64 protein-coding genes, 1 pseudogene and 1 riboswitch (1 of these 66 cut by a window edge) are annotated in these 56299 nt (G+C 41.5%); of the genes and pseudogenes, 53 read left to right on the top strand and 12 right to left on the bottom strand.

Annotation, left to right across the window (positions count from 1 at the left end; genetic code table 11):
• Positions 1 to 59 precede the first annotated feature (59 nt).
• The 10 genes from HCJ66_RS13555 to HCJ66_RS13600 all read left to right on the top strand — a co-directional run bounded on the left by HCJ66_RS13555 (position 60) and on the right by HCJ66_RS13600 (position 7744).
• Positions 60 to 644, top strand: a complete 585-nt coding sequence (locus HCJ66_RS13555) for an ATP-binding cassette domain-containing protein (RefSeq protein WP_187133619.1) — start codon at positions 60 to 62, stop codon at positions 642 to 644.
• Complete coding sequence (locus tag HCJ66_RS13560; RefSeq protein WP_187133620.1) at positions 625 to 1554, top strand: ABC-2 transporter permease; 930 nt, start codon at positions 625 to 627, stop codon at positions 1552 to 1554. Before HCJ66_RS13555 ends, HCJ66_RS13560 begins: the two co-directional genes overlap by 20 nt.
• A 429-nt stretch (positions 1555 to 1983) precedes the next feature.
• Entirely contained in the window at positions 1984 to 2280 is a 297-nt protein-coding gene (locus tag HCJ66_RS13565) for a hypothetical protein (protein ID WP_187133621.1), read from the top strand.
• Between the two features lie 19 nt (positions 2281 to 2299).
• Complete coding sequence (locus HCJ66_RS13570) at positions 2300 to 2611, top strand: hypothetical protein (RefSeq protein WP_187133622.1); 312 nt, start codon at positions 2300 to 2302, stop codon at positions 2609 to 2611.
• Complete coding sequence (locus HCJ66_RS16235) at positions 2598 to 3860, top strand: T7SS effector LXG polymorphic toxin (RefSeq protein ID WP_246438693.1); 1263 nt, start codon at positions 2598 to 2600, stop codon at positions 3858 to 3860. The genes HCJ66_RS13570 and HCJ66_RS16235 overlap by 14 nt, the downstream gene beginning before the upstream one ends.
• Positions 3861 to 3867: 7 nt before the next feature.
• Positions 3868 to 4023, top strand: coding sequence for a hypothetical protein (locus tag HCJ66_RS16240; RefSeq protein ID WP_246438695.1), 156 nt, complete (start codon positions 3868 to 3870; stop codon positions 4021 to 4023).
• 11 nt (positions 4024 to 4034) lie between these two features.
• Positions 4035 to 4490, top strand: coding sequence for a DUF4274 domain-containing protein (locus HCJ66_RS13585; RefSeq protein ID WP_187133623.1), 456 nt, complete (start codon positions 4035 to 4037; stop codon positions 4488 to 4490).
• 117 nt (positions 4491 to 4607) lie between these two features.
• Positions 4608 to 5171: an HNH endonuclease signature motif containing protein gene (locus tag HCJ66_RS13590; RefSeq protein WP_187133624.1), complete on the top strand. Its 564-nt coding sequence runs from the start codon at positions 4608 to 4610 to the stop codon at positions 5169 to 5171.
• A 21-nt stretch (positions 5172 to 5192) separates the two neighbouring features.
• A complete protein-coding gene (locus tag HCJ66_RS13595) occupies positions 5193 to 5663 on the top strand; it encodes an SMI1/KNR4 family protein (RefSeq protein ID WP_187133625.1) in 471 nt (156 codons plus the stop codon).
• Positions 5664 to 6019: 356 nt separating this feature from the next.
• Positions 6020 to 7744, top strand: coding sequence for a carboxylesterase family protein (locus HCJ66_RS13600; RefSeq protein WP_187133626.1), 1725 nt, complete (start codon positions 6020 to 6022; stop codon positions 7742 to 7744).
• A gap of 52 nt (positions 7745 to 7796) precedes the next feature.
• Here HCJ66_RS13600 and HCJ66_RS13605 read toward each other — a convergent pair whose 3' ends face one another.
• The 4 genes from HCJ66_RS13605 to HCJ66_RS13620 all read right to left on the bottom strand — a co-directional run bounded on the left by HCJ66_RS13605 (position 7797) and on the right by HCJ66_RS13620 (position 13800).
• Positions 7797 to 9122 carry an APC family permease gene (locus tag HCJ66_RS13605; RefSeq protein WP_187133627.1) on the bottom strand — a complete coding sequence of 442 codons (1326 nt, stop codon included), beginning with the start codon at positions 9120 to 9122 and terminating at the stop codon, positions 7797 to 7799.
• A gap of 90 nt (positions 9123 to 9212) precedes the next feature.
• A complete protein-coding gene (locus HCJ66_RS13610; protein WP_187133628.1) occupies positions 9213 to 10184 on the bottom strand; it encodes an L-threonine 3-dehydrogenase in 972 nt (323 codons plus the stop codon).
• Positions 10185 to 10405: 221 nt separating this feature from the next.
• The gene (locus HCJ66_RS13615; protein ID WP_187133629.1) at positions 10406 to 11596 is read right to left on the bottom strand and encodes a glycine C-acetyltransferase; all 1191 of its coding nucleotides are present in this window, start codon (positions 11594 to 11596) and stop codon (positions 10406 to 10408) included.
• Positions 11597 to 11694: 98 nt separating this feature from the next.
• Positions 11695 to 13800 (bottom strand): BglG family transcription antiterminator, encoded by a 2106-nt coding sequence (locus HCJ66_RS13620; RefSeq protein WP_187133630.1) that lies wholly within the window; start codon positions 13798 to 13800, stop codon positions 11695 to 11697.
• Between the two features lie 353 nt (positions 13801 to 14153).
• On the opposite strand from HCJ66_RS13620, the gene ald reads away from it, so the two are divergent.
• Both ald and tdcB read left to right on the top strand, forming a co-directional pair.
• Complete coding sequence (ald, locus tag HCJ66_RS13625; RefSeq protein ID WP_187133631.1) at positions 14154 to 15257, top strand: alanine dehydrogenase; 1104 nt, start codon at positions 14154 to 14156, stop codon at positions 15255 to 15257.
• Complete coding sequence (gene tdcB, locus HCJ66_RS13630) at positions 15257 to 16255, top strand: bifunctional threonine ammonia-lyase/L-serine ammonia-lyase TdcB (RefSeq protein WP_187133675.1); 999 nt, start codon at positions 15257 to 15259, stop codon at positions 16253 to 16255. Before ald ends, tdcB begins: the two co-directional genes overlap by 1 nt.
• A 58-nt stretch (positions 16256 to 16313) precedes the next feature.
• Here tdcB and HCJ66_RS13635 read toward each other — a convergent pair whose 3' ends face one another.
• A complete protein-coding gene (locus HCJ66_RS13635) occupies positions 16314 to 16484 on the bottom strand; it encodes a hypothetical protein (protein WP_156110608.1) in 171 nt (56 codons plus the stop codon).
• Between the two features lie 168 nt (positions 16485 to 16652).
• Between HCJ66_RS13635 and HCJ66_RS13640 the strand changes: the two genes are divergently transcribed.
• The 4 genes from HCJ66_RS13640 (at position 16653) to HCJ66_RS13655 (ending at position 20314) form a co-directional block, all read left to right on the top strand.
• Positions 16653 to 17603 (top strand): ABC transporter permease, encoded by a 951-nt coding sequence (locus HCJ66_RS13640; RefSeq protein ID WP_187133632.1) that lies wholly within the window; start codon positions 16653 to 16655, stop codon positions 17601 to 17603.
• Complete coding sequence (locus HCJ66_RS13645; RefSeq protein ID WP_187133633.1) at positions 17596 to 18537, top strand: iron chelate uptake ABC transporter family permease subunit; 942 nt, start codon at positions 17596 to 17598, stop codon at positions 18535 to 18537. The genes HCJ66_RS13640 and HCJ66_RS13645 overlap by 8 nt, the downstream gene beginning before the upstream one ends.
• A complete protein-coding gene (locus tag HCJ66_RS13650) occupies positions 18534 to 19292 on the top strand; it encodes an iron ABC transporter ATP-binding protein (protein ID WP_187133634.1) in 759 nt (252 codons plus the stop codon). Before HCJ66_RS13645 ends, HCJ66_RS13650 begins: the two co-directional genes overlap by 4 nt.
• An 80-nt stretch (positions 19293 to 19372) precedes the next feature.
• Positions 19373 to 20314 carry a siderophore ABC transporter substrate-binding protein gene (locus HCJ66_RS13655; RefSeq protein ID WP_187133635.1) on the top strand — a complete coding sequence of 314 codons (942 nt, stop codon included), beginning with the start codon at positions 19373 to 19375 and terminating at the stop codon, positions 20312 to 20314.
• 37 nt (positions 20315 to 20351) lie between these two features.
• Here HCJ66_RS13655 and HCJ66_RS13660 read toward each other — a convergent pair whose 3' ends face one another.
• A complete protein-coding gene (locus tag HCJ66_RS13660; RefSeq protein WP_187133636.1) occupies positions 20352 to 20903 on the bottom strand; it encodes a GNAT family N-acetyltransferase in 552 nt (183 codons plus the stop codon).
• Between the two features lie 128 nt (positions 20904 to 21031).
• On the opposite strand from HCJ66_RS13660, the gene HCJ66_RS13665 reads away from it, so the two are divergent.
• The 29 genes and pseudogenes from HCJ66_RS13665 (at position 21032) to HCJ66_RS13805 (ending at position 45663) form a co-directional block, all read left to right on the top strand.
• Positions 21032 to 21835 (top strand): YwqG family protein, encoded by an 804-nt coding sequence (locus HCJ66_RS13665; RefSeq protein WP_187133637.1) that lies wholly within the window; start codon positions 21032 to 21034, stop codon positions 21833 to 21835.
• Positions 21836 to 21978: 143 nt separating this feature from the next.
• Entirely contained in the window at positions 21979 to 22569 is a 591-nt protein-coding gene (locus HCJ66_RS13670) for a VanZ family protein (RefSeq protein WP_187133638.1), read from the top strand.
• 10 nt (positions 22570 to 22579) lie between these two features.
• Positions 22580 to 23149 carry a YdcF family protein gene (locus HCJ66_RS13675; protein ID WP_187133639.1) on the top strand — a complete coding sequence of 190 codons (570 nt, stop codon included), beginning with the start codon at positions 22580 to 22582 and terminating at the stop codon, positions 23147 to 23149.
• Between the two features lie 76 nt (positions 23150 to 23225).
• Positions 23226 to 23984, top strand: coding sequence for a MerR family transcriptional regulator (locus HCJ66_RS13680; RefSeq protein WP_187133640.1), 759 nt, complete (start codon positions 23226 to 23228; stop codon positions 23982 to 23984).
• 66 nt (positions 23985 to 24050) lie between these two features.
• Positions 24051 to 24548, top strand: coding sequence for a GNAT family N-acetyltransferase (locus HCJ66_RS13685; RefSeq protein ID WP_246438702.1), 498 nt, complete (start codon positions 24051 to 24053; stop codon positions 24546 to 24548).
• Positions 24549 to 24613: 65 nt separating this feature from the next.
• Complete coding sequence (locus HCJ66_RS13690) at positions 24614 to 25591, top strand: ABC transporter substrate-binding protein (RefSeq protein ID WP_187133642.1); 978 nt, start codon at positions 24614 to 24616, stop codon at positions 25589 to 25591.
• Positions 25591 to 26586 (top strand): FecCD family ABC transporter permease, encoded by a 996-nt coding sequence (locus HCJ66_RS13695; protein WP_181677443.1) that lies wholly within the window; start codon positions 25591 to 25593, stop codon positions 26584 to 26586. Before HCJ66_RS13690 ends, HCJ66_RS13695 begins: the two co-directional genes overlap by 1 nt.
• Positions 26583 to 27374, top strand: coding sequence for an ABC transporter ATP-binding protein (locus HCJ66_RS13700; RefSeq protein WP_246438697.1), 792 nt, complete (start codon positions 26583 to 26585; stop codon positions 27372 to 27374). Before HCJ66_RS13695 ends, HCJ66_RS13700 begins: the two co-directional genes overlap by 4 nt.
• A gap of 175 nt (positions 27375 to 27549) precedes the next feature.
• Positions 27550 to 27680: pseudogene (locus HCJ66_RS16515) on the top strand (FtsW/RodA/SpoVE family cell cycle protein); the annotation flags it as partial.
• A gap of 152 nt (positions 27681 to 27832) precedes the next feature.
• Entirely contained in the window at positions 27833 to 29008 is a 1176-nt protein-coding gene (gene rodA, locus HCJ66_RS13710) for a rod shape-determining protein RodA (protein WP_187133644.1), read from the top strand.
• A 259-nt stretch (positions 29009 to 29267) separates the two neighbouring features.
• Positions 29268 to 29654 (top strand): hypothetical protein, encoded by a 387-nt coding sequence (locus HCJ66_RS13715; protein WP_222717512.1) that lies wholly within the window; start codon positions 29268 to 29270, stop codon positions 29652 to 29654.
• A 22-nt stretch (positions 29655 to 29676) separates the two neighbouring features.
• Positions 29677 to 30243: a VanZ family protein gene (locus HCJ66_RS13720; protein ID WP_187133646.1), complete on the top strand. Its 567-nt coding sequence runs from the start codon at positions 29677 to 29679 to the stop codon at positions 30241 to 30243.
• A gap of 245 nt (positions 30244 to 30488) precedes the next feature.
• The gene (locus HCJ66_RS13725) at positions 30489 to 30842 is read left to right on the top strand and encodes an arsenate reductase family protein (protein ID WP_187133647.1); all 354 of its coding nucleotides are present in this window, start codon (positions 30489 to 30491) and stop codon (positions 30840 to 30842) included.
• Positions 30843 to 30870: 28 nt separating this feature from the next.
• Positions 30871 to 31248 carry a glycine cleavage system protein GcvH gene (gcvH, locus tag HCJ66_RS13730; protein ID WP_036090814.1) on the top strand — a complete coding sequence of 126 codons (378 nt, stop codon included), beginning with the start codon at positions 30871 to 30873 and terminating at the stop codon, positions 31246 to 31248.
• 69 nt (positions 31249 to 31317) lie between these two features.
• The gene (locus tag HCJ66_RS13735; RefSeq protein ID WP_187133648.1) at positions 31318 to 31620 is read left to right on the top strand and encodes a thioredoxin domain-containing protein; all 303 of its coding nucleotides are present in this window, start codon (positions 31318 to 31320) and stop codon (positions 31618 to 31620) included.
• A gap of 431 nt (positions 31621 to 32051) precedes the next feature.
• The gene (locus HCJ66_RS13740) at positions 32052 to 32969 is read left to right on the top strand and encodes a hypothetical protein (RefSeq protein ID WP_187133649.1); all 918 of its coding nucleotides are present in this window, start codon (positions 32052 to 32054) and stop codon (positions 32967 to 32969) included.
• A 19-nt stretch (positions 32970 to 32988) separates the two neighbouring features.
• Complete coding sequence (locus HCJ66_RS13745) at positions 32989 to 33507, top strand: hypothetical protein (protein WP_187133650.1); 519 nt, start codon at positions 32989 to 32991, stop codon at positions 33505 to 33507.
• A 247-nt stretch (positions 33508 to 33754) separates the two neighbouring features.
• Complete coding sequence (locus HCJ66_RS13750; protein WP_187133651.1) at positions 33755 to 34627, top strand: cation diffusion facilitator family transporter; 873 nt, start codon at positions 33755 to 33757, stop codon at positions 34625 to 34627.
• A gap of 169 nt (positions 34628 to 34796) precedes the next feature.
• Entirely contained in the window at positions 34797 to 35495 is a 699-nt protein-coding gene (locus tag HCJ66_RS13755) for a response regulator transcription factor (RefSeq protein ID WP_187133652.1), read from the top strand.
• A complete protein-coding gene (locus HCJ66_RS13760) occupies positions 35479 to 36627 on the top strand; it encodes a sensor histidine kinase (protein ID WP_425489675.1) in 1149 nt (382 codons plus the stop codon). Before HCJ66_RS13755 ends, HCJ66_RS13760 begins: the two co-directional genes overlap by 17 nt.
• A 148-nt stretch (positions 36628 to 36775) precedes the next feature.
• The gene (locus HCJ66_RS13765) at positions 36776 to 37612 is read left to right on the top strand and encodes a D-alanyl-D-alanine carboxypeptidase family protein (RefSeq protein ID WP_187133653.1); all 837 of its coding nucleotides are present in this window, start codon (positions 36776 to 36778) and stop codon (positions 37610 to 37612) included.
• 85 nt (positions 37613 to 37697) lie between these two features.
• Positions 37698 to 37818: riboswitch (SAM riboswitch) on the top strand.
• 94 nt (positions 37819 to 37912) lie between these two features.
• Positions 37913 to 38935 (top strand): methionine ABC transporter ATP-binding protein, encoded by a 1023-nt coding sequence (locus tag HCJ66_RS13770; RefSeq protein WP_187133654.1) that lies wholly within the window; start codon positions 37913 to 37915, stop codon positions 38933 to 38935.
• A complete protein-coding gene (locus HCJ66_RS13775) occupies positions 38932 to 39606 on the top strand; it encodes a methionine ABC transporter permease (RefSeq protein WP_036090830.1) in 675 nt (224 codons plus the stop codon). Before HCJ66_RS13770 ends, HCJ66_RS13775 begins: the two co-directional genes overlap by 4 nt.
• Positions 39607 to 39624: 18 nt before the next feature.
• Positions 39625 to 40455 carry a MetQ/NlpA family ABC transporter substrate-binding protein gene (locus HCJ66_RS13780; RefSeq protein ID WP_187133655.1) on the top strand — a complete coding sequence of 277 codons (831 nt, stop codon included), beginning with the start codon at positions 39625 to 39627 and terminating at the stop codon, positions 40453 to 40455.
• Between the two features lie 121 nt (positions 40456 to 40576).
• Positions 40577 to 41218 (top strand): response regulator, encoded by a 642-nt coding sequence (locus tag HCJ66_RS13785; protein ID WP_187133656.1) that lies wholly within the window; start codon positions 40577 to 40579, stop codon positions 41216 to 41218.
• Positions 41215 to 42330, top strand: a complete 1116-nt coding sequence (locus tag HCJ66_RS13790) for a sensor histidine kinase (RefSeq protein ID WP_187133657.1) — start codon at positions 41215 to 41217, stop codon at positions 42328 to 42330. Before HCJ66_RS13785 ends, HCJ66_RS13790 begins: the two co-directional genes overlap by 4 nt.
• A gap of 118 nt (positions 42331 to 42448) precedes the next feature.
• Positions 42449 to 43387, top strand: coding sequence for an ABC transporter ATP-binding protein (locus HCJ66_RS13795; protein ID WP_187133658.1), 939 nt, complete (start codon positions 42449 to 42451; stop codon positions 43385 to 43387).
• A gap of 19 nt (positions 43388 to 43406) precedes the next feature.
• Positions 43407 to 44513, top strand: a complete 1107-nt coding sequence (locus HCJ66_RS13800; RefSeq protein WP_246438700.1) for an ABC transporter permease — start codon at positions 43407 to 43409, stop codon at positions 44511 to 44513.
• A gap of 1 nt (position 44514) precedes the next feature.
• On the top strand, positions 44515 to 45663 hold the full coding sequence (locus HCJ66_RS13805; protein ID WP_187133659.1) for an ABC transporter permease: 1149 nt from the start codon (positions 44515 to 44517) through the stop codon (positions 45661 to 45663).
• A gap of 148 nt (positions 45664 to 45811) precedes the next feature.
• Here HCJ66_RS13805 and HCJ66_RS13810 read toward each other — a convergent pair whose 3' ends face one another.
• From HCJ66_RS13810 to HCJ66_RS13820, 3 genes are all read right to left on the bottom strand, one after another.
• Positions 45812 to 46345, bottom strand: coding sequence for an NADPH-dependent FMN reductase (locus tag HCJ66_RS13810; protein ID WP_187133660.1), 534 nt, complete (start codon positions 46343 to 46345; stop codon positions 45812 to 45814).
• A gap of 74 nt (positions 46346 to 46419) precedes the next feature.
• A complete protein-coding gene (locus HCJ66_RS13815) occupies positions 46420 to 46872 on the bottom strand; it encodes a threonine/serine exporter family protein (protein WP_187133661.1) in 453 nt (150 codons plus the stop codon).
• Between the two features lie 32 nt (positions 46873 to 46904).
• Positions 46905 to 47657 (bottom strand): threonine/serine exporter family protein, encoded by a 753-nt coding sequence (locus HCJ66_RS13820; RefSeq protein WP_187133679.1) that lies wholly within the window; start codon positions 47655 to 47657, stop codon positions 46905 to 46907.
• Between the two features lie 170 nt (positions 47658 to 47827).
• Here HCJ66_RS13820 and HCJ66_RS13825 point away from each other — a divergent pair, with 170 nt between their 5' ends.
• Genes HCJ66_RS13825 through HCJ66_RS13845 form a run of 5 tightly spaced genes read left to right on the top strand, consistent with a single transcriptional unit; the run spans position 47828 to position 50392 of the window.
• Positions 47828 to 48037 (top strand): YdbC family protein, encoded by a 210-nt coding sequence (locus HCJ66_RS13825; protein ID WP_187133662.1) that lies wholly within the window; start codon positions 47828 to 47830, stop codon positions 48035 to 48037.
• A 14-nt stretch (positions 48038 to 48051) separates the two neighbouring features.
• Entirely contained in the window at positions 48052 to 48717 is a 666-nt protein-coding gene (locus HCJ66_RS13830) for an alpha/beta hydrolase (protein WP_187133663.1), read from the top strand.
• A gap of 22 nt (positions 48718 to 48739) precedes the next feature.
• A complete protein-coding gene (locus tag HCJ66_RS13835; protein WP_187133664.1) occupies positions 48740 to 49666 on the top strand; it encodes an NADP-dependent oxidoreductase in 927 nt (308 codons plus the stop codon).
• Between the two features lie 21 nt (positions 49667 to 49687).
• Positions 49688 to 49960 carry a hypothetical protein gene (locus HCJ66_RS13840; protein ID WP_187133665.1) on the top strand — a complete coding sequence of 91 codons (273 nt, stop codon included), beginning with the start codon at positions 49688 to 49690 and terminating at the stop codon, positions 49958 to 49960.
• A 21-nt stretch (positions 49961 to 49981) separates the two neighbouring features.
• The gene (locus HCJ66_RS13845; RefSeq protein WP_187133666.1) at positions 49982 to 50392 is read left to right on the top strand and encodes a VOC family protein; all 411 of its coding nucleotides are present in this window, start codon (positions 49982 to 49984) and stop codon (positions 50390 to 50392) included.
• 63 nt (positions 50393 to 50455) lie between these two features.
• On the opposite strand, the gene HCJ66_RS13850 is transcribed toward HCJ66_RS13845, so the two are convergent.
• Positions 50456 to 50890 carry a MerR family transcriptional regulator gene (locus HCJ66_RS13850; RefSeq protein ID WP_187133667.1) on the bottom strand — a complete coding sequence of 145 codons (435 nt, stop codon included), beginning with the start codon at positions 50888 to 50890 and terminating at the stop codon, positions 50456 to 50458.
• Positions 50891 to 51015: 125 nt separating this feature from the next.
• Between HCJ66_RS13850 and HCJ66_RS13855 the strand changes: the two genes are divergently transcribed.
• Entirely contained in the window at positions 51016 to 52050 is a 1035-nt protein-coding gene (locus HCJ66_RS13855) for an SDR family oxidoreductase (RefSeq protein WP_187133668.1), read from the top strand.
• Between the two features lie 40 nt (positions 52051 to 52090).
• On the opposite strand, the gene HCJ66_RS13860 is transcribed toward HCJ66_RS13855, so the two are convergent.
• Entirely contained in the window at positions 52091 to 53326 is a 1236-nt protein-coding gene (locus HCJ66_RS13860) for a hypothetical protein (RefSeq protein WP_187133669.1), read from the bottom strand.
• A gap of 202 nt (positions 53327 to 53528) precedes the next feature.
• Between HCJ66_RS13860 and HCJ66_RS13865 the strand changes: the two genes are divergently transcribed.
• On the top strand, positions 53529 to 53921 hold the full coding sequence (locus HCJ66_RS13865) for a hypothetical protein (protein WP_187133670.1): 393 nt from the start codon (positions 53529 to 53531) through the stop codon (positions 53919 to 53921).
• A 53-nt stretch (positions 53922 to 53974) separates the two neighbouring features.
• On the opposite strand, the gene HCJ66_RS13870 is transcribed toward HCJ66_RS13865, so the two are convergent.
• Positions 53975 to 55165: a class I SAM-dependent methyltransferase gene (locus tag HCJ66_RS13870; RefSeq protein WP_187133680.1), complete on the bottom strand. Its 1191-nt coding sequence runs from the start codon at positions 55163 to 55165 to the stop codon at positions 53975 to 53977.
• Between the two features lie 228 nt (positions 55166 to 55393).
• On the opposite strand from HCJ66_RS13870, the gene HCJ66_RS13875 reads away from it, so the two are divergent.
• Positions 55394 to 56299: the 5' end (the start) of a right-handed parallel beta-helix repeat-containing protein gene (locus HCJ66_RS13875; RefSeq protein WP_187133671.1), read on the top strand. 1545 nt of this gene lie beyond the right edge of the window; the window shows 906 of its 2451 coding nt (coding positions 1-906); its start codon is at positions 55394 to 55396; its stop codon lies beyond the right edge, outside the window.

The raw sequence follows: 56299 nt of genomic DNA on the forward strand, positions 1-56299 counted from the left end.
TAAATATGGTATTTTTGTTCCAAGTCATATTATTTCTTTTTGTTTTTTAGCCTGTCTACTTGACAGGGAGCAGTTCAAAGCTTGATTCCAAAGGTATTATTTTTTTTCTAGGGAAAAACGGGGCTGGAAAGACCACTTTTTTTAATTGTATTATGGGTTTTGAAGACTACCTAGGTAAGATTATCAAGCCTGTAAACATTGCAGCGGTTTTTGATGAGTCACAATTGTATAGCAATTTAAATGCATATGATAATATTAAATTATTGGTTGGAAGAGATTTAGAACAAGAGGAGCGGGTATTGCTACTGAAATACATAGATGATAGCGTGCTAAAGAGAAAAATAGGATCGTATTCATTAGGGCAAAAAAAGATTGTGTCTATTTTTATTGCCATATTTACAAAGCCAGAAATGCTAATCTTGGATGAAGTATCTAATGGCTTGGATTACGAAACAGCTAAGCAAGTTAAAAATTTGTTAATATCATGCAAAGATAAAATGCTTGTACTAGTGTGTGGGCATCAATTTGATTTTTATAATCAAATCTTGGATGAAGTTTTTGTAATAAATGATATGCAACTAGTTCATGTTGATATAAAAAAGTTTACAGATTTGGAGAGCGTATATGAAAAGTATGTGGGCTAGTGTAAAGATGCAATTATTTTATCAATGGAAGGCAAAATATCTTATTTCATTATTTATATCTCTTATTGTGATGTGTGTATTTTCTAGCTATACACAATACAGTTCGCTCCATCAAAAAGAAAATCGATTTGATATAACAATGGAGACGTATGAACAAGATGGAATTACCTTGAAGCAGGCACTTTCAGAGGAGTTGAAGATTAAGAAGGATGGTAATTCGGAAGAGATAAGCAATGCATTAAAATATGATTATTACCGTGTTATCGCGGCAAAAGTGGCAATAAACCCCTTAAATGCGCCCAATCAAATTTTTACATCTATTGCAATTATAATCTTACCCATTCTTTTTGGAGTATATAGCTGTCATGTTGCCTTTTTTGATTTTAAATATAGAACGATTAAAAATCAGTTATTATTAAGAGGTTATAAATCTTTCTATTTTAGTAAGCTTATATCTATTGCGATTGTTGCTGTCGCTACTGCTCTGATTACAATATTGCTTTCGATAGGAGTACAGTATTTATTTAATTTATTAGTAGGTGTTCAGCCTAATACAAGTGTGAACTACTTGTCGAAACTACCCTTACAGTTTCTTTATCAGTCATTAGTTTTTATTTTATTTGGAACTTTTTTCTTCACACTAACCATTCTGATTCGTTCAACGTTAGTAAGCATAGTCATGTTATTTTTATACATGTTTATTGTACCAAATTTGGGCGGTTATGATCTGAAAAACTTGATGCTTCTTACAATATCTAAAATATACAATACCTCAGCCTCAACAATGGAAGTGGTATCAGGAGTGAGTACAAATATTATAGCTGGTTACTTGATTGTTATAACTGTGTGTATTGTCTTTACAATTATTTCTTACAAGTGGAATGAAAAAAGGTTATGTCCTAAACTTTGAATCGGATAATATTGGAATGATCTCCACTAAGTTGCTGCAAAAATGTATGACTATGTTGAATGATTGAAAATATAGAAAGCTAGGCATCTTGCCTAAAGCATCTGATGCAAGTGGAATTGGATTAATTGAGAATTATAAAAAGCAGTTATTAAAGAAAAAGCAGTGCTAAAATCATTTGCCACAAATTTGCCACAAGAGTGATTTATGGGATAGTACAACCATTGGTACGAGTACCTTTGATGAACGGGTTATACGGTCACCGTCTCCATTTTTGGAAGTTTAAAGAAGAATATTGTTTAGGAGAAAATCACTCTTGAGGCGTTGGTATAAAACGTTTTAGGGGTGTTTTTCTTTTTTTGAAATCAGCAAGAATTTCTTTGATATGGTACAATATTGTAGAGTTAAAGAATAAATGGAAGGATGGGTAGAATGGCGAAAAAAATACAATTACCAAGCGGTCGAATAGCGGAACATGCGAGTGCAATCCAAGCGACAACAAATACGCTGAAATTACAGCCAAAACCGAGTGTATCGTATTCCACTGGTAGCGCGCGACAATTGGTAGAAGGCGCGATGGAATTTGCACAAATGACAGCATCTGCTCCCGCTGCGTTTCAAAAAGATACAGCGAATTTGAAGAATGTGGAGAAAGCATTTGTTGCCTCAGAAAAAGCGCTGGGCGATATGCTACACAAAGGAATCGAATGGGTGGGCAGTAAAAAATAGATAAGGGGGATACATAGCAATGCAACCAAGACAACGGGAAGAAGAGGCTTGGAAAGAACAAATCAAGAAAGAGCGGCAGTTTGAGGAGTTAGAGCAACTATTTTCAAAAGCGAAACGGGCGCAAGAAAATGTGTTACATACATTTCAGGATGCGTGGCAGGGGAACCGTTCACGACAGCGATTAGGACTCGTCGAAGAGACCATGACAGAAGAATGGCAGAAGCGGAAAAAACAGATGTACGCCGTGGATGATGCGATACAAGAATCCCGTCGAGCGCACCAACGAGCCAAATTTGCATCGAAGGAGGCTGATGCGCATGCCGCGGATTGAAATTGGGGAAGTACGCTATTTCGTGGGGCAATTTTTACGAGAAAGCGAGCGATTACGGGGTGCACTGGGCGATTATCGGAAAGCCGTTGCGAAGTTAGTGGCGGATGGTGAGATCCAAGGTGAGTTTGTCGATAGTGCGAAAAGCTATTACGAAACGGTGCATTATCCCATCGTAGACACGACCATTGAGTGTTTGAGTGAAGCGGATCGGATTTTGAAGAAGTATGTGCAGGATTTTGAATCGCAGGTGGATGATGCGTTTGACTCGCGACTGGACTCGGATAAACTGGACGCGTTGTATGCCGAAATTAGGCGGTCAGAGAACTTGTTGGATGACTTCACGCATGCGATGGATTCGATGACGGGGAACTTAAACCTCGGACAACAGATAGGCATGAAGCTGGGGCTGGAAACGTCGATGATGCAAATCAAAGAGGAGATCAAGATTTTAGAACGGTATCTGGATTTTGAACATAGTCATACGAACGTGATGCATGACGTTTTATCACGGATGTATCAGGTGAAGACTGGCGTGAATGAAATCATGGCTGGAAAAGCGTTCAATGGCACGACACATACGTACGATTCCAGCAAAATGCAATTGGGTTGGCTGAATCATCTAGTGCCAGAGAAGAAGCCAAAGAAAACGTATAATTTCGATGATTACACGAAGACGTTAGAAGGTAGTTATTGGGTCTTAAGTAAAAATGGCATCACGAATCGCGAAACTGCAGAAGCAAGCATCGCCTACAACGACGGTTTGAAAGATGGTACAATTAAAGTAACATCCGAAGAAACTGGCGATTTTATGACGGATTATATGTTAGATGCTATAAAGGGTAAAAATACATTAAATCCTGATGTACCGCTAACCAAAATGCAGAGTATTTCTATTGTTGCGGGTGTCTTGATGGGCGGTATCGCCATAAAAGGTAGAGGTATAAAGGTTCCTAAGTATCAATTTGAAAATATTAGAATTATTCCAGGTAAAGTAGGAGTCGTCGTTGGCGGTAATTCTACAAAGTTGGGTAAAAATATGTTAGAATCTATGGGATTAAGCAGATCAGGTAAATGGACAGGATACCAAGCCCAACATGTTATACCTGCTGATATGGCAAAGAACCCTGTTATTAAAAAAATTGGAATGAATCTCGATGATGCTACAAATGGGTTATTTTTGCGAGTACCAGATAGTGCAATTAGCCCGATGTCTAGGCATAGAGGCTATCACTCAGTCTATAACGAGTAGGTTGCTTATGATGGATACAAGTAAAAGCGTGTTTGAACTACAAAAAGATGTGTTTGATTTACAAAATAAGTTGGTTAAGGTGCAAAAATCAGGATTGCCATTGTACCCATCACAAGGTGCAACTATGGATCTATGGGAAAGGCACTTTAATAAAATTAAGTAGGGGTGTTTAAATTGGAAAATAATAAAATTAAGCAAATAGAGACAATTTTGTATAATGAGGATTTGAATGACGCCAAAAAACAAGTGGCGAGCATTGAAGATTCAGAAATGCTTTATGTACTTGTGGCAAATTATAATTGGGATAACGGATTTAGTATACCTAAAGCAATTATTGCTAATGATAATTGTGATATGTCTACGGGGTTAATGATGTTTTATTTGTCTGATGGTATTAGATTACTAGAAGATAGAGAAAGTGTGGGACAATCGGGGCTGGACGAGTGGAGTAAATTTATAACGGAAGTTTATTCTATTCTCGAGGCAGAGGGGTTCAAGAGAAGCAGTATTTCATATTATCCAGAGCTAAGTAAGGTGCAACTATTTAAATTGAGAAAATCGAATCCAAATATACCTGGTTTTTTCTTGGATGGCATAGCGGGAAATGATATTGAGATTCCTATAATATAGTTCGATACAAAAATCTAAGTTGAGAGCCAGACTAGTAATAAGTTGAATCCCGATGTGCCACTAACTAAAGCACAAAGCTTCTCTATTATTGCTGGTGTCTTGATTAGTGGAGTTGCTATGAAGGGGAAAATTATTAAGTACCCTAAAGTTGGTGTTAGTAAGATTAAAAGTGATTTAGTCATTCGTGAAGGGAAATATGAAAAAGCGGCACGCAAAGCTGGTATGCAAATATTGAATAACGGTAAATCATTAGATGATATGGCTAAAATTTATGCAGATACTGTTAGAAAAAATCAAAAATGGTCTTGGCAAAAAAGTATACCAGATGGCGATAAACTCTCAATTAAAGAGAAGAAATTAATTAAAGATACTGCTGTTTCACAGGCATTATTACCAAAAGTAGAAGTGAAGAAAGTAGAAGGTATGAAATTTGGATTTGCAGATTTCAAGAGTGCAGGCGCCGTTAAAGAGACAGTGGAACTACCGCAGGCATTTTGGAAGAAGACGGATGCAGAACAATTTAAGTGGTTAGATGAGCAAGTCGGTGGAAAACAGTCGGGGATGACATGGCACCATACCGAGACACCAGGAAAAATGGAACTTGTGGAGACAGGAATTCATGATATTGTTCCACATAATGGTGGGAGAACAAGTGGAATGTGGGCAGATGCTCCGAGATGATATAAGTGAGGAGAGTATAAAATGAATGTAGAAAAAGGTTCAATTATTTTACCGCTACCAACAGAAGAGATAGTAAGTAATGAAGAAAGTATGTGGAGAGTTAGACTTCCAGCGAAATATAAATCATTTTTAATTGAGAACAATGGTGGAGTTCCAGCTGAAAAATCATTTATGGCTAATAATCATTCATATGCAATTGACCGATTTTTATGCGTCTTGGAAGACACTGAAAACAATGATTTGGGAGAGTATGATATTGATGTTACGCTCACAAGAATTGAAGAACGACTAACGGATAATGAGGATTTAGTAGGTGTAGACTTGCTACCAATCGCGATATTATTTGCTGGAGATTATCTTTGTCTAGATTACAGGGAATCAAAGGATACACCTAAACTATGTGTTTGGAATCATGAAGAATCAGGGGAATTAGATCCCGTGGTATATTTTGTGGCAAATAGTTTTGAAGAGTTTGTCGACAGCTTAGAATAATGTATGAGTGTATTTTGATACTCGTATATTGAGAAAAAAGATGGGTAAACAGAACTCCAAATACATCAAATGATATGAAACATGTTTAAATAAATTCTATTAGCTATATATTACCCACTGTCTCCATTAAATGGAGAAACGCTTGAAGCATTGATGTATAATATGCTTCAAGCGTTTTTTTGCTTTGCCTTTTAGAAAAAACCAGTGAGTAAATCTCCGTTTAAATTACCAGATTACTCGGAATAGGTAAATATACATTGGAAAACGTAACAAAATGTACATATTTATAAGCATTTTCCCATGATATAATATAGTGAAAGCGGTTTCTTTTCAAGTTCAATTTAAGGGGGAAAAAAATGAAGAAAACTATTTCAATATTGCTCTTTGTTTTAATCATGTTAGTACTTGTGAGTTGTGGTAATTTAAGTGGGGAAAAGAAGGATAATGAAACGGCACAAAAGCAAACGTATAAAATGGGAGAAATCCAAGAAACACAATATGGAAATATCAAAGGGTACACAAATACGGATGAGAATGTTTTAGCGTGGAAAGCAGTTCCTTACGCGAAGGCACCAACAGGGGATTTACGCTGGAAAAAGCCTCATGAGCTTGAAAAATTTGAGGGCACATTCGATGCTTCTAAAAAAGATAGCCAGGCATTTATACAGACAGGTGCTGATGGTGTAATCGGTAGTGAAGACAATTTAAACCTAGATATTTACCGTCCTAACACGGAGAAGAAAGACCTTCCCGTAATGGTTTATCTTCATGGTGGAAATAATCAAGGTGGGACATCGGCTGAACTATCAGGGGAAGCTTTTGTGAAGGATTTAGAGACGGTTTTTGTCTCGGTTAATTATCGATTAGGTCCATTAGGCTTTAACCCGTTGCCAGCGCTGAATACAGGTGACGATTTAGAGGATTCAGGGAATTATGCGATGCTTGATATGGCGGCTTCTCTAGATTGGGTAAAAGACAATATTGAGGCTTTTGGTGGAGATAAAGACAATATTACGCTTTCAGGATTTTCGGCTGGAGGTAGAGATGTGATGGCAACACTTGCTTCTCCACTCTTTAAAGATAAATATCAAAAAGCGATTGCATTCAGCGGTGGGATGACGACAGCGAATGAAGAGGAGAGCATTAAAGTATTTGCAAAAGCGATTGCGCCACTCGTTGTAGAAGATAAGGTGAAAAACACCGAAGATGAGGCATATCAATGGTTACAAACAAGCGGTAAAGATGTTCGTGACTATCTTTATCAACTACCTGCTAAACGGCTTAGTGGTCTGATGGGGGATGCTGCTATTCGAATGAGTGCGTTTCCTCATTTGTACACAGATGGGACCGTATTGCCGAAAAATGGTTTTGATGATGCGAATTATTCAGATGTTCCATTGATGATGTTTACTGGCGCATCCGAGTTTTCATTTTTCGCGATGGGAGATCCGTATTTTGCCGCAAGTATTGGAGATGGGACGATACCGAGTGATGCGAGCAAACTGGCGGAATTTAATTTTGCGAAGAAATATGGAAGCGATTTCTACCGATTATTTAATACACAGAAGTCAGCTGAAAAAATGGCAGATCAGTATTCGGCACCGATTTATAATACGGAAATGCAGTTTGGCACGCATTTGACGAAGACGGATGATATGGATTTGGCAGGCGCGTTTCATGGTGTTTTCATACCGTTGTTAGATACGAACAATGAGAGCTATTTAGGAACGATGAGTGAGTCATACGGACTAAAAGGAGCGCAGCAATTGAAAGAACTGTTCCGCGGCTACTTGAAAAATTTCTTGCATGAAGGCAATCCGAACGGCGCTGGCCTAACAACTTGGTCGGCATGGAAAAAAGATAATCAGGCAAGCCTAGTGCTTGACGCAAATGAAGTTGATGCGAAGGCTACGATGACAAAAGAAACAAAAACAAACCAAACAATCATTGATGCGATAAAAAAGGATCAGACCATTCCCGAAAACGCAAAAAATACAATAATTCATGATGTATTAAATGGGCGATGGTTTAGCAGTGAGCTAGATGCCTATTTCAACAATAAGAGTCTCTGGGTGAAGTAAGAAAAGCATTGGAAATTGGTGTGAAAACCAGTTTCCAATGCTTTTTATACTTTTATTCAGAGAAATGTCCTTTTTTCTTTTTATAAAGATAGATTGGTAGTCCAATTGCTGTTAGAACGAGTCCAATTCCGGCGTTCATCGGTTGTGTGAATAGGGTGTTGAAGACGATGAAGGCACCACCGAGAATCGCAATGATTGGTATCACTGGATAGAGTGGGACTTTGTATGGCCGGACAAGCTCTGGTTCTCGTTTTCGCAGCACGAAGACAGCGATGAACGTAAGAGTGTAGAAAATCCAAATAACGAAGATAAGCATATCGGTTAGTTGGTTGAATCCTCCACTGAAAATCATGATGATGGAGATAAGTAAGATGACAATTCCACCGTTGTAAGGGACGCTACTTTTTGCGCCAAGTTTTTTGAACCAGTTACTGAATGGCAGTTGATTATCAAGAGCCATTGCATATGGAATCCGAATTCCGGTCATCGTATAGCCATTTATCGTGCCGAATACGGAGATCAGAATACCAACAGTAATCAATTTACCGCCAATAGAGCCGAAAATGATATTCGCAACGTCAGACGCTGGTGTTGCTGTAGCAGCTAGTGCAGCGGCGGGCATCACGAACAAGTAAGCGATATTGATCAATAAGTAAACCAACATAACGCCTGTTAGTCCGAACACGATTGCTTTTGGTAGATCTTTTTTCGGGTTTTTCATTTCGCCGGCAATGTTACCAACGTGAATCCAGCCATCATACGCAAACATGGTTGCTACGAGACCAGAACCTAAGCTTGTCAAAAATGGGTGGTCTTCTACGCTTATCGGGAATAACCGAAACGCGACGTCACCTTGATGAAAAAGTCCAAATATAATAATTAAGATAAGAGGCACCAGTTTACAGATTGTTGTGACTGCTTGGAAGGATCCGGCGACTTTTGCACCGATAAAATTCATGAGCATGATAAATGCTGCGGCAGCGATGGCAACCGGAACGATAATGCCGTCACCAGTTCCGAAAAGATTCGCGACTTGTGTTGCAAAAATGATCGATAATGCCGCGATATTTGCTGGGAAATAAATAACGGTTTGTGCCCAGCCAAGTAAGTACGCAGTTAGTTTGCCATATGTTTTTTGAAGGTACATCATCATTCCACCGGTTTGCGGAATGGCAGCGGAGAGTTCGGCTGCGGTTAGCCCTCCGCAAATGGTGATAACGCCGCCGAGAATCCAAGCTAGCAGGCCAAGACTCGCGGTTCCTGTAGCTGAATAAACGGCCTCAGGTTTGAAGAATACGCCGGAACCAATAACAGTTCCCATAACAATGGTTAGTGCAGTAAAAAAGCCAATCTCTTTTTTTAGTTTCTGATTTTCCATGTGTTTTCCCCTCGCTTGTTGTCAGGAATCAGCGCTCCCTCTGAACACCGATCCCTACGCAACAGTTGTTTTATTAAAAATAGAAATTTATTAATGCCTTACTACTGTATCATTTTCTAGCTTTTTTGTCAGCTTTTCCAGCATATCTTTTGTCATACGGTCTAGGTCATATTGCGGGTCAAAATCCCATTCGTTTCTAGCGCAACTTGCATCCAGCGAATCGGGCCATGAGTCTGCGATGGCTTGGCGGGCTGGATCAACGTCGTATTTTAACTCAAAATCAGGAATAAATTTGCGAATCGAAGTAGCGATTTGTTCCGGGTCAAAGCTCATTGCCGTGATATTGAAGGCATTGCGATGAACTAAGTGTTTTGGATCCGCTTTCATTAATTTGATAATAGCATCGATCGCGTCGGGCATATACATCATATCCATGTGCGTGCCTTTATCGATGAACGAGGTGTAGCTCTTGTTTTTCAGTGCTTCATAATAAATATCTACGGCATAATCGGTGGTTCCGCCGCCTGGAAGTGTTTTGTAAGAAATGAGGCCTGGGAAGCGCACGCCGCGAGTGTCTACGCCGAATTTTTGGAAGTAGTAGTCGCAAAGTAGTTCGCCGCTTACTTTCGTGACACCGTACATGGTTGTTGGGCGTTGCAGGGTGTCTTGTGGTGTATTGTCCGCCGGCGTACCAGGTCCGAATGAGCCGATGGAGCTTGGTGTGAAGAATTTTAGGTTCAGTTCGCGAGCGACTTCAAGCGCGTTGACAAGGCCGCCCATATTGAGGCTCCACGCGAGTTGTGGCTTTTCTTCGGCCACAGCAGAAAGTAAGGCCGCCAAATGAATAATCGTGTCGACTTCATATTCACGCGCGATATCCATCATCTTATCTTTATCGGTAACGTCCAAAATTTCGAAGGGACCGCTTTCAATTACTTCATTGCCAGCAATACGGCGGATGTCTGTAGCGACAACACTATCCGTGCCGTTTTCAGCGCGCAAACGCATCGTTAATTCAGAACCAATTTGACCTAGACAACCCGTAATAAGTACTTTTTTCATTTAAAAAACCTCCATTGGATTAGAAATCGTATTTTTATATGTTCTGTTCGCTTTAGTGGTATAATTAAGTTTGGTGTTAGAAAGAGTAATCGGCTGGGTGAACATTGAGACGAATGTGCACTCAGCAGCTCTTTTTTGTTCTTTATTCACACGTATTGAGTTGGTATTGTGCTTTGGAAGGGAATGAAAGTGCATTTGGAATCACTTTCTCCCACCTGTTTTTAGATGACTTTTAATTCTTTGCCGACTTTTTCGTAGGTTGCTAGTACTTCGTCGAGCATTTCTCTTGTGTGGGCAGCGGTTGGCATATTACGAACGCGGCCGGTACCTTTTGGAACAGTTGGGAAGACGATGGATTTTGCGTACACGCCTTCTTCTAATAAGCGGCGAGAGAATTGCTGTGTTAGGTTTTCGTCGCCGATGATGCAAGGTGTGATTGGTGTTTCTGAATGTCCGATGTCAAAACCTAATTTCGCTAAGCCAGCTTTGAGATACGTGCCATTTTCCCACAGTTTTTCCATACGTTCTGGGTCGCTTTCCATGATATCGATAGCTTCGATACAGGCAGCCGCGGTACCTGGTGTTAAAGAGGTGGAGAATAGGAACGGTCTAGCTCGAACTTTTAGCCAGTCGATAAGTTGTTGAGAGCCTGCTACGTAGCCGCCGACAACGCCAATTGCTTTGGATAGTGTGCCCATTTGGAAGTCGATTTTATCTGACATGCCGAAATGTTTCACGGTTCCTGCACCTTTGCCCATAACGCCTGAGCCATGTGCGTCATCTACATAAGTAATTAAGCCGAATTCTTCTGCGATAGCAACGATTTCAGGGATTTTGGCAACATCGCCATCCATGGAAAAAACGCCATCCGTGATGTACATAATTTTTTCGTATAGTCCGCTTTCTGTGGCTTCTTTGGCGACGCGGCGAAGATCGTCCATATCTTGATGCTTGGCGCGCAGTACTTTGGCACCGGAAAGGCGACACCCGTCAATGATAGAGGCGTGATTTAGTTCATCGGAAATAATCGCGTCTTTTTTCGTCATAACGGCGGATATCGCTCCCATATTACAGTTGAAACCGGATTGGAAAGCGATTGCAGCTTCGGTGTGCTTGAATTCTGCAAGTCGTGTTTCCAGCTCATTATGGATGGTCATGGTGCCGTTAATAGTACGCACAGCCCCAGCGCCGACGCCATATTGTTCGGTTGCTTCGATGCATTTCTTTTTCAAGCGGTCGTCATTTGAGAAGCCTAAATAGTTATTGGAAGAAAGGTTGATCAATTCAGCGCCGTTCACTTTGATCTTCGCGCCGTTTGGACCTTCAACGGTATCGATGGTGTTGTAAAGTCCTTGATCTCGTAATGCTTGTAATTGGGGTTCTAGAAAGTCGTTTAAAACTTTGTTCGTCATGTGAGAGATTCCTCCTAAAAAATTTTTATATATTATCACGCGTCCTTATCGCCGGATGGGGGTGGGAAAAGGACAGGCGCGGTAATGCCAAAGTAAAACTAGAAACCAAGCGATCGATCGGTCACCAGATGATTGCTATTTTTTTGCTCCAAAAACTCTTGAAGTATAGAGAGAATCAGATTTTTGATTTTTTCTGAGTTGCCTGATTCAATCATGGTAGTCGCGATTTCATCCTCTGTCAGCATCGTGATTAAGTAGGTGAAAATCTCGATTTCTTCGCTTGTTAGGGTATTTGGTAGTAAGAAGACGAGGATATTCGTGATGTTGACTTTGCCTTCTGATGCGATGTGCATTTCTAAATTATGCTTGGAGCCGAAAACGTGAATCGAGGCAGTTTCAACCTCTGTATTGATAAGAAACATGGCCGTATTTGTTCCGCAGGCCAAGACTTTGCGGTGATTCTCGTGTTTATTTAATTGTTCGTAAAGGTTGTCCGCTGCGAGATTGGTTTTCTGTGCGATTTCTTGACTGAAGCCGCGGAGGTTATCTTCTAAATTGCGGGTCATCACGCTACTCGCTGTAAAATAGGTAGCCTTAATGAGTGAGATAATTAAATGATAATAGGTTTGCATCGCAGTCAAACTCGATAAGGCAGTCTCGAAATCGGTCGTTGCAACGGCATCCATTGGAAAAGTCTCGTTTTGCTTACGGTTCGCGATTTTTTCGAGCTTTTTATTGATAGCGTTGATTTCATTATCTGTGAAAAAAATACTGATAAATTGATAATCATGGGTGAAATTCTCTAAATGTGATGTCGAGAGGATCATATCGTATTTTTCTAGATTGGTTTCTTTCATAAGGTCGATTGGCGTGATGAACTTCATTTTTTTTAGTTTGGGTAAGCGCTTCCGAAATCTTGCTTGTAGCCAGGTATTGATGCCACTGCTTCGGGAGGTCACGATGAGTGCGCTATACGGTCGCATGTTTTCAGAATGGATAATCGCGGCTTCGAAGTGAAGGACGATGAATCCAGTTTCTTCTTCTGGAATTTGTTTGAAGGGATAGACGTCACAGGCTGCTGTATGCACGATATCAAATAGATCTGGGAACTCCGCTTTAATCATTTCTAGTAGCGGGTTGCTCATCGGCATTTTTTTCTTCAATCGGATGATGGAATACTGGATATGTTCGGTGAGCCCTTTTAAAACATTGATTTGTGATAGCGGTGTATCCATTTCTTTCGCGACACGGGAAATCAGCTTTTTCGCAATTCGAATGGCTTGTACTTTCTCATTTCGGTAAAAAACGTCTTGTCCGCGGCGAATTTCTGATTCGAGCACGAGCATCGTCAGTTCCGCGATTTCACTATCTGGGATTTCGACCATATCGGGCAAACAATCACGCAAAATTCGTTCGGCGATGTCGTATTCAGGATATTCTTGCAGGAAAACATGATTTCCCTCCCTTTTCGCGATGATTTTCCCTTTTGGAATTTGCTGAATCGTTATCATGAGGTAGGTCAGCACGTTTATGTAGGAATCATTACTAATCTCATAGGAAAGCTTTTTCAGCCATTTAGTGATGATCGGATCGCACATGTGCAAAAGAGATAGGTCGACGAAATCCACGATACGCTCATCGATTTGGGCTTCGTTATCGTCTAGGAGGTCGCTGAACATTTGATAGAGCTTAATCTTCGGAACTGTCATTAAAAGTAGTTCTCCGAGCAGTTCGCGTTTTTCTAAGACAGAAGATTCTAATTCGACGCCGATACCACGTTTTCGTTTAATATGGATTTTGCCGTTCCAGTCTTCTTCTAATCGGGTTAAATCACTGCTTACAGTGGCTACGGTGACGGACAGTTCGTTGGCAAGCGCAATCAATTTCACTGGTTCGGACTCGCTTAAAAGCACCCGCAAGATGATTTGTTGTCTCTCGAAAGGCGTAAACTCATTATTGACGAGCTCCAATATGTTTTTTTGAATGCGATCGCGTTGGGCAGATGCGCCAGTGACGGTGAGCCGACTTCCGTGTTTGACTAAGGTTAATTTGAAATCTTGTAATGTTTCGCCGACTTCTTTTAAATCGCGACGCACGGTTCGTTCGCTGACATCCAGATAAGAAGCGAGTTGTGCAATCGAAATGTCGCCGGGTACCGATAGAATTTTTTCTAAAATGATTCGTGAACGTGCAGATAGGTACATTATGCTTCTTCCTTTCGCAGAAATTTTCCCTATGAAAGCTGCGTATGCGTTTCATTTCTTTCGCTGCTAAAGATTCACCTTACACCCTTATACTATGACTCCGCTTGCATATAAGCAATACAAACATATTGCTAATTTGTCCAGTTTTGAAATTGAAAAGATGGACAAAGTTATATCAAGCCACGAAATGAGTGCTTTTTCTAGTGTTTGCAGGTGTTGGTGCGCAGTGCTTTTCGGGTTTTAATTGCTATTTTATATTGTGAAAATTTTATCAAACTCAATTTGACAGCGTTTACGAGGGGGGTGCTATTCTGTACTCGCAAACACAATCTAAAAGAAGGACGTGAACGAAGATGAAAATTAGTGTTGTGAAAGAAATCAAGGCAGGCGAGGCGCGTGTCGGAATGACGCCTGAAAACGCGGCGATATTGGTGAATCAAGGGAACGTTGTATTAGTAGAACAAGATGCTGGGATTGGTTCTGGTTATACGAATCAAGAATATGTGGACGCTGGTGCGGCGCTTGTGGACCAGGCAGAGGCTTGGATGGCGGACATGATCGTAAAGGTGAAAGAGCCACAACCTTCTGAATATCCATTTTTCAAACAAGGTCAGATTATCTGGGGATTTCTTCATTTAGCCGCCTCGAAACCGTGTGTGGAAGCTCTTCTAAAAGCAGGTGCCACAGCGATTGGCGGAGAAACAATTGAAAAAGATGGTGTGCTTACGTTGCTAAAACCAATGAGCGCAATTGCAGGACGTCGAGCGATTTTCATGGGCGCGTATTATTTGGAAAAACAACATCAAGGTGAGGGGATTTTGCTATCTGGTATTGAAAATATCCCGGCTGGTGAGGTGGTTATTCTTGGTGGGGGAAACGTGGCAATCAATGCGTGCGACATGGCGATTGGAGTTGGTTGCAGCGTGACAATCTTGGAGTTGAACCCGGGACGTATTGCATATTTGACGGAACATTACGCAGGGAAATCAGTCGTTATTTTGCCGTCAACAACGGAAAATTTGGAGCGGGAAATCCAGAAAGCGGACGTCTTTATTTCGACAATCCTCATTCCTGGAGCGAAACCGCCAAAAATTGTCAAGGAGTACATGGTGAAATCGATGAAACCGGGTAGCGTCATTGTTGATATTGCTATCGATCAAGGCGGAACCGTGGAAACCATCGAGCATTATACGACGCATGATGATCCAATTTTTATCAAGCATGGTGTCCTTCATTATGCGGTTCCGAATATGCCGGGCGCAACGCCTAGAACTTCGACGATGGCGCTGGCAACTGGGAATCTCACTTATCTGTCAGCTATTGCAGAAAAAGGACTGGAACAAGCTATGCTCGCAGATGTTTCCTTGGCAAGTGGGCTAAATATCCATCATGGTCATATCATGTCAAAAAGTCTCGCCGACACGTTAGGAATGGAATATAGTGAGGTATTCCAATGATGAAAACGGATGAATTTGTGACTATTTGGGACATTAATAAAGCGAAGGAAACGCTCCAAGATAATGCCCGCAAAACACCGCTTGTAAAATCATTCTACTTAACAAGTGTGACAGAAGCAAACGTTTACCTAAAGTTAGAAAACATGCAATTAACAGGCTCTTTCAAATTCCGTGGCGCGTACAACAAAATTGCGGCCCTGACGACGGTAGAAAAAGAACATGGCGTCATCGCTTGCTCGGCAGGGAATCATGCGCAAGGCGTTGCTTTATCCTCCAAATTACTCGGAATCAATAGTAAAATCGTGATGCCAGAAACCGCGCCACAAGCTAAAATTGATGCAACGAGAGGTTATGGTTCGGATGTTGTTTTATATGGGCAAACGTTTGATGAAGCCAAAGAGAAGTGCATCGAAATCGCGGAGAAAACAGGACGGACTTTTTTGCATCCGTATGACGATCCGGCGGTAATTGCTGGGCAAGGAACGATCGGTTTGGAGATTTTGGACAATATGTGGGATGTCGATACGGTCATCGTGCCAATTGGCGGCGGTGGTTTAATATCAGGCATCGCGATTGCGCTGAAATCGTTTAATCCGAACATTCGCATTATCGGTGTGCAAGCTGAAAATGTGCATGGGATGAAATCGTCGTTCGATGCTGGAGAAATAACGCCGCATTACGATGCGCCAACGATGGCAGACGGTTGTGCAGTGAAAGTTCCTGGTGACATCACGTTTTCAATTGTGAGAGAATTGGTAGATGAGATTATCACGGTTTCAGAAGACGAGTTAGAACAAGCGATGAAAGACTTGCTACAGCGCGGGAAAGCAGTTGTAGAAGGCGCTGGGGCACTTAGCGAGGCCGCACTCGTTTCTGATAAAATAGTAGATTATGTGAAGGGAAAAAATGTCGTTTGCATCATCTCTGGTGGGAATGTGGATTTAGAGCGGATTTCTCAAGTCTGTGAGCATTTCTTTTCCAGTGAAATCGTCAAATAACAGGAATATGTGCAAAAAATCGCCAAAGGTTGTTCCAAAACCTTTGGCGATTAGTATTTTATTTTAGAATTTTTCTATGGAACTGTTGATGGGAGTCCTGTACTTGTTGATGCGGTTTCCCATGTAAATTTTCGGCGAATGGCTTTTTCTCTTTGTCCTTTGGAAGAGCGTCACTGATTTTCGGTGTGTGAATCGCTTGCGAGGTCTGACTTTTTTTAGAATTGGTCATTTTTTAAAACCTCCTTTGTTGTTCCTTACCCTGAGGTGGTGGAGTTAAAACACGAATTTTTGAATTGGATAGATGGAAACATGCTCTTGACAAGCGGAAGTGTTTCTATTAGAATAGGTTCTGTAAATGATAATGAAAATCATTCTCAATTAAAAGGTGGGTGATTACTTGAAGAGATCGATACTTATTATTGTGTTTGTATTATTGGCATTGCTTTCGGTATTCGTGGGCGTGCAGAAGATTTCTATCGTACATATTTTTGAATTGACGCGAGAACAGTGGGACATTATTTGGATAAGTCGGATTCCAAGGCTGATTAGTATTATTTTGGCGGGGGCTGGCATTAGTATTTGTGGGATGATTATGCAGAGTTTGACGCAAAATAAGTTTGTTTCGCCAACAACAGCGGGGACAATGGATGCTGCGAGATTAGGGATATTGGTGTCTTTACTTGTTTTTACAACGGCAAGTCCTCTGGTGAAAATGGGTGTGGCTTTCTTATTTGCGCTCCTTGGCACGTTTATATTTATGCAAATTTTGGAGCGGATTCCGTTTAAAGATACGATTTTTATTCCGCTTGTTGGCTTGATGTTCGGCGGGATTCTTAGTTCGATTACGACGTTTTTTGCGTATAAGTTTGATTTAATTCAAAATATTTCTTCGTGGCTTCAAGGGGATTTTTCGATGGTTCTAAAAGGGCGATATGAGTTGCTTTACGTTGCGGTTCCACTGATTGTGATTGCGTATTTGTATGCGAATCAGTTTACAGTTGCTGGGATGGGGGAAACGTTTTCACGGAATTTAGGATTGTCTTATAAGTCGATTATGCGGATTGGTTTGGTGATAGTTGCCTTCATTACGGCTTCTGTTGTTCTGACGGTCGGCATGATACCTTTTCTTGGATTGATTGTACCGAATATTGTGTCGATTTACCGTGGGGATAATATTAGGAAAACTCTGTTTGATACGGCGGTTTTCGGTGCGACTTTCTTGCTGTTTTGTGATGTGCTTGGTCGGGTGATTATTTATCCGTACGAAATTTCGATTAGTTTGATGGTCGGGATTATAGGGAGCGCGATTTTTATTTATCTGCTAATGAGGAGAAAAGCCTATGCGTAAAAATTGGATTTTAGCAGGTATTGTTGTGGTTTTGATGGCTGGTTATTTATTTTTATTTATGGGTGGAAGTCCGGCTTTTGCGCTGGAGCTTCGGTCGACGAAATTGATTGCTATTGTGTTTACGGGGATTGCGATTGCGGTTTCGACGGTTGTTTTCCAGACGATTACGCAAAATAAAATATTGACGCCTTCGATTATGGGATTGGATTCGTTATACATGTTATTGCAGACGTCACTTGTGTTTATTTTCGGATCACAGGCGTTGATGCGGGCTGGGAGTGGGCGCTGGAATTTCTTTTTATCGGTTGTTTTGATGATGGGGTTTGCGCTTATTTTATACTGGTTGATGTTTAAACGGAATGGTCGGAATATTTATTTCTTGTTGCTCGTTGGGATTGTTTGCGGGACGTTTTTCTCTAGTTTTTCGTCGTTTATGGAGATGTTGATTGATCCGAATGAGTTCCAGATTGTGCAGGATAAGATGTTTGCGAGCTTTAACAATGTGAATACGTCGATTTTAGCGATTGCAATTCTTATTTTTGTGGCAGCGATGCTTTATTTGTTGCGATTTGTGAAGTATTTGGATGTGCTGGCGCTGGGCAAGGATCATGCGGTGAATTTGGGCGTTCCGTATAACAAGATTGTGAAGCAGTTGCTGCTGATTATTGTGGTGTTGGTCTCGGTTGCGACGGCGCTTGTTGGACCGATTACGTTTCTAGGATTGATTGTCGCGAATGTGGCGTATCAGTTTTTGAAAACGCATCGGCACGTGACATTGCTTGTTGGGGCAAGCTTGATAAGCCTGGTGGCGCTTGTCGGTGGGCAGTTCTTGGCGGAGCGGGTGTTCCATTTCGATACGCCGATTAGTGTGATTATTAATCTTTGTGGCGGCGTGTATTTCTTGTATTTGCTTTTGAGAGGGGCGAAATTATGATTGAAGTACGGAATTTGGGAAAAAAATATGGGACAAAAAATGTGCTTCAAGCGGTTGATTTGGTGATTCCTGAGAAGCAGATTGTGTCGTTTATCGGGGCGAATGGTGCTGGAAAAAGTACGTTGTTATCGATTATTGCGCGCTTGATGAAATCGGATAGTGGTGAGGTTTTCGTGGATGGCGTGGCGCTTGGTGATTGGAAGTCGGATGATTTGGCGAAACGGTTGTCGATTTTGAAGCAGAGTAACCATGTGACGATGCGTTTGACGGTGCGGGATTTGGTAGCGTTTGGACGTTTTCCGCATTCGAAAGGCCGCTTGCAAAAGGAAGATGAGACGTTTATTGAGATGGCGCTTGATTATATGGAGTTGCGGGATTTGGCATCGCGCTATTTGGATGAACTGAGTGGTGGTCAGCAGCAGCGTGCTTATATTGCGATGATTATTGCGCAGAATACGGATTATATTTTGCTGGATGAGCCGCTGAATAATTTGGATATGAAGCATTCGGTGCAAATTATGCAGTTGTTGCGGCGTTTGGTGGACGAGCTGGGGAAGACGGTGTTGCTCGTTTTGCATGATATTAATTTTGCGTCGTGTTATTCGGATTCGGTTGTGGCACTTAAAGATGGTGCGATTGTAGCGAATGGCAGTACGGCGGAGATGATTCGGGAAGATGTGTTGGCGCAAGTTTTTGATATGCATATTCCGATTTCGTTGATTAATAATGACCGGATTGGTGTGTATTTTAAATAAAGGAGGTGAGGAGCGCGAAACGGTTGGTATGACAAGGAATAATAGCTTCAAAAATAGATATATAAGGGTGGTTAAAGTAGATGAAGAAATTAGTAATGGTCGCAATGTTGATGCTTTTGGCGGTGTTTGCGGTTGCTTGTGGGACGGATGAAAAGACGAACGCAGACGCTGAAAAAACAGCGAAGGAACTGACGATTAAGCACGAACTTGGGGAAACGAAAGTGAAGCAAAACCCTGGGAAAGTGGTTGTTTTTGATTTTGGAACGCTGGATACATTGCAGGCGTTAGACTTATCTAAAAATGTGGCTGGTTTACCAAAACAATCCTTGCCGAAATACTTAGATGATTTCGCGAGCGATAAATACGCGGATCTTGGCGGTTTGAAAGAACCTGATTTTGAGAAAATAAACGAGGCGGCACCGGATTTGAACATTATTTCTGGTCGCCAATCCGATTCTTATGATAAATTTTCCGATATTGCACCAACGATTTATCAAGGTGTGGATACGAAGGATTACATGAAGTCGTTCCAAGCGAATGTGAACACGGTGGCTAGTTTGTTCGGGAAAGAAGACGAGGCGAAGAAGCAGTTGGACGCGATTGATAAGCAGGTTGCAGATGTAAAAGCGAGTGTGCCGGCTGGTAAAACGGGATTAATTATCTTGGCGAACGACGGAAAAATGAGCGCGTATGGCCCTGGTTCGCGTTTTGGATTAATTCATGATGTGCTTGGCGTGACACCCGCGGACCCGAAAATTGAAGCGTCGACACATGGTCAAAGTATTTCTTCGGAGTATATTGCGGAGAAGAATCCAGATTACTTGTATGTGATTGACCGCGGTGCAGCAATTGGCGGGGAATCATCCGCGAAATCTGTCGTTGAGAATGATTTAGTGAAGAAGACAAATGCTTATAAAAATGGAAACATCGTCTATCTAAATCCTGAGTACTGGTACTTGTCTGGCGGCGGATTAGAGTCGGTTTCGGAGATGGTGAAAGAAGTAGGAGATAGTTTTAAATAAAGAAATGCTCAGCGATGGTGATGTCGCTGAGCATTTTTTAACGTCTATATTCTTCTTTCAAAATGGCATAATAAGCGTCGTCCACGAATTCATTTTTTACGAAGCGGCTTTTTCGCAATGTACCTTCGTACGTCATACCTAAGCGCTGCATCACTTTTCCAGAGGCAGGATTGCGGACGTCATGCACGGAGTAGACGCGTTCTAGTTGTAGCGTTTGAAATGCTACATCGAGGATCGCACGGCCAGCTTCTACCATGAATCCGTTTCCCCAATAGTCTTTATTTAATACATAACCAATGCAGCCGCTTTTGTTCATCGGATCGATGCGAATATCAATACTACCGATAAATTTGCCAGTTTCCGCGATTTCAATGCCATATTTCCCAACAGGATCAGCAACGAAATATTCGGCGATTTTTTGACGGGTAATCTCAATAGTCGGATGTGTATCAAAAACAAAGCGCGTATTCTCATCATCGGAGGCATATTCGTACATACCTTTTGCGTCGGCGAGCGTGATTGGCCGCAAGATTAGCCGCTCAGTTCGAATGATTTGGTGTTCCACTAATAAATAAGTATAGCTTTCCATTTTGGATCACTCCTTTTTGGTATTGTTGCTTATTTTAGCACATATAAAGTGGTGTTTAAACCCTATCTTGAAAGTTTTTTGTGGTGTGTTATGATGGAGCTATCATTTAGGAATAGGGAGGCTTTTCCATGTTGAAAGAAAAACTTGAAAAATTGGTGCAACCTGAAATTGTGAATCAGATTCTTGCGACGGAAAAAGAACGTATTTTGTTGTCTTGTGAAGAGGATGGGGAGTTAGATTTGACGGTTAGTAAGGTGGGTGATCGTGGCTACGTGCCGAAGTCGATGGAATATCCGCGTAATAAAGATGGCGGGCCACTTAGTTTGTTGGCTCAGATTCATTTTTCAGAGATGCCTCATTTGGGAGATTTTCCGAAAACGGGATTGTTAGCGTTTTATATTGATTATTTTGATGATTTGACTGGGCTTGATTTTGATGATCAGACGAATCCGAATGGCTTCCGCGTTTTGTATTTTGAGACGGTGGATGAGGCTAGCTATTCTGCTGAGGAACAGGATAAGTTGTTTGAAGCGGTGGACGAGGACTTTTATCCGGTTGTGGATGGTGCATTTCGTTTGCGTGGGGAAGTCGTGAAGCAAGTGGTTTTGAAAGAAAGTTATGATTTTGAGCAGGCGTATGGCGGTGAGTTTTATGACTTACTGGATGCGTGGACTGGTGAGGATGAGGAGAAGATGGACGCGCTATTTGAATTAGATAATAGCAGTAGCCAGCTTGGGGGATATCCGTTTTTCACGCAACAAGATCCGCGGCTTGGTGATGAAGAGGCGCATCATGACACGCTACTATTTCAGCTGGATTCAGGTGATGGTATTATGTGGGGTGATATGGGTGTTGGTAACTTCTTTATTAACCGGGAAGATTTGAAGCGGAAAGATTTCTCGAATGTGCTTTATAATTGGGATTGTTATTGATTTCCAGGAAGTTTAGAGGTGTGTGCTATTTCTAGGCTTCTTTTTTATGCCTGCCAAAACCTTAACATTTCTTTAAAAAGTTTTTAGTAAGCCTTGATTGTTGGATGGTATGCTAGGAACAAGAAAGACGAGGAGGAGATAGGATGAAAAAGTTAACGATTTGGACGGTTTTGCCAGTGCTATCCCTTTGTGCGGCGGTTATGATGTACTATATTTGGTTTCAAGGATGGTTGCAATTTTATTTGAGAGATGTGATGGAAGTGGTGGATCACATGGGATATATAACGGTGGGTGTGACGGCGTTAATGCTTTATTTAAGTGCTGTGCAGCTCGTCAATTGGAAAATTAATAAGACGTTGCTTGTTTTGATATATGTGATTTATTTTGGCATTATGATTGGGCTTCTTTTTGGAAAAGCGTCTGATGCGCAAGGAGTTTCAACGGATACGTTTGGTTTTGTGGATACGTTTATTTCGGGGAACTTGCGGGTGATTACGATTGGAAATGTGCTTGCTTTTGTACCGATTGGGTTTTTGATGAAGAAATTATCACCCCTGATGGCGTTGTTTTCAGCGGGAATTATGATTTTTATCGTGGAAGGGTTGCAATATGCGCTACATGTAGGGTATTTTGATACGGGAGATGTCTTTTTGAATGTATCTGGAATTATGATTGGGTACGTGATGATCCGTATTTTTTCAAGTTCGCATAAACATATAATAGAACAGAAATGAGTGGACCGGAATGAATTTGTGGAAAAAAGTGATTTTGGCATTAGTGGGAATTGGCGTGGTGTATGTGGCTGTCGTGCTCGGCTTTATGTATAGTGGGGTGCGGACGGAACCCGCGTCAAACCCGGATACGATCCTTATTTTAGGTTCAAAAGTAATCGATGATCCAGCGCGGCCAATGCCTGTTTTACGGGAACGGTTAGACGCGGCGATTCCGTTTATTGAGGAGCACGAGGCGGCGAAAGTGGTCGTGTCGGGTGGTCAAGGAGAGGATGAATCGGCGTCGGAGGCAAGTGTGATGAAGGAGTATTTAGTGGCGCAGGGCATTGCGGCTTCGCGGATTAAAGTCGAGGATAAGTCGATGCGTACCGAAGAAAACTTAGCGAATAGTAATGCCAAATTTGATCTTGGGAAAACGGTCATCGTGACGAGTGACTATCATTTGTATCGCGCGCTGATGCTCGCCGGACGGCAAAATATCGATGCGACGGGATTACCTGCAAAAACGCAGACTGGCGCGCTTTTTAAAGGTGTACCTCGCGAAATTTTGTCGATTAGTTATGCGTGGGTTTTTGATCGGTAGAATTTTTTTGAAAAAGTTATTGACATTCACGTTACGTCAAGGTGTAAAGTAGAGTTATCAAGGAGGCGAGAGACGCATGGAATATACGGTTCAAAAGCTAGGACAGCTTGCGGGAGTTAGCACGAGGACGTTGCGGTACTATGATGAAATTGGGATTCTGAAGCCGGCTAGAATCAATTCATCGGGATATCGGATTTACGGGCAAACCGAGGTTGACCGATTGCAGCAAATTATGTTTTATAGGGAAATGAATGTGAGCTTGGAAAAAATTAAGGCGATTCTAGAACAACCTGATTTTGACGAGGCAGAAGCTCTCCGGAAACATCGCTTCGAACTGCTTGATAAACGAAAACAATTAGACGACCTGATTCGCAATGTGGAGAAATCGATTGCGCATTCGGAAAGGAGAATAACAATGACTGATCAAGAAAAATTTGAAGGTTTTAAGCAAAAAATGATAGATGATAATGAGGAAAAATATGGCGCAGAAATTCGCGAGAAGTATGGCGATGAGAAGATTGAGAAGTCGAATGCCAAGCTTAAAGGTATGAGTGAGGCTGAGATGGAACGGATAAATCAGCTTGCAGAGACGATTTTGACGGACTTGCAGGTGGCGTTTGCAACGGGTAATCCAGCGGGTGAAGAAGCGCAAGGCGTTGCGGCATTGCATAAAGAATGGCTATCGGCGTATTGGGATACGTACAGCAAAGAGGCGCACGCGGGACTTGCCCAAATGTATGTGGACGATGAACGCTTCACGGCTTATTATGATAAAAATCAACCTGGTTTAGCGGCATTTTTGCGTGATGCGATTGTCATTTTCACTAGTAAGTAATATAATGAGGGGAGCTTCCAAGCACAATGATGCGGAAGCTCTTTTTGATTTGGAGGGATTTTTTTGATGATAGAAACGGAACGACTTGTTTTTCGCGAATTGGATCAATTGGATTTTGCGGATTTGTGTGAGATATTGCAGGATGATAGCGTGATGACGGCTTATGAGGGTGCGTTTACAGATGAGGAAGTGCAGCGCTGGCTCACGAAACAGATGGATAATTATGAGCGCTGGGGCTTTGGTTTGTGGGCGGTGATTAAGAAGGATACCGGCGAATTTGTTGGTCAAATTGGACTGACGATGCAACAAGTGGAGGACGAGGAAGTACTCGAAATTGGCTATTTGTTGAAGCAGAAATTTTGGCATCAGGGGTTTGCGACAGAGGCTGCGCTTGCTTGTAAGAAGTATGCGCTGGAAACGCTCGGTGCGAAACTAGTGACGTGTACGATTCGCGATACAAATCTGGCTTCTCAAAAAGTCGCGGAACGTATTGGTATGACACGACATAAGCAGTATGTGAAGTATTACAAAGGTGTTGAGATGCCGCATTATTTGTATTACTGAAAGAAGAGCGAGACATTGCGCCCGATTTTTAGTACAATAGAAAGGAGCGTGAAAAGGAGGAAAGCATGAAAAAAATTCTAATTATAAGTCTATTTTCATTACTTCTCGTTTTAGCGGCATGCGGACCGAAAGATGTGAATTCTTCTGGGGACACTAGTGAAACAACTAGCAAACAAAAGATATCCAAGGAAGCTGCAGTTTTAACGATTACCGATATGGCGGGAAGAACCGTCAACTTTGCGAAGAAACCGGAACGAATAATTACACTTACCAATTCTGATATGGGGATTGTTTATGCGCTTGGAGGCTCGGTTATCGGCCGCCAAACGATGGATGCTAGTGGTGTCGAACCAAGTGCGGCGCTAAAAGCTACGGAAGTCGGAAATACACATGATTTAAACTTGGAGAAAATCGCCTCCTTGACGCCGGACGTTATTATCGCAAGCTCTGAGCAGAATTTGAAAGACGTGCCAGCGCTGGAAGGAATCGGTGCGCAAGTCGTTTTGACAGGAGCTAATTCTATCGCGGATATTAAGAAACAAGAAGCGATTTTGGCCGAATTACTAGGAAAAGATGCGACTAATTTACAAAAAGAAATCGATCAAAAAGTCGCTGAAATAAAGCAAGAACAAACAGGAAAGGCAGTTCGTGCGTTACTCATACTTGGCGCGCCAGGCAGTAATTATGCAGCATTGCCGAATTCGCTTAGCGGAGATATCCTCGAAAAAGCTGGTGGCGTCAATGTAGCTAAGGATTTTAAAGGGGTCGAGAATTTTCCGCAATATGCATCTTTGAATATTGAAAAAATCGTCGAATCAGATCCAGAGGTTATCTTCTTGATGATTCACGGTGGAGATGAAAAGGAAACCGAGCTCGCGTTCCAAAAAGAAATGAAGCAAAACGATGCGTGGAATTCCACAACTGCTGTGAAAAACAACCATATCGTCGTGTTGCCTGCTGATCTTTTCGGTACAAATCCTGGCATCCGTATTACAAAAGCGCTCGATTACATGGCAAATGAACTGAATCAGGTTAGCAAATAATGCATGATCCACGTAAAAAAAGAAGAATCATCACATTTATCGTCACGATTCTACTGCTTGTCGTTGTGTTCTTTTACGGGTTGACGACAGGTTCGGTGAAAGTGAGCTATTCGGAGGTTTGGCAAACATTGATGGGGCATGGCGATGATCTTTCTACGCAGCTCATTTGGAATCTACGTTTGCCGCGGATGTTCCTCGCGTTTCTTGTCGGGGCAGCACTCGCGATTGCAGGCTGCTTATTGCAAGGCGTGATGCGAAATCCGCTCGCCGATCCAGGCGTGATCGGCGTCTCGGCCGGCGGTGGACTTGTCGCGATCATACTTACCATCGTGTTACCGTCTCTGAGCCAGTTCGTCCCACTCGGCGCATTTCTCGGCGCATTCGGTACCGCGTTACTTATTTACGCTGTTGCCTGGGATAAAGGCGTGGCACCACTTCGCGTTATTTTATCCGGAGTCGCCATCAATGCCTTCATCGGCGCAATGACATCAGGCATCATGGTCCTTTACAGCAACCGCGTCCAAAGCATCATTTCCTGGATGACCGGTACACTATCCGGGAAAAGCTGGTACCATCTCAATCTCATTTTGCCATATATGCTCGTCGGATTTGCACTCAGCATCTTCGCGATTCGCTCGTCAAATGTCCTGCTACTAGGCGATGATGCCGCAAAACTGCTCGGGTATTCCGTCGAAAAACATCGATTCTTCATCATCATGTTGGCGGCATTCCTAAGCGGCGTCGCAGTAAGCGTTGCCGGCCTAATCGGTTTCGTCGGGCTCGTCGTCCCACATATTTTCCGACTCATCATTGGCAATGACTATCGCTATCTTCTGCCCATGTCGGCAATCGGTGGCGCCTTACTCGTCGGGTTCGCAGACACGGCCGCGCGTAGCTGGTTTGGCTCCATCGAACTCCCCGTCGGCATCTTGCTCGCCATGATCGGCGCACCATTCTTCCTATTCCTATTACAAAGAGGGAGGGTTGCATCATGACCGCCATCACCACGCTACAAAATGTCACCTTCATTCGCAAGCGTTCCTTCGAGATGAAGAACCTCGAGCTTGAGATCCCAGAAGGTAAAATCACGACCATTATCGGACCAAATGGCTCGGGAAAATCCACCATTCTGCGTCTGATTATGCGTCTCCTAGCACCAAATGAAGGCAAAATCATGCTTCACGGCACCGACATCGATGCTATCAGCGCGAAAAAACTAGCACGCGAAATGACGATGCTTTCCCAGTCACCAGACGGTCTAATCGATGTCGTCGTCCGCGATCTTGTCAGCTATGGCCGGATGCCGTACAAATCATGGCTCGGCACAATGGAAAAAGAGGATGAGCTCGCCGTAGATTGGGCAATGAATGTTTGCAACCTAGAGGAACTCGCATATCGGCCACTACACACGCTCTCAGGAGGCGAAAAACAACGCGCTTGGCTTGCGATGGCACTCGCACAAAAAACACCAATTCTGCTGTTAGATGAACCGACAACGTATCTTGACATTTCGCATCAACTCGAATTACTCGACCTATTAAAACAACTCAATCAAGATTTCAACATGTCGATTATTCTCGTTCTCCATGATCTAAACCAAGCAGCAGGGTACAGCGATCACGTCATTGTATGCGAAGAAGGCGCCATCCAAAAAACAGGCACACCCGAAGAAGTATTCACAAAGCCCCTGTTACGCAATATTTTCAAAATCGAAGCTGAAATTCATTCTACCGAGCGTGGCTTACGCGTTTTGCCAATTGCCTCGACGAAATTTCATGCGTAAAGTTAAAGATAATTTAAAGATTCATAAAGCACGGTTCTAGGAAACCAAGACAGCACCCTGTTTTGTCCTCTAGAGCCGTTTTTCGCTTCATTAGAATTTGATGAAAAAGCTTCCTATCTTGGCTGGAATTTTATATAATAGAAGGGTTGATTTGGAGAGAATAGGAACAACGTATGATTTTATAGTCACAATTATCGTTAGAGACTTTGGGTTTGTTGGTGCATGCGTCTTAATTGTGTTATACTTCTTATTAGTTTACAAATTATTCGTGGCGCTTTAAATATGAGAATACCTTTTTATTCCTATTACAGGGATTCCACTATTATTTATCAGTTATGGGCTTGTACTGCACGCTACAATGCGCCAAAGCAATAGATTTATAAATTTTTAAAAACTGTATGGAGAGAAACGGCAGTTTGAAAAAAATAACTTATTCCATCCAGTAAGGAGCGTTAAGAATGAATTCGCAAAACAAAATTTCTGCGAGAATTGATTATGGTATCGTGTTATCCCTCATGTTATTGTGTGTTATCAGTATGATTTCGATATACAGCGCACAGCTAACAAATGAGCAATACAACGCCAACTTCGTCATGAAGCAAGCTGTTTGGTTTGTCGTCAGTGGCTTTGCTATTTTCGTTATTATGCAATTAGATTATGAACGGTTGACCAAATGGGCCTATTATTTTTATGGTGTCGGCTTGTTAATGCTAGTTTTTGTACTTATTTTCGGTAAGGAAATAAATCATGCTAAAAGCTGGATTATAATCCCATTCTTGGGCAGTTTACAACCATCAGAAATTGTAAAGGTTATTTTAATTATTACATTGGCAAAGTTAATTTGGGATCATAACCGTAAGTTTAAGGAACACACTGTAAAGTATGATTTTTGGCTGCTTATTAAAATGGGGATTTTGACAATTATTCCAATTGGCCTTATCATGCTTCAACCTGATTTAGGTACTGGTCTTGTTTTTATAGCGATTATGTCTGGGATGATTTTAGTGTCAGGAATCACGTGGAAGTTGATTGTGCCAATCTATGGATCCATTATGGCTATTGGAGCAGCTTTGCTTTATTTAGTGCTGAACCATGAGAGTTGGCTTGTCAAATTAGGGTTTGAGCCATATCAATTTCAGAGGATTCATATTTGGCTTAATCCAGAATCAGATCCTTTAGGGGGAGGCTATCAAGTGCTTCGGGCAATGACAGCCATTGGTTCTGGACAAATTAGTGGTAATGGTGCTGGTTATAATGCAATTTCAATACCAGAGAATCACAATGATTTTATATTCACTGTTATTGGTGGGGATTTTGGTTTTATAGGTGCGAGTATTTTGCTAGCGATTTACTTCCTGCTGATTTATCAAATTATTCGTGTGGCGCTTGATATCGGTATTCCATTTTATTCGTATATTTGTACAGGCGTTGTCATGATGATTATGTTCCACGTTTTCGAGAATGTGGGGATGAACATCGGTTTACTACCAATTACAGGTATTCCGTTGCCATTTATTAGTTACGGAGGAAGTGCGTTACTTGGAAATATGATGGCGATTGGTTTGATACTGGGAATTAGATATAATTACCAGAAATCAATGTTTACGGTAAAAGAAGAAAAGTTAGCTGAATAATTGAGGAAAACCCTTGCTTGATTAGATATAGCAAGGGTTTTTTGTTTAGAAATTATATTAAGAATAATACAATTTTGTAAAATTTTACAGCAAAGAATCTAATGATTAAAAAATGAGATTCATTTTTATCATAATTCTGCTATGGAACTATATATGAATTAAACTATTTTGGTAATAATATAATTTAAAAGAAATACATTGTTGCCAATATTACCTTGTCATGATATAGTTATTGTATTATGTGAAAGGGAGTGCAATGATGAAAAAAGGAAAAGTATTTGGGATTTCGTTGATAATTTTTATGATGTTTTTACCTACTCTAACTGTATTTGCGGCTAGTAAAGATTTTAAATTTAACATGACACACCAGCTTTCAATTGGTAGTTACAAATCTACCAAGACGAGCGTTACAGGAAAAGTTAATATGAGTAATTGGGGTGGAGATAATTATTTTACTATCCATGTGTATAGAAAAGATTTATTCAGTAGTAAATTAATGGGGAGGATGACTTATTCTAAATCAAGCGCAGGCTCTCCATATTACTCAACTGTATCAGGACTTTCAAAAGGAACAACTTATCGTTATGAAATATGGAAAAATCAAAATGGAAAACGAATTATTGGAACGGGGAGTCTAAGCTACTAATATAGAAAGCGAGCATGTAAATATGATTACATCTGTAGCACCAGTTTTCATCATTATTGTTTTCCCTAGCGTTGTCTGCTTGATTTTATTTCTTATGAAGAAGATATCTGGATTGAAATTACTTTATTTGATTCTGTTTTTTATGTATCTAAGTAGTGTTGTTGCTATAACATTCTTTCCATTGCCAGTTCAACGGTATCTAATTGAGAGTATGATTGCAGACAAGCTAGGGCTTGAACATAACATTATACCTTTAAAAATTTTTTATGACATGAAAGATTTAGATTTAGGAATGATGTTGGCTATTTTTCTGAGGCAAGTAGTGGGAAATATACTCTTATTCGTCCCACTAGGTTTTTCTTTGCCAATACTTTTTAAGAAATTTAGTTGGAAAAAAGTTGTGTTGACTGGGTTTTTGATAAGCCTTTCGATTGAATTAGGACAATGGCTCTTAGGGCTTTACTTGGGTTATAATTATCGAGCTACTGATATTGATGACTTGATTTTTAATACAATCGGAACTTTGCTAGGCGTACTTCTCTTCAATTCGGTGCAGTCATTCTTGAGGAAATATGAATTAATAGAATAAATAATGAAAAGATTCTTGTTATAGATACTTGCAAAAGTCATCTGTTACGAGAATTTTTTTAATATGAAATTTTAGAATAGAGATAAGGACTACGTGTATCATTGGTAAGCTTAAGTTTTTTCGCATAGAATTTTATCAAGTCGTGTTTATTTTTTTATGTATTTTTTAGGGAACCATTTGTTATTGTCATCAAAATCCATTATGATAGAGGAAGTACTACAATTTTGGGAGGGGGAAAAACAAATATGATTACTTTTTACTGGTATCCGAAGTGTTCGACGTGCAAGAAAGCAAAACAGTGGCTAGATGAGAACGATGTGGCTTATAATCAAGTAGACATGATTGAAACACCACCGAAAAAAGAGGAATTACAGAAATGGTTTAAAAATAGTGACCTAGGAATTCGCCGTTTCTTCAATACAAGTGGCATTTTGTATCGCGAAATGGGCTTAAAAGATAAAGTGGACCAAATGACGGATAATGAAGCGTTTACATTATTAGCTACAGATGGTAAACTAATTAAGAGGCCAATCGTTACAGATGGCAAAAAAGTGACACTTGGCTTCAAGGAAAGCGAATTTGTAGAAAGCTGGAAGTAAATACGGACTTGAAGGGGGATTTTTTAAGATGAGTTTACCAAAGGATTTACGTTATTCAGAAGAGCACGAATGGGTGAAAGATGATGCGGGAAATTTCGTTATCGGGATTACAGATTTTGCGCAAGATCAGCTAGGCGATATCGTTTTCGTTGAGTTACCAGAAGTGGGCGATACGATTACACAAGGCGATTCGATTGGAAGTATTGAATCTGTTAAAACAGTATCTGATTTTTATGCGCCAATTACGGGTAAAGTGGTTGCTGTGAACGAGGAATTAGAAGATGCGCCAGAACTACTTAACTCAGCGCCGTATGATGCGGGTTGGTTGTTGAAAGTGGAAGATGCGGACGCGGCTCAAGTTGCGGCATTGCTTTCGGCGGAAGATTACGAGAAAACGTTAGACTAATAGTGATACATAGAGGACCCTGCTTGCATTATGCGACGGGGTTTTCTTCTTTTGGAGGGATTGGATTTGGTGGCTATTTGGAATAAACAGCAGTTGATGGCGCGGCTTGATGCTAGGGAAGATTTTGCGGTGTATTTTTTCACGCCGATGTGCTTGGGATGTCAGCAGGCGATGAAGTTGGTGGATTTGGCGGATGAGGCGATACCAGAGCTTACGATTGGCAAAATGGATTTGAATTATGTTCCAGAATTGGCGGAGCGCTGGGCGATTACGAATGTGCCGGTGTTGCTTGTTTTTAAGGATGGGGAGATTGCAGAGACGAGTTATCGAATGGGGAATATGATAGAGGTTTATGATTTTTTGAAGGGGTGAAGGGACTTAGGAGCGGAGTGCTTCTGAGTTTTTTTGTTTATCCAGCATGGGCAAACTCTAACCGATGAAAGTCCAGAGTGCGACTGAATAGTGTTAAGCACCTAGCTATCACAATATAGCTAAACCAATAAATTCTATGCTAGAGTGGCGTATTCCTGGATATGAGCAATAACTATCATGAACCAGCGGCTCGCTAGATTTGCCTTACTATCTGTAACTGAGTAGTACAGTGACGTACATGTTTAATATAAAAATGAACAGCGGTATATGGATTCTTACGTGCGGCGCTTCTTACTAGATGTATAAAGATTAATTAAAATGCAGTGTAAAATAGAGCGTAGAAATAAAATGGTTTTGTTCATAACTAATTTTGTATAGTTTCAATTTATTATGGTATAATGTGATTTACTACACTAATAGGAGAGATAACAATGAAAATGATTAGAATTTGTTTATGCACGGTTATGTTTTTGCTTGGCAGCGTGACAATGGGTTCAAATGTATTTGCCGATGAGACGCATAATCATGAAGAAATGAGCAGCAAATCAGAAACAGAAAAAAAAGAAAGTGTCAGCTCACCTACAGATAACTTAACAATTAAAAATGTAAAGCGGCTAGAATATTCTATGCCAGAAAATGCCCCTGCTGATTTGGTTAATCTATATTTAAAAGCAGGTTGGGAATGGAATAAAGAACTTAATTACATGTTTAAAGATGTACTATATGAGGATGAAACAGTAAATATAAATGGAATTGACTACGTAACAGATGCAGAAGGGGAAGTTTCAACAAAGATAAGTGTACGAGACGGATCAAGTAAAGTAGAGGTATCCTCAGATAATTATGATACCAATCCAGTCAGTATAAAAGCCGAAAAAAATGATGAGCCAAAACAAGTTAGTGTAAAACCAGGTGAGCAAAAAGAGGTAGTACTCTTAGAAGAAATTAATCTAGATACCATGATTGATAGAATGGATGAAATGAATGGTCAGAAAATAGATACGGAGAATACACTCACAACTAATAAATTCATTGCTACTCCACTTGGAAAACAAGATAGTCATCATTTTGAAGTTTTATTAATGGCTTCTAAAAAAGGCGATACAGTAACTTGTAATCGGTATAATGGGCCGTGGGGAAACAATACTTATTATTCTAAAACTGCTAATCCGGTAATGGCTGCAAGGAATTTTTTATGGAGTGATTGTGACCAAGCGCTTGTATGGCATGTACAATGTTTGAAGGATTACGGACCAGCTAAATATCGTTATTGTGCGTGGGACCCGACTACAAAAAGAGGTAAATGTAGTGGTCTTATCGGGCATAGTAAAAAATTCCACGCACATTAATTGAAGAGGTGAATAGTTTTTGACTAAAAGATGGATATTAATAATTTCATTAATTATTTTAGTAGCGTTGTTAGTTGCGGGTTTTATATGGTTTAAAAATAATGGGCCGATAAAAGATACTTCACTAAAAGATGATGGTATTGGGAGGCTCGCAATTGGAATGGATGAGGAACACATCAGGCATTATTATCCTGAATTCGCTATTTCTCATGGGAAGAAGAACAATATTTATTATTATAATGATGAAGATAGCTTTATTGTTACTACTAAGAACAAGAAGATAGTCTGTATTGAATTAAGAAATGAGATACCTAACCAAAAACTAACAACGAAAAAAAATATAACATTGGGTAGCTCGTTGAACGAAGTGGAAAAGGCTTATGGTAAAAATTATAGAAAAAAATCTACAGAACGGTATGGAAATTTGATAGAGTTTCAGGATTCTAAAACAAATCAAAAGCTTGTATTTGGGGTTTTTGATAATAAAGTCAATGTAATCATTTTTTATGATTATGAAGAATTTGAGTATCAGTTTTAATTAATAATTGATTGAAGTATGTACTCTAGAAAGCCCTTGAATTAATTTTCAGGGCTTTTTTATTTTTAGAGAAATCCTTGCCAATAAAAAATACACTGAGAATGAACGGGCGTAATTGTTTCGCCAGCCCAACAAAGTTTCGTGCCCGATATAGAAATGAGTCGCCTAAAAAAGGTTGCTATAGACCCACACGAAAGGGTTGTGGTAGTATACTTTAGGTAGTTATTTATGTTAACGGGGGTAAGTGATGAGTAATTCTAATTTGACTATTCTATCGGTAATAAGTAATTTTGTTATCGTTATTTTGAAATTTATTGTGGGGTTTTTGACGGGATCGGTTGCGGTTATTTCGGAGGCGGTGCATTCGTCGATGGATTTGTTTGCGTCGGTGATTACGTTTTTCTCGATTCGGATTTCGAACCGGCCGGCAGATGATGATCATCCATATGGGCATGGGAAGGCAGAGAATATCGCTGGGACGATTGAGACGCTGCTTATTTTTGTGGCTGGGATTTGGATTATTTATGAGTCGATGAACAAATTTTTCAATCCGCATGAGATTCGGTTTCCGGCGCTCGGTATTGCTGTGATGTTGTTTGGGGCAGCGGTGAATATTGTAGTTTCTAGGGTGATTAAGAAGGCGGCGGATAAGGAGAATTCGGTGGCGATGAAGTCGAACGCGCTTCATTTATATACGGATGTGTTTACGTCGCTAGGCATTGCGTTTAGCTTGTTGCTTGTTCATTTGACGGGCTGGTTATGGCTTGATCCGGTGATTGCGATTTTGACGGCGTTTTACATTATGTATGAGGCTTGGAAGTTGTTGAAGGAGTCGTTCCCGCCACTTATGGATAAGCGGTTATCGCCGAGTGAGGAAGAGGAGATTAAGCGGATTATTATGACGCATCAGGCGGATTTCATTGAGTTTCATGATTTTCGGTCGCGTCGTGCTGGTGCGCAGGAATATATTGATTTTCATTTGGTTGTGGCGAATAATCAGACAATCGAGCAGGCGCATTCACTGTGTAATGTGATTGAAAAGGAGATTTATGATTTTTATGCGAAGGCGCAGGTGTTGATTCATTTGGAACCGGAAGAGGAACGAATCTTGACGAAATAAGGTGTAGATGCTAATTCAGATAAATCGGCGGTAAGCGCTCGATTTGTTTAAAGCAGAATTTACGTCTTAATCCAAAGGTAATCTACTGAATTTTTGTCAAAATAAATTTTGCTTTAGGTCTTTATGTTACAATACATGTATGTGAAACGAAAAGTGAGGTGGCGCAAAGATGACATCGATTTTAATTGCGGATGATGATAAGGAAATTGTGGATTTAGTGAAATTATATCTTCAAAATGAGGGCTATACGATTCATTATGCTTATGATGGCGCGCAGGTATGGGACACGGTGCAAAAAGAGCAGTTGGATTTGGTTGTGCTGGATATTATGATGCCGAAAATGGATGGCTTGGAGGTTTGCCGTTTGATGCGTCAGGAGGCCATTACGACGCCAATTTTGATGCTGAGCGCGAAGGCGGAGGATAATGATAAAATTATGGGACTCTTGACTGGCGCGGATGATTACATGGTGAAACCGTTTAACCCGCTAGAGTTGTCGGTGCGTGTGAAGGCGATTTTGCGACGGGTGCAGTTGATGCGTCAGGGGAGTATGGGGAGCACGCCTCTAAACCAGCTGATTTTAGGGCCAATTGTGATTGATCGGGAGCTGCATACGGTGATGGTGAACGAGAAGGATTTGCATTTGACGACATCGGAATTTGATATTTTATTTTTACTGGCAAATGAGCCGGGTCGTGTTTTTAGTTCTGAGCTGATTTTTGAACGGATTTGGCAGGAGAAGGCGCTGGGTGCGAGTAAGACTGTGATGGTGCACATTAGCAATTTGCGAGATAAGTTGAAGGATGCGATGGACGGAGAAAATGTAATCAAAACCATTTGGGGAGTAGGTTATAAAATTGAAGTTTAAGCAGTTCATATGGCGAATTTGGCAGCAAATGCATCCATTGCAAATCATTGTTTTAGCAGTGCTGTCTTGGTTCGCGGGTTTTGTGACATTGCGGAGTATCGGTTTGTGGCTCGTTTCGGTGACGCAGGATTCGGTTGTATTGACTGGAACGACGAAGAGTTTTATTGATTTATTCGGCTACGGTCGCTATGATAAATTACTGAATTCACCGTGGATGATCATGTTGAAATATCTCGGCATGACTGGTGTAGCACTCGTGTTTTTCATCTTTTTCTATTGGCTTTTTAAACAGAATTTACTTAGAAAACAGTTGCGGCAGATTAATGATGCGATTCTCCAAGATCAGCCGATGGAACAGGAGAGTTTGATTCCGGAGATTGTGCAGTTAGAGGAGAGCATCGAGAAAATGCGGGGGCATCAGGCGGAACTTATCAAGCAGGAGCAGGAGGCGCAACAGGCAAAAAACGACTTGATTACGAATGTGTCGCATGATTTACGTACACCGTTGACATCGATTTTGGGTTATTTGAGTTACATTCATGAGGATCGTTATCGTGATGAGGTGGAATTGCGTCATTATACGGAATTGGTGTATGGAAAAGCGCAACGACTGCATAAACTGATTGACGATTTGTTTGATTATACACGGCTTGAGAGTACCGAATTCCACATTAAAGAGGATATGCTCGATATGGTGGAATTGTTGCGTCAGCTCGTTGCAGAATATGAGCGACCGGCTGCGGAAAAAGAGGTGCGTATTGTGGAGATGTACGCCGTAGAGAACCTGAAAGTCATGGGTGACGGTATGCAGATTATGCGTTTATTTGAGAATTTATTTTCGAATGCACTTCAGTATGGTGCCTCTGGAAAGAAAATTGATATTAGCGCTAAAAAAGAAGCTGGTATTGCGATTATTGAAGTTTCGAACTACGGTGCGGAGATTCCTGCTGGTGATTTACCGCAGTTGTTTGATCGGTTTTATAAAGTGGATAAAAATCGGACGACTACGGGAACTGGGCTTGGTTTAGCGATTGCTAAGTCCATTGTTGAGCGTCATGGCGGGCATGTTTTCGCTACAAGTAAAAAAGGAAAAACAACATTTACAGTACAATTGCCGATTAGCGAGGGCTAGTGACAGATGTTTCATCTAGATTCAGCGTGTAATGACTCGTTTTCTTACGGAACTGTTAGATTACGCGCTGAATCTTAAGCTTTTCTTTCTAATTTCTTACTCTCCATTTTATCATTTTTAGATAAGATGTAAGCAAGGAGGGGAAATTATGAAAAAACAGACATTGATTCTAATTCTCGCTTGTTTGACGATAGTTGCTATATTAGTTTTTGTTTTAATTGGGAAAGATATTCGTGCAACGCCATCGATTGAGGCTAGTAGTGTACTGGTTATAAATACGAAGCAGGAGAAGGAAATTTTTGCGAAAGATGTGAATCGTGCGGTTCCGATTGCTAGTATAACGAAATTAATGACGACTTATTTAGTTTTAGAGGCGATACATACGAAGGCTCTTTCTTGGGATGAGATGCTGAAGCTTGAGCGAGTGGATGATCCGCAGGCGGTGAGTCTCTATGCGAAGACAGGGACGAAATATTATACGGTAGAGGATTTATTTGCAGCGATGTTGATTACGTCGGCCAATGATGCGGCGGAGGCTTTAGCGGAGCGGATTGACGCAGAGCATTTCACGGAGAAGATGAATGCGAAGGCGAAACAATTTGGTATGTCGACAAAGACGCATTTTAGCAGTGCAAGTGGCTTGGATAAGAATGGCGAAATGTCGGTATCAACAGCCGCGGATTTGATGATTTTGACGAAGCGGTTATTGCATGATTTTCCGGAAGTGCTGGATACGACATCACGAACGGATTATGTGACGAAAAATGGCGACACGATTCATACGACGAACGGGGCGCTCGAAGAAGATGCAGTAAGTGGGATGGACGGCTTGAAAACGGGTTATACAGACCAAGCTGGTTACTGTCTTATCGGAACGGCGGTTCAAAATGGCGAGCGGGTAATCTCGATTACGCTAGGTAGTTCGACGGATGCAGGACGAACAAAGGATGCTAAAAAAATGATGGAGTTCGGCTTTTCGAAATAAAATGGCGATTGAATCTTGACAAATCCGACTAAAAACATGTAATATTAATAAACACAAGGCGCGTAAGTAAATGCGTCGAAAAATAATCTTATCAAGAGTGGTGGAGGGATATGCCCGAAGAAACCCAGCAACCTAAGTGGATGAATGATTGTTATCCATTGCAAGGTGCTAAATCATACAGAGTGTAACGCTCTGAGAGATGAGAGAAAAGCGTAAATTATGCATGTAATTACACCTTTCTTCGCTCAAGCAGCAAGAGAGGTTTTTTGTTTAAGACAGAGAATAAGGGTGGAGTTTACTTTGATAAGGCTTAAAAGTGTTGCGAAGGATTATAAGACTCGGAAAAACAATGTAAGAGCAGTGGATGATGTTAATTTAGATATCGCGGATGGTGAAATTTTTGGTGTTGTAGGGTATTCTGGCGCTGGGAAAAGTACGCTGATTCGGATGTTTAACGGTTTGGAGTTGCCGACAGAAGGCACGGTGGAAGTGGATGATTTATTTATTTCTCAAATTAGAGGGAGTAAATTGCGTAAGGCACGCCAGCAAATCGGGATGATTTTTCAACATTTTAATTTGCTTTGGTCGCGTACGGTGTATGATAATATCGCGTTTCCACTGGAGATTGCGGGAGTGCGTGGCGAGAAGCGGCGTTTTCGAGTGAATGAGTTGATCCGACTTGTTGGCTTGGAAGGGAAGGAAGATGCGTATCCGTCTGAGCTAAGTGGTGGTCAGAAGCAACGTGTCGGGATTGCTCGGGCGCTTGCGAATAATCCGAAAGTATTGCTGTGTGATGAGGCGACATCGGCACTCGATCCACAAACGACGGATGAAGTGTTGGAGTTATTGCTGGACATTAATCGCCGTCTGAACTTGACGATTATCGTGATTACGCACGAAATGCACGTTATTCGCAAAATTTGTAATCGTGTGGCGGTCATGGAAGCGGGGCGTGTGGTCGAACTTGGTGATGTTATTGAAGTCTTCCAACATCCGAAAGAGTCGGTGACAAAACGATTTGTGCGGCAAGTAACTGAATCGGATGAGACCGAAGAATTGCTTCACATGTTGCTTGAAAATTATTCGGAAGGTAAACTAGTGAAGCTGCTTTTTGTTGGGGGCACAGCGACGCAGCCGATTATTTCACAAGTAGCGCAAGATAATAAGGTGTTACTCAATATTTTACACGGGAACCTGACGCAAACACAGAATGGGGCGTACGGGACTTTATATATTCAAATTCAAGGTGAGGAATCGCAAGTGGATGCCACAATCACCCGGTTACGCGAGCTTGAGATAGAAACGGAAGTGATTGAAGGATGAACGATTCTACAGGATACTTTGCAAATGTAGATTGGGATATGATGAAAACAGCTACAGAAGAAACGCTTTACATGACGATAGTTTCGCTGTTTGCCGTCTTTTTCCTAGGTTTGGCTTTGGGACTTGTTTTGTTCTTAACGAATCGCAAAAAGGACGCTGGATCGCGGACGGCTTATTGGATAACAGCGATTTTAGTCAACGTCTTCCGATCGATTCCGTTTATTATTTTAATCGTGTTACTACTTCCAATGACAAAAACGCTTGTCGGGACGATTATTGGGCCTAAAGCGGCGCTACCAGCTTTGATTATTTCGGCGGCTCCATTTTATGCACGAATGGTGGAAATCGCATTTCGTGAGGTGGATAAGGGCGTTATTGAGGCAGCAAAAGCGATGGGTGCGAACCTATTCACGATTATTGGAAAGGTTTTGATTCCAGAAGCACTACCAGCAATCATTTCAGGCATTACCGTGACGGCGATTTCACTGGTTGGCTTCACGGCCATGGCGGGTGTTATCGGAGCAGGTGGACTCGGAAACGCAGCTTATCTAGAAGGTTTCCAACGGGCTCAGCCAGCAGTCACATTAGTTGCGACTATTATTATTTTAATTATAGTATTTGTTTTCCAGTTCATTGGGGACATCTTGACCAAATGGGTCGACAAACGATAGGAAAAGGGGAGTTAACGAATGAAAAAAGTTTTATTAGGATTATTTACACTGACATTAGTATTAGTTTTAGCGGCTTGTGGCGGAGGTTCGAAAGATGATGCGAGTGGCGATAAAGGAACAACGCTTGTTATTGGTGCATCTAACTCACCGCATGCTGTCATTTTAGAAAAAGCGAAACCTATTTTAGCGAAAAAAGGTATTAATTTAGATATTAAAAAATATACGGACTACGTAATGCCGAATGTGGCGTTGGATGAAGGCGACTTGGATGCGAACTATTTCCAAACGATTCCGTACATGGAGTTAGAAATGAAGGAAAAAGGCTACAAATTTGTGAACATGGGCGGTATTCATATCGAGCCAATGGGTCTTTATTCTAAGAAAATTGATTCGTTAGAGGACCTACCGAAAAATGCGCAAGTGATCATGTCTAATAGTAAATCGGATTGGCCACGTGTGCTTGGCATTTTAGCGGATAATGGTGTTATTAAATTGAAAGACGGCGTGAAGCGTCAAGATGTAACGTTCGATGATATCGTTGAAAATCCGAAAAATATTAAATTCAAATACGATGTGGATGCTGGGTATTTGATGACAGCATACAATAATGAAGAGGGCGATATTGTTGCGATTAACTCGAATTTCGTAGTGGATCAAGGCATGAACCCTAAGAAAGATGCGATTGCGATTGAGAAAACAGACTCGCCTTACGTGAATATCGTGGCAGCCCAAGAGAAAAATAAAGACAATAAAGATATTAAAGAGCTAGTGAAAGTTTTACAATCCAAAGAAATTCAAGATTTCATTACAAAAGAGTGGAAGGGTGCAGTCGTACCTGTTTCTAACTAATAGTCGTACACATAATTTCGTCTGACCTGAAAATGGTTGGGCGATTTTTTTTGATGGGTGGAGAAATAGCTGAAAATATGCTATGTTTGCTTTACGAAAATCAACAATGGGGGAATTGGTGATGATAAAAATTTTGGTGGTGGATGATAATTCATTTATTACGGGTGGTTTGGAAATTATTATGAGCACGATGGAAGACATCGAGGTTCTTGGCGCTGCGCAAAATGGCGAGGAGGCAGTAGCTTTTTGTCAGGCGAATGAGGTCGATGTGGTGTTGATGGATGTGCGGATGCCTGTGATGGATGGGGTTGAGGCGACGAAGCGGATTACAGAGACGACACGGACTAAAGTTATTATTTTGACAACGTTTGATGACGATACATCGATTTTGAAGGCGATTGAAAATGGGGCAAAAGGATATTTGTTGAAAAATAATGATCCGCAAATAATTCGCCATACGATTGTTAGTGTGATGCAAAATCAGAGTATCATTCAAGAGGAAATTTGGGATAAGGTGAAGTCATCGCTCGGCAAGGAGTCAGAGCCAGATTTGAGTCGCTTGCAGTTGACGGCGCGTGAGTTAGATGTGATGAAGGCTGTGGCGAGTGGGTTATCAAACAAGGAAATTGCGAAAAATTTGTTTATATCGGAAGGTACGGTGGCGAATAATATTTCGGCCTTGCTCGGAAAACTGGGATTGGATCATCGGACGCAACTCGCGATTTTGTATTTGACGGGTCATGTTGGGGGCGGTGAGCGTTGAATAAGTACAAAATCATGCTGGATGTGGCTTTTTGTTTGTTATTGACGGTTTATTTGGTGGAAGTGAGTACGGGGAAAGGGCTGCTGGCACTTTATTTATTGCAATTTTTATTATATCTTTCTGGTGTGTTATTATCTTTTATTTTTGTGCGGTATCAGTTCTGGATTCGGTGCGCGCTCATTGGATTTATCGCCTTAATAGGTTTATTTTATTTACCACTTGTCTTGCTGTTATTTCCTTTTTGTACATGGGCGCTTTTGTTGCGCGGAGCAAAACTGGATGCGAAATTCTTTTGGTTGGTCGTGATTTTGACTGGGATTCCGCTTTTTTTCGCTAGTTCTGAGTTAATTTATGCGGGTGTTGCGATTTTTGTCGGTGTGTTTTATTGGTATTTGAATCGGTCGGTATTTTTGTTGGAGGAATTGACGCTGGAAAATGAGGAGATGCGGGTGAAGTTGGATGGTTTTGTTGCTCGGCTTGAGGCGGCGGAGACGAACGGGATTCGGCAGGCATATTTGGCGAAACTGGAGGAGCGGAACGTGTTATCGCATCAAATTCATGACCAGCTGGGGCATTCGTTGACGGGTGGCTTGATGCAGATGGAGGCGGCGAAGGCTTTGTTGTCTACGAATTCTGAAAAAGCGACGGAACTGCTGAATAATGCGATTTTGATTAATCAATCGGGCATTGAAGAGATTCGCAAAACGCTGAAAATGACGAAACCAGCGCAGGAAAGCTTGGCGATTAATCGGGTGAAGGCGCAGTTGGAAGCGTTCGAGATGCAGTACGGTATTCGGACGATTTTTCAAACGCAAGGTGTCATCGGAAAAATTTCGCAGGCAATGTGGTACGTAATTATGCAAAATGTGACGGAAGGCTTGACGAATGTGCTGAAATATAGTCGGGCAACGCGGGTGGAAGTGTCACTCGGCGTTTTGAACAAATTTGTGCGTTTGGAGATAAAGGATAATGGGATTGGAGCAACATCGGTGACAAAAAGCCTTGGCTTGACGGGGATGGAGGAGCGGACGACTAAAATTGGTGGTAAGTTAATTATCGATGCGGCGGACGGGTTTGTCATTGTGACATTGTTGCCAATTGTGGATAGTTAATGCTAGAGCGTGAAAAAGTCATGAGATTTTCACGGTGAAAAAATGAGTAATTGCACTGTCGGAATGGGTAATTTTTTTCTATACTAGTAAATAGATATTAACGAAATGAGGGAAAGTTATGAAAATCGTTGAGATAGAGCAGTTGACGAAGAAGTTTGAAAAAAATATTGCAGTAGATAATCTGGATTTGACGATAGAAGAAGGACAGGTTTTTGGGTTGTTAGGGCCAAATGGTGCCGGAAAAAGTACGACGATTAGTGTTTTATGCGGACTTTTGAAGAAAAATAGCGGCGAGATTCGGTTATTTGGCGAGGAGCAGGAGACACATAGTTTGGATATTAAGCAGCGAATTGGTTTGGTGCCGCAGGATATTGCGCTGTATAATGATTTGTCGGCGTTTGAGAATGTTCGCTTTTTTGCAGGGCTTTATGGGCTTCGTGGGAAGGAATTGGACGCGGCGGCAAGAACGGCGTTGGAGTTCGTTGGCTTGGCAGATAAGGCGAAAGATAAGCCGGGAACTTTTTCGGGTGGAATGAAGCGACGCCTGAATATTGCGTGTGCGATTGCACATAAACCAGCGTTGATTATTATGGATGAGCCGACAGTTGGGATTGATCCGCAGTCTAGGAATTATATTTTGAAGTCGATTAAAAAGTTGAATGCATCGGGTTGTACGATTATTTATACGAGTCATTATATGGAAGAGGTCGAGGAATTGTGTGACTATATTGCGATTATTGACCATGGAAAAGTGATTGCGGAAGGCACGAAGGAGCAACTGGTGAATCTGGTTTCGGATATAAAGGAGATGCGGTTAGTCGTGGACGACGTATCAAAAATTGATTTGGATGAGTTGCGGGCGATTTCGGGAATTCAGTTGGTGGAAGTGATGGATGGCAACACGTTGAAAATTACGTCTAGCAGTGAAGTGAATAATTTGAACACGGTTTTGGGCACGCTAATTCGTCAGTCGGTAGAAGTAATCGAGATGAACCAACAAATGTTGAATCTGGAAACGGTCTTTTTGAATTTGACGGGCCGGAAATTAAGGGATTAGAGAGGAAGTTGAACTTGTGATGATGATTTTTCATATAATGTTGAAGGCAATCAAGCTGACGCTGCGTGACAAGGGCTATTTCCTCTACATGTTGATTTTTCCGCTTGCGTTGATTTTTGTATTGGGAAGTGTGCTCTCGAATGCTTTTAGTAGCGATGTAGAGCTGGATAAGATGACAGTGGAATATACGATTGAGCAGGATAATCCGCTTGGCAAGGCGTTTGATACGTTTGCAACGGATGCTAGTGGAGATCAGGTGACGTTTAAGGAAGCGGATAGCGCGAATGCTGGTAAAGATGCGGTTAAGAATGGTGATGCTGTCGGTTTTGTGAACGTGACGAACGATTTAACAGTGACGACGAATTCGCCGAGTCAGATTGAGATGAGCGTTTTAAATGGCTATCTCACAGGTTTTACATCGCAGTACAGACTAGCGAGTACAATCATAAAAGTTGATCCGACGCAGGCTGGTATTTTGAAGGACCCGCCCAAAGCTTCTGATTCTGCGATTCAAGTAGAGAAATTGGCTTCTGAAAACGATATTAGTGCTTTCGAATATTATGCGATTGCGATGATTGCAATGGTGATGATGTTTGGAATTAATAGTGGTATCAACGTGTTTCGTGAGGAGAAAGTACGCCATACCGATGTGCGGTTGTTCATTGCGCCAATTAAGAAGTCAACTGCAATTATCGGGAATTTTCTCGGTGCGATCTTTATGCAAACTGTGTCGTTGATTGTGCTGATGCTGATTTCAGATGCATTTTTCGGAGTGAATTGGGGACAGTATAGCGTTGTTATTTTTGTGATTTACTTCAGTTTATTGTTCTTTTCAGTCGCGCTCGGAATGGCGGTTGATGTGTTCAGTAATGGGAATCCAGCGGCAAGTGGTGCTGCATCGATTTTGGTACAAGTATTTGCTTTTTTAGGCGGTGCGTACTTCCCAACAGGTGATGGGTTGATGTCGAAATTGTCGCCGATTGGTTGGGTTCGAGTTGGTGTTCGCGACGTATTATATAATCAGGATTTAGCTGCGGCGATGTTGCCGATTCTGTTGAACTTAGCGATAACAGCAGTGCTAGTTGTAGGTATGAGCCTGTGGATTAGACGAAAGGAAGTGTATTAAGATGCAGCAAATTGGTTGGATATTCAGGCACAATTTAAGAAGCCTGACGCAAAGTAAAGCAAAATTGATTATGATTATAGGCTTGCCGATTTTGAGCATTTTAATCTATTTTCTTTCATACGGTGCTCAATCTGGAACGACGGCGCTAAAAATTGGTTTGGTGAATGAGGATCCTGGCGTTTATACGAGCCAGATGGTGACGTGGATGAAAGAGGATAGCGATTCTGTGAAGTCGGTTTCGAAAGCAGACGGGGACAAGAAACTGACTGGCGGACAATTGGATGCTCTCGTTATTTTTGAAAAAGGATCAGAAAAAAGTATCGCGGCACTCGATCCGCAACATATTAAGGTGAAATCGATGCAAGGCGATACGGTGAATAAAGCAGTGAAAAGAACTGTGGATGCCTCGCTTGGCAATATGATGACGATGATTGAGGCGAGCGAAAAAGGTGGGCAAGATTTCTCGACATATGCAAAAATATTTGATCATTCTCAAATTAGCGTGACGCAAAAAACGACAAGCAATCAACAAGATGTGGTATTGATGATGTCGATGCAAATCCTCGGTTTTCTATGTATGATGTTACTCTACGCCGCTGGAAATCTCGGCGAACTAATTTTGCAGGAGAAAGAAGATGGCACGTTTTATCGATTGATGTCGACGCCGCTTAGCAGTAAAGCGTATCTTTTTGGTAACGCACTGTTTTCACTAGCAGTCGTTGTGACAGAAGTCATCATTTGTTTAACGGCAATGCGATTCGTGTTCCGTATTGATCCTGGCGTATCCTATTTTGCGCTATTCGGCGTACTGTTCGTCTTCTCAATTATGGCAGTCCTGCTCTCACTCGCACTGGGCTTCACAGCGACGAGCAGAAAAAGTGTCAGCGGTTTACAGATGATTTTATTCACGCTTACAAGTCTGCTTTCTGGAGCGCTAATTCCAGTTCAAATTATGCCAGCATTCATGCAAAAAATCGCGGAATTCCTGCCACAGTACTGGGTGATGAACGCAATCACGACACTACAAGAAAACGGTAATTTGAGTTCCATTAGCTTAAATATTGCAATTATACTTGGCTACGCGTTGCTGTTCTTCTGCATCGCCAGCTACAAATTTACAAAAAATAATCGAGTTAATTCATTTGTATAAAAATTCGGCGATCCTCAATTGCGAGGTATCGCCGAATTTTTTTCAATCCAATTAGAAATCGTCGCGAGGTCCATCTCACTATTTAGCGCGATACTGACTGTAAAATCCTCCGCAAAAAGAGCAAGAATAATCCTGCTCTGCATACCATTTATTTATTACGTTCATAAAAAGTCACAAAATTTTGAACGACGGAATCGATAAAAGCAACCGTGCCTTCATCGACTAGCGCACCAGTTTCGTCAAATTTTGTATGAGCCGAACTGATGAAAACTTCATTTGCTGGCAAAATGCGCATTCCCATCGTATCCAAAATTTGACGCAAATGCATCTGCGCCCGAACCGTTCCAAGACCGCCCATTGAAGCACCAACAATAAACCCAGGCTTCTCCGTCAAGTCCGGCGTAATCCGGCTCGCCCAGTCAATTCCATTTTTCAGTACACCAGAAATCGAATGGTTATATTCAGGTGTCACGAATAATACGGCATCCGCTGCTCGAACTTTTTCTTTAAAAGCCGCGACATCCGTTGGTAAATCTGATTCCAAATCCTCATTGAAAAGCGGCAAGTTCAGATCTAAAATTTCACTATCCAACTTGTCAGCGTAACGTTTTTGAATAAATTCTGCTAATGTTTTGTTATACGAGTGCTTTCTTAAACTACCTACTAAAATGGCTACTTTCATTGTTATATTCCTCATTTCATTAAGTTAATAATTTAATATTAACAACTTACAAAAAGTAAGTCAATGATTTATACTCAAATATTTTCTTTATGTTCCCGAAAACGACGGATACTGTGATTTAAAACTTCCGAAAGTACAAGTCCTGCAGCAATCGCGCCAGCAACTAAAGCGACACGTACCGAAAAAGAAATCGCTTCGAGGTAATCACCAAGCACGAAATTCCGAACAGCTTGATACGCGAGACCACCAGGTACAAGTGGAACAATGCCAGGAACGTTAAAAATAGTGACAGGTAACCGTTTTGATTTTGCGAAGAAGAAACTAGCGATGGCGACAACGAAAGCACCGGCGAGCGTACTCATTGTCGTGCCAGCTTCAAGTTGTATCAAAATCCAATATGTCATCCAGCCAAATGTACCTGTTAGACCGCATTCAATGAGCGATCTGCGAGGAACATTGGTGATGATAGCAAATGCGAGTGTGGCTAGGAAACTAAAAGCCAATTGCATAAGTATAGTCCAAAACATTTTTTCTCCTCCTTACTTCTAAACTGGCGGTTTCATCCAAAAAACCGAAATACAACCGCTATCCCAATTCCAATCGTTCCGGCTGTAATCAATGCTTCTGTTCCGCGTGCCATTCCTGATAACAGATGTCCTGCAAGTAAATCACGCACGGCATTTGTAATCGGAACGCCTGGTACTAGCGGCATCACGCCACCGATAATCATCTTATCTAAACTAACGCCCCAGCCAATGGAAATCGCCAAGACAGCCAATAAGCCAACCGTAAACGCGGCCAAAAACTCTGCCAAAAATTTCACTTTGAAAAATTCCGTTCCGTAATAAAAAATCACAAATCCAATCGCGCCAATAATACAAGTGGTCAATAAGTCCTTCCAGACCCCGCCGAAAATCATCATCAGCGTCCCGCTAACAACCGCAGCCGCAACAATCTGTAACCAAATGGGGAAGAATTTCACTTCTTTGTCCAGTGAACGTAATCGCGTATAAAACTGCCCTAATGAAATCTGCTTCATCGTGAACTCGCGCGACAAATCATTAACCTTCGAAACTTTCTCCAAATCAATCGTCCGCGTCGGAATCTGTTCCATTTTGACTGCCGAACCACCTTGTAAAGCCATAAAAATACCAGTCGGCGTCACAAAACTAATGCCTTTTGCGGCCGAACCAGCCTCTGCAATTCGACTCATTGTATCTTCCACGCGGTACATCTCCGCACCGCTTTCCATCATAATTTTTCCCGCCAATAAACACGTATCCAGTAAAAAATCTTGAGGAGTTTCTTCCATCATTCAACCTCCGTTCTATCTAGTCTCTAATCCCATCCTAACGCAACTACGACGATATTTCTAGTTAAAATAAAAAGATTTTCATAAAATGCGATTCTAAGAGGCGATTTGAGGGTAAATATCTGTTAGTATGAACTATGGAGCATTATTTAATAAAGGAGTTTTGGCAGATGAGCAGTATTGAATATGAAATTGTAGAGCATATTGGTGTTTTGTCGGAGAATTCGAAGGGATGGCGAAGAGAGGTCAATCTGATTAGTTGGAATGGCCGCGCACCGAAATACGATATTCGGGACTGGGCGCCAGGCAATGAGAAAATGGGCAAAGGCATCACGCTCACGGAGGAAGAGTTTAAAAAAATCGCTGAGTTAGCGAAGTAACGGGGGAATTGTTTATGTTTGCATATGATATTTTTGAGCCAATTGATCGTAAGGTGGAGGATACGTTTCCAACCATCTTTACACTTCACGGAATTGGAGCAGACGAACTAGATATGCCGGGGACATTGGAGTCAATAATGGATCGTTTTGTCATTGTCAGCATTCGAGGCAGCGTGCAACAAGGTCCAGGGTACTCTTACTATAAACCGGTATTAGACGGTGAACCTAGTGAAAAGACGGTTTCATATGCAGCAAACAACGTTCACGAATTTGTGGAGACTATTTTGAAACAGTACCCATCGATTGACCGCAAAAAAATGTATCTGTTTGGCTTTGATCAAGGCGGAATTGTTGCCATGACGGAGTTTGTGAAAAATGGTGGTATGTATCACGGTGGTGTTTTCCTAAGCGCAAAATTACCTTCTTTTTTAGAAGAGGGACCGAAAAATTTACTATTGAAGTCAAAACGTATTTTTATAGGGCATGGTACCAAAGACCCTATATTCCCCGTCACAGAAGGCGAGCGGACGGCAAAATATTTTGAAAGTCTCAGTGATGATGTGACGTATCAGACTTTTGATGTGGTGCATAATGTCACGGCAGAGGAAGCAGAGATGGTTCTAGATTGGTTTACGAAAGTCGAAGTTGATAATCCAGCGCCGAAAAAAGAAAATAGTTAAACAAACATGGAGGTTTTACAGGATGAAAGCATTAGGTTTCACAAAATTTGGCGAGCCAGAAGTATTTGAAGAATTAGAGTTACCGCAACCAAAAGCAAGTGAAAAAGGCTTAGTAATCAAAGTTTTAGCGGCAGGAGTCAATCCTTACGATGGCTTACTACGATCAGGTGCGATGCAAAAGATGCGTCCACTCGAATTCCCAATTGTTCCAGGAAGTGACATTGTCGGCAAAATTACCGAGGTCGGTTCTAAAGTGAAGAATTACGCGGTCGGAGATGTTGTTATTGGGCATCCAGCAATTGGCGGTTACGGCGAATATGTCGCGACTCCAAGCTACAATGTCGTGAAAAAACCGAAAGAGATGAGCATTGAGGAAGCGGCAGGACTAGCATCAGTTGGAATTACAGCCTACTACGCACTTCAAGTCGCCAAGCTGAAAAAAGGCGAAAAACTAATCATTCTCGGAGCATCAGGAGCAGTTGGTTCGATAGCTGTCCAAATCGCGAAAGAACAAGGCCACAAAGTGATTGGCGTAGCGAGCAGTAAAAATGCGGATTACGTGAGTGCATTAGGCGCTGACCACGTTTTCTCCTATGATCGCGATGATTTATCGCAAGTGTTGCACAATAAAGCGAATGTTGTGTTAGACATGAGTTTTGGCGGTAAGGGTGCAGCGGAAGGGCTACACTACGTGAAAAGAGGCGGACGTTACGTTTCGCTAACAAGTTTGCCAGAAAACGCGGACGAGAAGAAAGTCAAAGCGATCCGTATGAAGCGTTCGAAAGACATGAAGGATAAAGAAGCTTTGGGATACTTAGCTGATTTATACCGTTCGCATAAATTACAACTCAAAACAGCGGAAGTGCTGACATTCGACTTACGTGGCGTGATTGGTGCGCATCAGTTGATTGATAAGAAGCAAGTGGCTGGAAAGCTGATTTTGAAGTAAGATAAGGAGGCGCCTGAGAAATTGGGTGCTTTTTTATGGCAGAAACGGGAGGTTGAAGATGAGCAACATAAATACTCTCAGCAGGCAACGAAAGCGTTATTAGTCGTCTTTTTTAGTACAAGCGCGATTATAATTTTGAAAACATGGTGGCCGCTTATTATTATTGTGGTGACGGTGGTCGGTTGGTATGTATTTAATATGACGCGCAAAACGGTGCCATTATTTGATTTAACTGATCGAAATGATATCATTGTCCAAATCAAGTGGCTGCAAATGGCAAAAAAACAGATGTAAAATAAGGAGGAGGCAGAAAAAATGGCTAAAACAATCTCGTACTTAACGTTTAATGGTGATGCAAATGAGGCAATCGCATTTTATCAAGGTGTATTTGATTTAGACGTAACGATGAAAAACTTGTATAGCATGTTACCTAACTTTTCTGGGGATGAAATACAAGGGAAAAAGGTGGCGCATGCTCGTCTGGCGAAAGATGACGTGGAGTTCTTTTACGTCAGTGATATACCAGTTGGTGAAGTTACAAGCGGAGACCAAGTGTCTGTTACTTATTTTGCGGATACAAAAGCAGAATTTGAAACGGCATTTGCTAGTTTAGCCGTACTCGGAACTGTAAAATTGGAAATTCAAGAAACTGGTTGGGGCGCTAGTTATGCTGAGGTGACGGATCGTTTTGGTGTGAACTGGAAGCTGAATTTTCAAGCAGCGTAAATAGATGAAAAGGTAGTATCATTCGTGGAGCTAAAAGCCATGAATGATACTACCTTTTTTGATTTATGCGAAAGGATTTGTTAAGCGATGTTCTGATTTTTCATTCGCGACAAAACTTCTTTGAGCATTGATAATTTCGACGGCATCTGGAGAACTATATACATCAATTTTGGCATCTATTTCCTTGAGATTATCATGTAATGCGGTTATCTGCTCGAGGATTGTTTGACGATGTTTGGAAAGAAGCGCATTTCGTGAAGCAATCGTACTCGTTCCCTCCATGCAAAAATCAATATATTTCCGGATATCTTTAATCTGCATGCCAGTATTTTTCAAGCAACAAATGGTCTGAATAAAAGCCAAATCTGAGGGGGTAAATTCTCTGTGACCGGATTCATTCTTTGAAACAAATGGCAATAGGCCTTGTTTGTCGTAGAAACGAATCGTGTAGATGGATAGCCCGAACAGCTCGGATACTTCTTTGATGGAATAGGTCATGTCAATCTCCTCTCGAAATAAATAATAAAATGCTTGACCTAGACACTACTCTAGGTTTTATTCTTAATATAGTTCATATCTGCTTGATTAGCAAGTGGAAAATAGATACGATGGAGGTAAGGAATATGAAAAAAAGTGTTTTAGTGACTGGTGGTACTGGTTTTCTTGGTACACAAATGATTCTTCAATTATTACAAAAAGGGTACAATGTCAAAACAACGGTACGTTCCCTGAAAAGTAAGGACAAAGTGTTGGAAACGCTAGGAGCTAACGGTATTACAACGCTTGATAGGCTTACTTTTGTGGAGGCAGATTTATCAAAAGATGATAATTGGAAGGAGGCAATGAGTGGGTGTGACTATGTACTTAGCGTTGCGTCCCCTGTCTTTTTCACGATTCCAAAAAACGAGGAAGAGATGATACGACCGGCTGTAGAGGGAATTATTCGCGTGTTAAAAGCAGCACGAGACGCTGGTGTAAAACGCGTCATTATGACTTCCAATTTTGGAGCCGTTGGGTTTAGCAACCAAGATTTGAGTACGGTCACAACGGAGAAAAACTGGACAAATCCGGATGAAAAAGGGCTATCTGTATATGAAAAATCAAAATTACTCGCAGAAAAGGCTGCATGGGATTTCGTGAAGACGCAAGGCGGAGAATTAGAATTTGCGACCATCAATCCTGTCGCTATTTTGGGGCCATCTCTGAGTTCGCATATTTCTGGAAGCTTCGTTATCGTGGAGAATATCCTCAGCGGTTCGATGAAATCTATTCCTAATATACCGCTTAATATTGTGGATGTTCGTGATGTTGCCGATCTGCATATTCGTGCGATGGAAACGCCTAGCGCCAATGGAGAGCGATTCATAGCTTCGGCAGACGGTCAAATATCGATGCCAGAAATGGCGGCACTTTTAAGAAGTAAGCGTCCACGCCTTGCGACAAAGGTATCCACAAAAACGATGCCGAATTGGTTGCTTCGTTTTGCCGCTTTATTTAACAGAGAGGCGCGTGAAGGATCGCTACTTTTGCAGATGAATCGGAATGTGAGTAATGAAAAAGCGAAGGAAATGCTTGGCTGGGAGCCGATTGGAACTAATGAGGAAACTATTTTGGCTACGGTGGATAATATGGTGGCCTACGGGATTATTGGCGAGTAACTCCTGCATTTAGCCTAGCGCGTCGCCGAGGTATAATCCACTAGAGGCGGCGTGTGACAAGGAAGGCGTGTGACAAGGAATGCGTGACGCCTGAACAATCACCGATAAAAAAGAGATTAGGAACATCCGACTCAAAACGGCTATCGGTGTGTATTTCCGGCCCGAAATCCTTGGTATCGTAGCAATATAATAACGTGTTTCCATCTATTTTAGCCGTTGTATGCTGTTCTAGATGCTGGAAAAATGCGATGGTTTCTTCCAGTAAGTCGGTTAAAAGGATGTCCGCTGAGAAATCCGATTCGTAGGGCAGTGTACCTTGGATTTCTTTGACGGGATCGAATTCGGATGATAGCGAGTAAAGCGGATAGCCAATGATTCTGTCCTGATTTTGATTGATTTGGGAGAAGAGGGCATCGAGATAGGCAGTCATTTCTGCTTCGCTATCAAAATAATAAGGACGGAAAAGTGTGAAGTTTAGATTCTTGGTGGGTGCGTCTTCCCTAAAGTTCTGGCCTTCTGGCGTCACGCGACCGTGTAGATTGCGTTTAATCACCCGTCCAAATTTGTTCATGCAATAGCTGTACATGCTCCCACTCCGCATTTTGACTTCCAAATTATTTTTGAGAATAGGATCGAATGTCTCGCTCAACATTTCGATGCGGAAACCGATGTCGATTCTTTTCCGCTCGTATGTGAGTCCTAATTCCTCGAAACTTTTGTTCAGGAGAGGATTCTTTTTTGAACCGGTGGCAATAATGACTTTTTTGGAGTGGAAAATCTTGTTTTCTGAAGTTGTAATGTGAAATGTGTCATTGGTTTTAGCTAGTTTGGTCACTGCGTTGTTAAACAGGAATTCTATTTTAGTAGACAAATATGCAAATGTATTGTTGTATACTTTTTTCGAAAGCTCTGTGCCGAGATGCTTGGTTGGGCAATTTAAGAATTGGATGGAGGAATCATTCTGGATATCGGCGTGGGATTGGTAGGTTAATGCAGATTCCCCGCCGAATGTATTGATTATATTCTCTACTTCTGATAAGTACTGGAGCACCGGTCTTTCTCCTATTTTACTTCTTAAACTGCTACCTAAATCAGGAGAGAAATTATATTTTCCTTCCGATAATCCTAATCCGCCAAAACCAGTGGTGGATGGGGTTTTAAGTCGTTCCGCTATGCTAGGACCTGCGTCGATTGCGAGGATTTCTTTGTAAGTATCTAGTTTTAGCATTGTGAAGATGCTGCTGACACCTGAACCGATGATTATTATATCGTACATGGTTTGTACTCCTTTTTTAGAATTGTTAACTTCATTTGCATTTAGGTTAACATTGATGGTGTGAAATTGCAATGTTTATTTTGACTTTCAATTAAAGCTATGTTCAATCATTTTTTTAGTTGATCAATATGAGAGCTATTTACGAGAGCCAATTTTTGAGGTATGATTAAACTAAAGATGGAAAGCAGAGGAGGAACAACGCATGTGGCATCTATTTATCGTTATCGTGCTAACAATCACTATACTATCCATAATTCCAATGACGATTATCGGTGCCCAAAGAATGAAGAAGGGACAGCTCGACAACTATTTCGTGCATCGTATGGTGAGTGATAGAATATGGCGTCACATTAAGGATAAGAATACGGTGACTGTTTTGAGTTCTAAGGTGCAACGCCTTTTGTTTACGTCCTATATTTTCTCAATGACTGGGTTCTCGCTTGTCTTTATATGGATTATAGGGACAGATTTTGGAAATGGATATCTTTGGATAAGTTTTATTTTCCTAGCTTTCATGATTATTGCTATTGTATTTCAAACTCTGGCAAATAAAACATTTAATCTGGATTGCTCCAATCAAAGCACTTCCGAATAAAATAAGAACCTCCAATCCAGGCATTTCTACACGCCTTGATCGGAGGTTCTTTTCTATCTCACTTCCAAAAACAATACCTTCAAATAATCGCCTTCTTTAAAACTGCTGCGTGTCGCGAAATCTGCGGGTAGTGTAAATTGCTCGATAATTCGATAGTCGCGTCCTTGATTCTTAAACGCTTCTTGCACAACCTGTTTGAATTTATCCATGCCATAGCCAGCGTAATTCGTTGATGCGACGATGATTCCATTTGGGTTCGTAATCACGATGCTTTCCTCCAACAACTTTCCGTAGTCTTTTGCGACGCTGAATGTTGTTTTTTTCGTGCGGGCGAAGCTTGGTGGATCTAGGATGACCATATCGAATGCCAATTCTTTGCGATTCGCGTATTTGAAATACTGAAAAACGTCTTCGGCCATGATGGTGTGTGCTACTGGATCAAGCTCGTTGACGGTGAACTGCTCGCGGGTTTTCGGGATGCTGCGATTGGCGACGTCGACATTCGTTGTATGCGCGGCGCCTCCGAATGCAGCGGCAACAGAAAACGCGCCTGTGTAGGAGAAGGTATTCAAAACGGTTCGTCCAGCGGCGTATGTGTCGCAAATCGTTTTACGAACGTCGCGCTGATCGAGGAAAATACCGGTCATCGCGCCGTCGTTTAAGTAAACCGCGTAATTGATACCGTTCTCCTTAACAATAAGTGGTTCTGGGGCGGTGTCACCCTCTAAAAAATCATCGCTTTCTAAATACTGACCTTTTGCGTCGAAGCGTCGTTTTTCATAGATACCGCGCGCAGTAATCGCCGTTTTGATAGCAGCCAGGATGGTCGATTTCCATTTATAAATCCCGTGGCTATACCATTGCAAGACGAGAAAGCCGTCGTAATAATCGATTGTTAAACCGCCTAAACCATCGCCCTCACCATTAAAAATTCGAAAGGCTGTTGTGCCGTCATCGTTGAAAAAGACTTGACGTTTCGCGAAAGCTTCTTCAAAAAGTGTGACAAAAAAAGCTTGATCAAGTGCTTGTTTCTCATCGTAGCTTAGTATCCAGCCGATGCCTTTATTTTGATTGCCATGATAGCCATTTGCGAGAAAGCGGCCCGATTCATCGACTAAGCGCAGGATTACGCCTTCTTCCATATCAGGAACGGTCACGAGTGCTTCTTTTGTCAGTAATGGATAGCCTTTTATGTAGCTTTGAGCTGATTTTTTCTTTATTTTAACGGTTATTTCATTCACAATTTTCATCCTCATTTATAAAGTAGTAACTCCACTATATCATAAAACAATCGGAAACGAAATTGTGACAGAACGTTCATAAGTATCTGGATTTAAGCGGAAATATTTAACTTTTCAATTAGCGTAGTGTGCTATGATTTTAGTTGAAGGGGCTATTTTAGAAGGGAGGAAGGGCGAGGCACGGATCTTCAGGAGAAGGTATAGTATCCAAAAATAGGGAGGATGTTTTGTTTGAAGAAGTTACTATTTTTATTGATGGTTGTTGTTTTTTGTACTGTTGGACATCAGGGGATTCAGGCAGAGACGAACGAATTGGATATGAATAAATATGTAACCGCTAACAACAAAGAGCTTGCTGATCAGAATGCTTCTAATTGGAATGATGTGATGCGTAAATTGGATAAGGCTAAACCTACGATGATCTATGTGCCAAAAGGGGATTTTTATTTTAGTCAAACATTGGCGATTCCGTCAAACGTTACGATTGCCGGGGCGGGAAGCCACGATACGACCTTTATTTTCACGAAAGTGGTGACGGGAATGACGAATCGTCTTTCGGCGAATGCGATTCGGCTGGAAAATTTGAAAATGACATACGCGGATGATGCAGTGGATCAGAAGGCGTCGAGTCTTGTGAGTTTTGGGGAGGCATATGATGAGGCAAATTATGATGATTATCAGGTCATGGATGGGCTTACAATCGAGAATTGTATCATTGATGCGAAGAAGAAGGGGAGTTCCGCGCTTTATCTTGGCCGGGTGAAAAATGCAACGATCAGCGGGAATACGATTCAGAACTCGGGTTTGCAGAACGGGATTGGGCTGGAGTTTTGCAAGAATGTCCGGATTGAGGATAACGATTTGACGGATCTGGGGCGCTCGGGGATTCAGATGTATCGCTTTAATGGCGGGAAGAACGAGCCGATTTTGATTGAGAATAACCGGATTACAAATTGGATGCAGCGCTATGGTTATGAGCATTTCAAGACGAAATATGAGGCAGGGATTCCGGTTGATGTGATGAATGATGCAGGGATCGATAGTTATGGTCCGAAAAACGAGAATTTGATCATCAAAAATAATGTTTTGACGGCGGGCAGGGTCAATAGTTACAACCCGAATAATACGAAGATTCTA

This window comes from Paenilisteria portnoyi, from assembly GCF_014322795.1.
Classification (GTDB): Bacteria; Bacillota; Bacilli; order Lactobacillales; family Listeriaceae; genus Listeria_A; species Listeria_A portnoyi.

What these genes read in the sequence shown, in the direction of transcription:
- HCJ66_RS13785 (WP_187133656.1), top strand. Translation starts at nt 40,577, where the DNA reads ATGATAAAAATTTTGGTGGTGGATGATAATTCATTTATTACGGGTGGT.
- HCJ66_RS13800 (WP_246438700.1), top strand. Translation starts at nt 43,407, where the DNA reads ATGATGATTTTTCATATAATGTTGAAGGCAATCAAGCTGACGCTGCGT.
- HCJ66_RS13765 (WP_187133653.1), top strand. Translation starts at nt 36,776, where the DNA reads ATGAAAAAACAGACATTGATTCTAATTCTCGCTTGTTTGACGATAGTT.
- rodA (WP_187133644.1), top strand. Translation starts at nt 27,833, where the DNA reads ATGAATTCGCAAAACAAAATTTCTGCGAGAATTGATTATGGTATCGTG.
- HCJ66_RS13655 (WP_187133635.1), top strand. Translation starts at nt 19,373, where the DNA reads ATGAAGAAATTAGTAATGGTCGCAATGTTGATGCTTTTGGCGGTGTTT.
- HCJ66_RS13700 (WP_246438697.1), top strand. Translation starts at nt 26,583, where the DNA reads ATGACCGCCATCACCACGCTACAAAATGTCACCTTCATTCGCAAGCGT.
- HCJ66_RS13855 (WP_187133668.1), top strand. Translation starts at nt 51,016, where the DNA reads ATGAAAAAAAGTGTTTTAGTGACTGGTGGTACTGGTTTTCTTGGTACA.
- HCJ66_RS13690 (WP_187133642.1), top strand. Translation starts at nt 24,614, where the DNA reads ATGAAAAAAATTCTAATTATAAGTCTATTTTCATTACTTCTCGTTTTA.
- HCJ66_RS13860 (WP_187133669.1), bottom strand. Translation starts at nt 53,326, where the DNA reads ATGTACGATATAATAATCATCGGTTCAGGTGTCAGCAGCATCTTCACA.
- HCJ66_RS13775 (WP_036090830.1), top strand. Translation starts at nt 38,932, where the DNA reads ATGAACGATTCTACAGGATACTTTGCAAATGTAGATTGGGATATGATG.
- HCJ66_RS13820 (WP_187133679.1), bottom strand. Translation starts at nt 47,657, where the DNA reads ATGGAAGAAACTCCTCAAGATTTTTTACTGGATACGTGTTTATTGGCG.
- HCJ66_RS13695 (WP_181677443.1), top strand. Translation starts at nt 25,591, where the DNA reads ATGCATGATCCACGTAAAAAAAGAAGAATCATCACATTTATCGTCACG.
- HCJ66_RS13750 (WP_187133651.1), top strand. Translation starts at nt 33,755, where the DNA reads ATGAGTAATTCTAATTTGACTATTCTATCGGTAATAAGTAATTTTGTT.
- HCJ66_RS13805 (WP_187133659.1), top strand. Translation starts at nt 44,515, where the DNA reads ATGCAGCAAATTGGTTGGATATTCAGGCACAATTTAAGAAGCCTGACG.
- HCJ66_RS13595 (WP_187133625.1), top strand. Translation starts at nt 5,193, where the DNA reads ATGAATGTAGAAAAAGGTTCAATTATTTTACCGCTACCAACAGAAGAG.
- HCJ66_RS13605 (WP_187133627.1), bottom strand. Translation starts at nt 9,122, where the DNA reads ATGGAAAATCAGAAACTAAAAAAAGAGATTGGCTTTTTTACTGCACTA.
- HCJ66_RS13780 (WP_187133655.1), top strand. Translation starts at nt 39,625, where the DNA reads ATGAAAAAAGTTTTATTAGGATTATTTACACTGACATTAGTATTAGTT.
- HCJ66_RS13815 (WP_187133661.1), bottom strand. Translation starts at nt 46,872, where the DNA reads ATGTTTTGGACTATACTTATGCAATTGGCTTTTAGTTTCCTAGCCACA.
- HCJ66_RS13565 (WP_187133621.1), top strand. Translation starts at nt 1,984, where the DNA reads ATGGCGAAAAAAATACAATTACCAAGCGGTCGAATAGCGGAACATGCG.
- HCJ66_RS13560 (WP_187133620.1), top strand. Translation starts at nt 625, where the DNA reads ATGAAAAGTATGTGGGCTAGTGTAAAGATGCAATTATTTTATCAATGG.
- HCJ66_RS13665 (WP_187133637.1), top strand. Translation starts at nt 21,032, where the DNA reads ATGTTGAAAGAAAAACTTGAAAAATTGGTGCAACCTGAAATTGTGAAT.
- HCJ66_RS13795 (WP_187133658.1), top strand. Translation starts at nt 42,449, where the DNA reads ATGAAAATCGTTGAGATAGAGCAGTTGACGAAGAAGTTTGAAAAAAAT.
- HCJ66_RS13645 (WP_187133633.1), top strand. Translation starts at nt 17,596, where the DNA reads ATGCGTAAAAATTGGATTTTAGCAGGTATTGTTGTGGTTTTGATGGCT.
- HCJ66_RS13825 (WP_187133662.1), top strand. Translation starts at nt 47,828, where the DNA reads ATGAGCAGTATTGAATATGAAATTGTAGAGCATATTGGTGTTTTGTCG.
- HCJ66_RS13865 (WP_187133670.1), top strand. Translation starts at nt 53,529, where the DNA reads ATGTGGCATCTATTTATCGTTATCGTGCTAACAATCACTATACTATCC.
- HCJ66_RS13845 (WP_187133666.1), top strand. Translation starts at nt 49,982, where the DNA reads ATGGCTAAAACAATCTCGTACTTAACGTTTAATGGTGATGCAAATGAG.
- HCJ66_RS13615 (WP_187133629.1), bottom strand. Translation starts at nt 11,596, where the DNA reads ATGACGAACAAAGTTTTAAACGACTTTCTAGAACCCCAATTACAAGCA.
- HCJ66_RS13755 (WP_187133652.1), top strand. Translation starts at nt 34,797, where the DNA reads ATGACATCGATTTTAATTGCGGATGATGATAAGGAAATTGTGGATTTA.
- HCJ66_RS13850 (WP_187133667.1), bottom strand. Translation starts at nt 50,890, where the DNA reads ATGACCTATTCCATCAAAGAAGTATCCGAGCTGTTCGGGCTATCCATC.
- HCJ66_RS13635 (WP_156110608.1), bottom strand. Translation starts at nt 16,484, where the DNA reads ATGACCAATTCTAAAAAAAGTCAGACCTCGCAAGCGATTCACACACCG.
- HCJ66_RS13650 (WP_187133634.1), top strand. Translation starts at nt 18,534, where the DNA reads ATGATTGAAGTACGGAATTTGGGAAAAAAATATGGGACAAAAAATGTG.
- HCJ66_RS16240 (WP_246438695.1), top strand. Translation starts at nt 3,868, where the DNA reads ATGATGGATACAAGTAAAAGCGTGTTTGAACTACAAAAAGATGTGTTT.
- HCJ66_RS13610 (WP_187133628.1), bottom strand. Translation starts at nt 10,184, where the DNA reads ATGAAAAAAGTACTTATTACGGGTTGTCTAGGTCAAATTGGTTCTGAA.
- tdcB (WP_187133675.1), top strand. Translation starts at nt 15,257, where the DNA reads ATGAAAACGGATGAATTTGTGACTATTTGGGACATTAATAAAGCGAAG.
- HCJ66_RS13740 (WP_187133649.1), top strand. Translation starts at nt 32,052, where the DNA reads ATGAAAATGATTAGAATTTGTTTATGCACGGTTATGTTTTTGCTTGGC.
- HCJ66_RS13675 (WP_187133639.1), top strand. Translation starts at nt 22,580, where the DNA reads ATGAATTTGTGGAAAAAAGTGATTTTGGCATTAGTGGGAATTGGCGTG.
- HCJ66_RS13720 (WP_187133646.1), top strand. Translation starts at nt 29,677, where the DNA reads ATGATTACATCTGTAGCACCAGTTTTCATCATTATTGTTTTCCCTAGC.
- HCJ66_RS13600 (WP_187133626.1), top strand. Translation starts at nt 6,020, where the DNA reads ATGAAGAAAACTATTTCAATATTGCTCTTTGTTTTAATCATGTTAGTA.
- HCJ66_RS13715 (WP_222717512.1), top strand. Translation starts at nt 29,268, where the DNA reads ATGAAAAAAGGAAAAGTATTTGGGATTTCGTTGATAATTTTTATGATG.
- HCJ66_RS13810 (WP_187133660.1), bottom strand. Translation starts at nt 46,345, where the DNA reads ATGAAAGTAGCCATTTTAGTAGGTAGTTTAAGAAAGCACTCGTATAAC.
- HCJ66_RS13835 (WP_187133664.1), top strand. Translation starts at nt 48,740, where the DNA reads ATGAAAGCATTAGGTTTCACAAAATTTGGCGAGCCAGAAGTATTTGAA.
- HCJ66_RS13680 (WP_187133640.1), top strand. Translation starts at nt 23,226, where the DNA reads ATGGAATATACGGTTCAAAAGCTAGGACAGCTTGCGGGAGTTAGCACG.
- HCJ66_RS13570 (WP_187133622.1), top strand. Translation starts at nt 2,300, where the DNA reads ATGCAACCAAGACAACGGGAAGAAGAGGCTTGGAAAGAACAAATCAAG.
- HCJ66_RS16235 (WP_246438693.1), top strand. Translation starts at nt 2,598, where the DNA reads ATGCCGCGGATTGAAATTGGGGAAGTACGCTATTTCGTGGGGCAATTT.
- HCJ66_RS13660 (WP_187133636.1), bottom strand. Translation starts at nt 20,903, where the DNA reads ATGGAAAGCTATACTTATTTATTAGTGGAACACCAAATCATTCGAACT.
- HCJ66_RS13830 (WP_187133663.1), top strand. Translation starts at nt 48,052, where the DNA reads ATGTTTGCATATGATATTTTTGAGCCAATTGATCGTAAGGTGGAGGAT.
- ald (WP_187133631.1), top strand. Translation starts at nt 14,154, where the DNA reads ATGAAAATTAGTGTTGTGAAAGAAATCAAGGCAGGCGAGGCGCGTGTC.
- gcvH (WP_036090814.1), top strand. Translation starts at nt 30,871, where the DNA reads ATGAGTTTACCAAAGGATTTACGTTATTCAGAAGAGCACGAATGGGTG.
- HCJ66_RS13725 (WP_187133647.1), top strand. Translation starts at nt 30,489, where the DNA reads ATGATTACTTTTTACTGGTATCCGAAGTGTTCGACGTGCAAGAAAGCA.
- HCJ66_RS13670 (WP_187133638.1), top strand. Translation starts at nt 21,979, where the DNA reads ATGAAAAAGTTAACGATTTGGACGGTTTTGCCAGTGCTATCCCTTTGT.
- HCJ66_RS13685 (WP_246438702.1), top strand. Translation starts at nt 24,051, where the DNA reads ATGATAGAAACGGAACGACTTGTTTTTCGCGAATTGGATCAATTGGAT.
- HCJ66_RS13620 (WP_187133630.1), bottom strand. Translation starts at nt 13,800, where the DNA reads ATGTACCTATCTGCACGTTCACGAATCATTTTAGAAAAAATTCTATCG.
- HCJ66_RS13590 (WP_187133624.1), top strand. Translation starts at nt 4,608, where the DNA reads ATGAAGGGGAAAATTATTAAGTACCCTAAAGTTGGTGTTAGTAAGATT.